The sequence below is a fragment of the Erysipelothrix sp. strain 2 (EsS2-6-Brazil) genome (assembly GCF_016617625.1).
GTDB lineage: Bacteria > Bacillota_I > Bacilli_A > Erysipelotrichales > Erysipelotrichaceae > Erysipelothrix > Erysipelothrix piscisicarius.
The window spans coordinates 57672-115342 of the sequence record NZ_SBAR01000002.1 but is presented as its reverse complement, the minus strand read 5'-3'; the positions used below and the strand labels follow the sequence as shown (position 1 = coordinate 115342).

The following is a 57671-nucleotide window of genomic DNA, read 5'->3' as shown; positions in this document are numbered from 1 at the left end:
ACTAACAGCTACATTGTTAAGTTTCATGGGTAAACGTAAAACCAAACAAATCCCTTATGATTCAATTGAGTCACTCAAAATCTATTTTAATAATGAAGGATATGATCCTGGCACGCATGAAGGTTTAAATTATCGAAGAAGACAGACCGTTGTCGGTAGAGAAGTGTTTAATCTAATTCTTACAACCAAAGATCAAGAAAACTATACCTTAAATCTTGACCGTCTATTTTATCCACAAAGTGATGAATATAAATACTTTTCCGCAATCATGAGTTTTTTTGAAAAACATGAAATAAAGATTGAGGATGCTTATGGAATTCTGACGGCAATCTCTGGTGAATATGACCTAATTGAAGCTGCGTATCGAAAACGATAATAGGTTTTAGCCTCACGCCAATTATTTGCCAGAAACGTAAAATTCAAATCGTAGATACTATAAAAGTATTGCCTTTAATAATATGGTATTATAATATTGGTATTTAACGAGAATACAAATATGTATTTTTAATAATGATTTAAATCATTACCAAATATTAATGTAGTAGTTTAATGAATGTGAGGAGCTTATTGTGTATTATTTTAGTTTTATTTACTTATGTGCATTTTTATACTTTGGGAAGCACTTAGACTCAAAGAAAAAATTCATCGTAGCTGCACTACCGTTTATCTTAATTATCTTTTTAAGGTTTGGTGTAGGGGCAGATTATTTTTCATATCAAACGATTTACGAGTCTATTGATCCTCACCGGATTAATGAGTCTTTCGCAAGCCTACCTAAAATTGAAACTTTGTTTAAGGTACTAATGCTTGGTGGTCGTGCAGTAGGTATGAATTATCATATTTTTTCAGGATTACTATGTACGGCAATTCTACTTGTAGCATTATTTTGGATTAAGGACAGTTCTGATAATTTTGAGATGGCAACGTTACTCTACTTCTCAACATTTTTCTTATACTGGAATTTGGGTGCGTTAAGACAAGTTATTGTTATTGTGGGATCGATGTATGTTTACTTTAATCGAGATCGAGATTTTGACTGGAAAATTAAGGGATTAACAACAGCTGTTTTATTCTTTATTCATGGAACTGCACTTGTTGTTCCTGTGATGTATCTTGCGACAAAGCTTAAATGGTCCTTTAAATGGTTTTTATTAATTTTTGTTTTCTTCCCGTTAACAAGATTAATCTTTACCCCAGCTGTTTTATCGATATTCGAAAACATCCCGGTGTTGTCGAAACTGCTTTTATACTCTGATGCAGATCATATCAAAATATTAAGTGTGCCATTTTTACTAAGATTTTCTATTTTTGCGGTAACGATGATACATTACAATAAACTAACTGAAAAATTCAAAAACCAGAAAAATCTTATTGATTTTGTTTTATTGAATATGTTGCTCTATTTCTATCTTCCATTTTCAAAAGTATTGGGAACCCGAATTACAGTGTTCGGATATTATGCAACGGTAATTATCTTACCGATGATTCTAAGTCTTTATGAAGACAAGAAGCTTTATAAATTAGCATTTGTTGTGTTATTGGGCTTTAATGGAACTCAGTTCTATAATGAATTAGCAAAACAGGTAAAACGTACGGGTTATGAATATTCACCGACGCGACTAAACCTCGAGACAATTTTCCAAAAGAACTATGCAAGTTTTAATAACATGTACGCATTTGAAGTTCAAAATGGTGAATTGGTAAAGGCTCAAGTTAAGGATTATCAGCAAAACAAGATGCGCACTGTTTACGCCCAAGAAGCGCTCTATGATCCAAATCTAGTTCATTTATCTGTGAAGTTCCCAGATAGCGAAAAAGTTAAAAAAGGTGAAGATTTCTTAACTTATGGTATCGTGAATGAAAAAGGACAAATTGTGGAGTTGCCTACAGCCAAAAGTCGATTTAAAATCTATGGACCGTTTGTAGAAGAAACAATTGGTGAAAGATCATATTCAAGTAAATTGTATCGTAAAATCGGAAATCCATTAGTTGTGGATTATGAAACTGTAAAACCAACAATTGATGCACGAAATGAGTTTAACGGTGCACGTGATTCAAAACCGTTCCCAATGACAATGGTTCCAAAACATAAAGTCATTGAGTACGATGAACTGAATGCATATAACAAAAATACTGTTTGGAGAGGATCCATCTACAAAGACTTAACGTTTACAGATCGATCATATTTTATGATTCAAACAGAATATTCTAATTATTTCTCAATAATTGACGAAGATGGAGCAATTCTTACCGATAAGTTCTATTCCTCAATTAGTCCATTTGATGCAGATGGTATAGCAGTAGGAACGACAAAATATTCTCGTGAATACTTAGACTATAATGGAAATGTAATTTGGATGGAATTGTACGAATAAAATCTGGCTTGCACTGCCAGTTGCTAGGGAGGTATAGCCATGGAAGCGTTAAAAATTGATTTTGTTGTCCCGTGGGTGGACGGAAGTGATAAAGATTGGATTCGTGATCGACTCCAACTCGAAGGTAAGGATGTTGAAATTACAGATAGTGATTATCGTGATTGGGATATCTTTAAGTATTGGTTTCGTGCAGTAGAAATGTATGCACCATGGGTAAATAATGTCTACTTAATAACATATGGTCATTTACCGGACTTTTTAAATGTTGACCATCCTAAATTAAAGATTATAAATCATACGGATTATATTCCTAGTGATTATTTACCAACGTTTTCATCACATACGATCGAGCTAAATATGCATCGTATTGAAGGTTTAAGTGAACACTTTGTATATTTCAATGATGATATGTTTCTAAATAAACCTGTTACGCCAGAAGACTTCTTTAAAAAGGGTCTTCCGTGTGATACTGCAGTTATCAACCCAATTGTTCCTGCACGCTATGACACAATTTCGAATATTATGATCAATGATATTGGAGTGATTAATCAAAATTTCAGTAAACGACAAGTTATCAAGAAGAATCCAGGAAAATGGTATAACTACCGTAACGGAGTTTTAAATGCATTAAATCTCATCTTTACGCCGTGGTCACGGTTCCCTGGACTTTATCAGCAACATCTTCCTACTTCGTTTTTAAAATCTACTTTTGAGACGATCTGGGAAAAAGAATACGATGTATTACATCAAACATGTTTACATCAAATACGTGACTACAAATATGATGTCAATCAATGGGTCATCAAAGAATGGCAAATGTGCGAGGGTAATTTCATGCCAAGAAGCCACAAAATCGGAGATCGTTTCCTCATTGATAGCATTGAAGAGGCTGAAAAAGGTGCACAGGCCTTAAAGTCAAAGAAATATAAGATGGTGTGTCTTAATGATCATTATGATGGAGAAAATCTTGACGAAATCATTAATAAACTAACAAATGCTTTTGAAATGAAACTATCCGACATAAGTGATTATGAGAAAAATTAATAGATAATAATCTAAACAGAGATGAGTTTGTGGTTGATTCCAGAACTCATCTTTTTCTTTTAATAATTCATAGAATTATTAACTCTATAAAGGCCTATTGTGTTATATTGGTGATAATTAAGAAAAGTAATGTAACATTGATAAAACGATATTTATTGATATTATGTGATATAATATTTTCGTTGTATATACATATAAAAAGTAATAGGGGAAGGTTTGGGGAAATTCATGAAAAAGAATAAAGTTGTCATAGTGTTTTTTGATGTTCTGGTTTTAATTCTTTCGATTATTGGTGGCTTAGCAATACTGGATAATTCACATTATGCAATGGAATTATTGTATCAGCGAGTGGGACTCTTTGAGGTTGGATTAATTGCTTTAGTGTATCTTGTGTTTTATAAAGTGTTTTCACTGGATAAGATGGTATGGAGAAAGATATCTATTCACGAAACAATTCGTATTGGTATGGCAAATATCATGGCATTTTTAACTTGCATGGTAATAATAATTATTCGTAATGACGAACTCATTGGAGTACGTGCTATGATTATTATTACAGGGTTAAATGTCTTATTACAACTTGCAGTACGTTTTGTTGTTCGTTACTATTACGACAAAAAAGAACGAGTTGCAATAAAAGGAAAAAAACTTCAGTCAATTCTGATTTATGGTGCTGGTAGTGCGGGTCAAATGATACTGAATGAAATAAGTCGCAACAATGAATATGGGTATAAAGTGATTGGTTTTATCGATGATAATCCAAATTTAAAAAATAGCATAATTTATTCCGTTCCAGTTCTTGGCTGTAATGATGATATCGAAAAAGTTGTGAAAAAACATGAAGTAGAATGTGTTTTCGTAGCGATGCCGTCTCAACCCTTAAATATTCAAAAAGAAATTATTAATAAGCTTGTGAAGATTGGAGTTGACGTGAAGACGGTAGAATCTGCTCAAAAGTTAATTCAAAATAAAAATTTAAAGAATAGTCTTCGCAAAATTGAAATTAGTGATTTACTTAATAGACCTGAAATAGTTATAGATGATATGGGGATTTTTAAACAATTGGATGGTCAGAGAATTTTAGTGACAGGAGCAGGTGGATCTATTGGGTCTGAACTTGTTCGACAAGTTATCAAGTATTCTCCTGAGTCACTTATATTATTGGATATTAATGAAAATAGTCTGTATGAAATCCAACAGGAATTGAATATGCTTATGCGCTCTGGTGATATTCCAATAATAGAAATTAAAGCTGTAATAACATCGATACGTGATTTAGATGCGCTTGAATCTCTATTTGAACGAGAAAAGCCAACAGTTGTCTTTCATGCCGCCGCCCATAAACATGTACCACTTATGGAATATGTTCCAAAAGAAGCTATTAAAAATAATATATTCGGAACGAAGAATTTAATTGATTTATCGGATAAAAACAACGTGAAGTTGTTTGTCAACATTTCAACTGACAAAGCTGTCAATCCTACAAATATAATGGGAGCGACAAAACGTTTTAATGAAATGATGCTCCAGAGCAAAGATGCTAATTCGAAAACAAAATATGTTGCTGTACGCTTCGGAAATGTATTGGGATCAAATGGATCCGTTGTTCCTCTATTTAGAAAACAGATTGAACAAGGGGGACCAGTCACAGTAACTCATCCGGACATCATTCGTTACTTTATGACAATACCAGAAGCAGTAAGTCTTATTCTACAGGCAACAGCATATGCCAATGGTGGAGAAATATTCGTTTTAGACATGGGAAAACCAGTGAAAATTTTAAATCTTGCCGAACAAGTAATCAAATTGAGTGGATTTCAACCATATACGGAAATTGAAATTAAATTCACTGGATTACGTCCGGGAGAGAAATTATATGAAGAATTACTTATGTCCGAAGAAGGTCTCAAAAAGACGGAAAACAACTTAATTTATGTAGCAAATCCTATTGTAACTGACTCACAAACAATAAATGAATCGTTGGAAACATTAGAGTCGCTACTTTTAATGGATGATAGCGAAATATCCTCAAATTTACATAAGGTCGTACCGACATACACTCATAAGGAGAAGAATAATGAAAACTAGAAACATTCCATTTTCACCACCTGATATTTCCGAAAAAGAAATAGAACTTGTGGTTGAAGCGATGCGATCGGGCTGGATTACTACAGGACCCAAGACCAAGCAATTTGAATCACAATTAGCTGACTACTGTAATACCGATAAAGTTGTAACAATGAATTCTGCGACAGCGGCAATGGAAATGACATTGCGTCTTTTAGGTGTAGGGCCGGGAGATGAAGTAATTACGAGTGCCTATACTTATACTGCATCCGCAAGTGTCATTCATCATGTAGGAGCTAAAATCGTTCTTGTAGATATTCAAGAAGGAAAACCAGAAATGAATTACAAGTTATTGGAAGAAGCAATTACAGAGAAAACCAAAGTAATTATTCCGGTGGATATTGCTGGAATAATGTGTGATTATGATATGATATTTGAAATTGTAGAAAGAAAAAAAGAACTATTTACACCAAACAATGATCTTCAATCATCATTCGGAAGAATAATAGTTATGGCTGACGCTGCTCATTCATTTGGCGCTAAATATAAAGGGAAAATGTCGGGGCAAGTTGCGGACTTTACAGCTTTCTCTTTTCATGCTGTGAAAAATTTAACCACGGCAGAGGGTGGAGCTGTAACATGGAGAAATCAAAGTTTTATCGTTAATGAAGAACTTTACAAAGAATACATGCTCCTAATTTTACATGGTCAGTCGAAAGATGCACTTGCAAAGAATGTACCAGGTTCGTGGGAATACGATATTGTTGCTCCGAATTATAAGTGTAATATGACAGATATTCAAGCGGCTATTGGTATTTCGCAATTGGAACGCTATGATGAGATTCTTAAGGTTAGAAATCAGCTTGTTAATTCATACAATGAACAAATTGATCGAGTATTTCAGAATGTCTTGCATCTCGACCACTTGAACGAATATCAAGATTCTAGTTCTCATCTTTACTTTATCCGTATAGTCGGAATAAGTGAAGAAAAGCGAAATAATATCATTATTAAATTGGCGGAACGTGGAATTTCAACAAATGTACACTATAAACCACTTCCTCTATTAACTGCTTATAAAAATTTAGGCTTTGAAATCAATGATTATCCGGCTGCATACAATTTCTATCAGAATGAAATCACATTACCACTAAATAGTTTGATGGTTCTTGAAGATGTAGATTATGTTGTTGAAAATTTAATTGAGGTTCTAAATGACTAATTACCAAAGTGTTATTGATAGTAAAATAAATATAGTTACTGAATCAGAGCGGAAAATATCATTATTTAAACGATTTACAAAAAGAACTTTTGACTTACTTTTTAGTCTGTTGGGAATCGTAATTTTATCACCAGTATTTATTTTTGTTGCAATTTGGATAAAATTATCAACAAAAGATCGAATTATTTATAAACAACAGCGAATGGGGAGAAACTTAAAATTATTCAATATTTATAAGTTCCAGACTATGGTTCCAAATGCGGATAAAATAGGACCATTAGTTACAGTAGGAAATGACCCAAGAGTCACTAAACCAGGAAGAGTTTTAAGAAAGTATAAAATTGATGAGCTTCCACAATTATTTAACGTTTTATTTGGAACTATGTCATTTGTAGGACCTCGTCCAGAAGTTCCTAAATATTTACCCTATTATAGTGATGAACATCTAAAGTTATTCTTAATTAAACCAGGGATAACGGATATTAGTTCGATAGAACTAAGAGATGAAGAGTTATTTTTAGAAGAAAATTCGGATCGCAATGATTATTATGAGACTATGTTGCTACCTAAAAAATTAAACAATTCATTAACCTACTTAGAAAAGTATTCGGTTTTATATGATGTAAAGTTGATTTTAAAAACTATAAAAAAAGTTGTTTTATGTTAATTTAGATTTGATCAAGTAGATGATGATCAGTTGAAACGAAGAGAGGTTGAAGTTTGTGGAAATTTTTGATTTGCTAGATGTTAAAGAAGAAGAATTGAAGGCACTACAAAAAAAGAGTTTAGAAATTCTTGAATATTTTGATAAGTTTTGTACTGAGCATGATTTACAGTATTCTTTATTAGGAGGGACATTGATTGGTGCTATTCGTCATCAGGGCTTCATTCCATGGGATGATGATGTTGATCTTATGATGCCACGCGCTGATTATGAGAAATTATCGAAGATATGGAATCAAGAGTCTGATAGTTCTCAGTATGTACTTGTAAGAACTAATTTAGAATCTAATTATCATGATGCTGGAATTGGAATAAAAGATATAGAAACAACATTCATAAATAAACATAGTATAAATGATGATGTTATTCATTCTATTGGTATTGAAATAATGCCGATAGATGGAGCACCAAAAAGTAAAGTAAAAAGATTGCTTCAACTTTATAATGCTTTTATTTTTGCTTTGTTCAATACTCAGAGACTTCCTGATAACAAAGGGAAGGCTATTCGAATAGTGACGGGTTTTATCTATGCAGCGGTTCCTTGGGAAAAGACTCGATACAATATTTGGAAACGTGCTGAAAGAAGAATGACGAAGTATCATTGGGAAGATTCGAGGGAAGTTACTGAATTGATAGGTAGCATACGAGGAATGAAAACATTACACCCTAAGGATGATTTTGAGACTGTGATCAGAGTTCCGTTTGAACACCTTAGCTTACCTGTAATTAAGGGGTATGATCGATACTTGACTTTAATCTTTGGTGATTACATGACGTTGCCACCAGTTCAAGAAAGAATTGCGAAGCATAATGTTGCATATATTAATACAGAAGAGCCATATCACAAGTTTAAGAATAAATATTACTGTATAAATGATTAAAGAAAGGAGATGATTGTTTGAAATATTATTTAATTGTTCTCATTCGTAATGCTTTAAAGATTTTTTTTGTTTTTCCAATTCAAAAAAACAGGATTATTTTCAATGCCTACAATGGTAAGCAATATGGATGTAATCCGAAGTATATTTATGAATATTTAGAAGATTATTCCAATAAATTAGATTTAATATGGGCATTTGAGAGTACTGAAAAGTTTCATTTTAATACCCCTGTTAAAAAAGTTAGATATAAGAGCTTGAAGTACATTTATTACGTTTTAACCGCAAGTATTGTAGTAGAAAACTCCGAGAGTTGGTCAATAATACCGAAAAGAAATGGTCAAACTGTAATAAATACTTGGCATGGTGGAGGGTCTTATAAAAAGGTAGGGACATCTCGAAAAGATGGAAATTCTTTCAATGCCAAAAATGTTCGAGATAAAAATCGTAGAGTTGATTTATACTTATCAAGTAGCAAAGCATTCTCTACTCAAACACTGCGTGAATCCTTTGATTATCTCGGAGAAATAATGGAAATGGGAATGCCAAGAAATGATATCTTAGTCAACGGAAATGAATCAGTAGTTCAACAGGTCAAAAATAAACTTAATATAGCTAATAAAAAAGTTGTATTAATAGCACCTACATTTAGAAATGTAACTGATTTTGCACTCGAAAGTTTTAATTTCGACTTGCTTCTAGATACACTAGAAGCAAAAATGAAGGGCTCATGGGTTATTCTATATAGAAGTCACTATTATGAGACGACTAAGGTCAATGATCCGAGAATCATCGATGTCTCTAATTATCCAGATATGCAAGAATTACTCTTGTCAAGTGACGTTCTTATTACTGACTTTTCATCATGTATGTGGGATTTTTCGCTTTCCTTTAAACCAGTATTTCTCCTCTCGTCAGATATTGAAGAGTATCAAGAAAGAGAGAGAGAATTTTATACAGATCCGTATTCTTGGCCATACTCATTAGCACTCACATTTGATAAATTAATTCAAAATATATCTGATTTTGACGATGATGAGTACCAGCAGAAATTAGTTTCACACCATAAGGATTTACAGTCTTTTGAATCTGGAAAAGCAACAAGTGCAATTGGTGAGTATATATTAAGAAAAACAATAAGAGAGGATTTTCATGAATAATTTAGTTTTAGGATTAAAAGATTTTGTAGGGAAACTCAAGGATTATCCTCTTACAATCATTTCAGTTTATTTTGTTACCTTTTTTGTTTATAGAGATTTTGGTGTAAGAATGATTTATGGACAAGTTTTCTTGACATTGATACTTGTTGTATTTTTAATATATCATCTCAAAGAAAATAGGAAGATATCTTTCCTTAACATAAAAGTTCCCTATATTTTATTATCATTAGTTACCTTAATTATCTTCGTTAGACCTGATTCTTTAAAAGATAAACAGAATATTGCGTATATTATTTTAATGCTCATTACGACTGGATTTCTTGTCACAACAACTCAATCAAAAGATGATATAAAGAAATCGTTAAAAGTATTTATATTTTCGGCAACAGTCTTTAGCATAATAATTATCTTTTTTCAAATATTTCAGAAGCCGTTTTGGGATTTTATTTTTCCAATGCTTTCCCATACCGCTCAAATTTATGCGAAAAAGTACTTTTTTTCCGGATATAGTATGTCTCTAGGTGGGATATCATTTACATTATATGTAGTTATATTTGGGTTATTGAGTACAATATCCTTGTTCCTTTTTATGAATCCTACTAAGAAAGAAAAGTATACTTACGGTGGATTGATTGGTTTATATTCATTAGTAATTCTTCTTTCAGGTCGTAGAGGAGAGTTGGGGGCGTTATTAATTTCGTTTGCATCATTTTATATTATCAAAGGCGATAGAAAAACAAGAATTTTTAGGTTGAAGTGGCTGGTTCTTGGAATTATTGTTTTCAGCATTGCAATTGTAATTTTTCTTCCGTTTTTAAGTAAAATTAAGTTTTTACATCGATATACTATGACACTAAATGCTATCCTGCACGGATCGCAAGTTGCTGGCGGCGTTTCATCAGGGCGTGTGCAGCTTTATCAGAAAGCTTGGGAACTATTTCTACAAAATCCAATTTTGGGTATTGGTCATGGTAAATTTACGCTTGTTTCGTCAGCAATACATCTATCTGCCGAGGGAAAAGGTATGGATGTCCACAATAGTGTTTTGCAGTTACTTGCTGAGACAGGGATTACTGGGTTATTCTTAGTAGTAACACCTGTTATTTATATTTATTGGAACACGATGAAAGACACCTTCAAGCTTTGGAATGAAAAAAACAAAGTGCTGTGTCCTTATATATTGATTGCTAATTCTATGTCTCTTATTATGCAAACTTTTATTTTAATAACTTCTTTGGTAGATCCAATCAATTACAAAATTGTATTTTGGTTACTTTATTACATTTCATTTTACTTATACGTTTTTAGTCACACTAGATTAAAATGTGAGACATTTGAATTCGAGAGTAAATTTTTGTGTATCCATAAAAATTAGTCATTATTACGTTTATTAATTATACAAATAATATAGGAGGAAATAATGAAAAATATAGCACTTATATTTGCTGGTGGAACCGGTAGTAGAATGGGAAATACTGAAAAACCTAAGCAGTTTTTAAATATTGATGATAAGCCAATAATTGTTCATACATTAGAAAAATTCAATAATTGCTCTGCGATCGATGGGATTGTAGTTACTATCCTTGAAGAATACATAGATTACATGAAAGAACTCGTTGCTGAATACTCTCTAGACAAAGTTCAGTGGATTGTAGAGGGAGGAGAGACTGGCCAGCTCTCAATATTTAACGGGCTTGATGCTGTATATAAGGATGATAGAACTTGCGAGAATACTGTCGTGTTAATCCATGATGGTGTTCGCCCTATAATATCAGAAAATCTTATACTAGAAAATATAGTTACCGCAAGAACTCATGGAGCTGCGGTAACCGTTGCTCCAGCCACCGAAACTGTATTTAAGAGTGAAGATAAAACCAAGATTATGGAAGTCTTAAAGAGAGAAGATTTATTTTATGCAAGAGCACCTCAGACATTTTTTATGATAGATATCTATAATACACATCTCAAAGAAATGGATCTTGGCATTACAAATAATATTGATTCATGTAGCATGATGTATAAATATAATCATGCAATGTCATTTGTTTTAGGAAATAGTTCAAATATCAAAATAACGAACTATGAAGATTATTTTATTTTTGAAGCACTATACAATTTGAATAAGAAAAGAGAAGAAGGACAAGTCTTATCTTAAAAAATAACAAAACATCCCTTGAGAAATTGGGGATGTTTTGTTATTTGATATGAAATATTTGACATAACTAAAATTTATGTCGTTATTTATGAATAGTTGATTAAGGCTATTAAGAAGATATCTTTAAGATTTGATTTTGAGTTTATGCGTCTGATCATATTTGATGAATATTGCCTTATATTTATTAAATTCATAATTAATTTGTTAAAATACAGTCGATAATTCACATAGTCGACCAATTATGGTTATAATATGTGATATTTGTCAAAAAAAGCCTGTAATACTTTTCGTTATCGCTCCATAAGGCAACGTTATGGGAGTATTATGTTTATACCAAGAAGCACAAAGGAAGCAACCGTGCTTTTTGAAATATCAATTAACGGAGGAGAATTTAATGGATATTATTAAACAAGTCCTGTCTGATCAGGCATTTCTAGGTGCGATATTCTCAACAATATCAATTATCCTTTTAGGTTACTACCTAAAGAAAACGAATAAAGTAACAGATGATGCATCAAAAGCATTAACTGCTGTATTGCTTAATGTTGCGTTACCAGCATTAGCATTCAAAGCATTTATGACTGATATTAAACCAGAAACATTTACTGTTGGTTTAAACTCATTCATCTTTGGTTTTGTGGCATATGTACTTTTAATTCTTATCACATTAGCTTATACAGCTAAATATAAAGGTGATAAACTCGATGCAATGCGTGGACTTACAATTTTTGGTTCCACAACATTCTTCGGTATTCCTATCATTTCTGCTTTCTTGGGAAATGAAGGAGCACTTTACGCAAACTTATTTAACGTAGCATACCGTGTATTCTTATACTCATATGGTTACATCTTGTTCTCAGGTTTAAAATTTGAGAAGAAAAACTTAAAACAAATTATTCTAAATCCAATCATTATTGCGACATTCTTAGGATTCTTAATCTGGATGTTCCAAGCAAGCTTGCCACAAGTAACAGTAGGCGCAGGTGAAACTGCTAAGACAGTTGCATTCTTACGTTTAGACATCACACTTCCATGGTTCATGAAAGCTGTTGGTTATTTAGCATCACTATCATCACCGCTTGCATGGTTAGCAATTGGTATGACATTAGCAAAAATCTCACTTAAAGATGCAACTAAAGATGTGAATGTTTGGATCTACTCATTCGGTAAACTTGTTGTAGTTCCTGCAATTATGCTACTTATCATGATCTTCTACAAGAAAATCGGATTCTTACCATTAGACTACGTTGCGATTACTGGTGTTATCATCATGTTGGCAACTCCACCTGCAACCGTTGCAGTAAGTTATGCAATTAACTTTGATAAAGAAGCATTATTCTCGTCAAACGCATCGCTTGTTGCTACAGTATTATCGATTGTTGCAATCATTTTATGGCTAGTAATTCTTACAGCATTACATGGCGTAGGAATTATCTAAGAATCAAATAAAGGAGATTTAAAATGAAACTATTATGCTACGGTGTTCGACCAGTAGAAAAACAATTCTTTGTAGAATTAAATGAAAAATTTAATTTCGACTTAGTTTTAACAGAAAAAATGCTCAATGACGAAACAGTTCATATGGCAGAAGGCTGTGAAGCAGTTATGCTTCGTGGGAATTGCCCAGGAAATCGCCAAAATTTAGAAATTTACAAAAATTATGGCGTTAAGTATGTCTTAACACGTACAGTAGGATATAACCATATTGATTTAGAAGCCGCTAAAGAATTTGGCTTGAAGGTTGCTTATGTACCATTCTACTCACCAAATGCAATTGCTGAATTAGCATTAACACTTTCATTAACACTTGCACGTCATACTCAATACACAGCAAACAATACACATAAAGGAAACTTTAAAATTGATGACTTTATGTTTAGTAAAGAAATTCGTAAATCAACAGTTGGGATTATTGGTTTAGGTAAAATCGGATTTACCGCAGCTACAATCTTCAAAGGTGTTGGTGCCAATGTTATTGGGTACGATGTTGTTGAAAAAGACTACCTTGGTGATACATGTACTCAAGTAGATCTTGAAACACTTTTAAAAGAGTCAGACATTATCTCTATGCACATGCCTTACTTCAAAGGTTCAAATGATGAATTCTTGAATGCTGAGAAAATTGCACAAATGAAAGATGGTGTTATTGTTGTGAATACTTCACGTGGAGAACTTCAAAACATTAATGACATTCTTGATGCCGTTGAATCTGGAAAAATCCAAGGTTTCGCAGCAGATGTTCTTGCAAATGAAACAAAATACTTCAACAAAGATTTATCTGGAGAAGCATTTGATGAATTACAAACACGCTTAAATAATCTTTATCCGCGCGTTCTTGTAACACCACATGTTGGTTCATACACAGATGAAGCCGTAAGTAACATGGTTGAATACTCATATGAAAACCTTCAAGAGTTTATCGACAAAGGTGAATCAAAAAATCAATTAGCTTAAAAACAATTGTCAAAACCAACATATTCGTATTGAATGTGTTGGTTTTTTTTATCGTTATTTGTGAATATGACTTGAGAATACGTAAAGCTTTTGTATTTAGTTGATTGGTCATTAACACTTAGATATAATAAATACACTAAGATGAGTAATTAACCCTCATTTATAGTAGGAGCTTAATCACAAAACCGATTGTAAAATTTGTGGAAATCACAGAGGATAGGGGAGATATTATGAAAAATGTAGAATATTCTGATTTGATGGAAATTTTAGATTCAGAAGAAATAAAATGGAATGAATTCGAAAATAGGACTTTTCTAATTACTGGAGGGACAGGTCTGATTGGAAGTATGATGACCAAAATGCTCTTATTAAGAAACGAATTGTACGGATCCAATATAACTATTTATTTATTGGTTCGTGATATTGAGCGCTCAAGCCGACAATTACAAAAATACAGAAATTCGGATGAGGTTCAATATATTGAGTCTTCTGTAGAAAATGCAAATTTTACTAATCTCAATGTTGATTATATTGTACATACTGCAGCACCAACTAAATCTTCTTTTTTTGTTAACAATCCAGTTGAAACTATTGAATCAATTGTTTTAGGTACAATGAATGTATTAAAATATGCAAGTAAATCATCTGTGAAAAGCATTGTAAATGTTTCTTCAATGGAAAGTTATGGAACGATTGAAAGTGAAAGTGTTTCTGAAGACCATTTAGGTATAATTCCACTAAACTCGGTTCGAAGTTCTTATCCGGAAGCGAAAAGACTTACGGAGCTTTTAGCTTACTCATATAGCCAAGAGTATAGTACAAATGTAACATCATTAAGATTAGCTCAAACTTTTGGTGCTGGAATTACTGAAAATGAGAATCGTGTTTTTAAGTATTTTTGCGACTGTGTTCTTAATGGGGAAGACATCGTTTTAAAAAGTACAGGGGAGACGATAATTAATTTTTGCTATTTAAGTGATGCGATAAAAGCAATACTTATTCTTTTAACCGATGGAGAAAGTGGCGAGACTTACAATGCATCAGGTGAATCTTATGAAATGACTATAAAGGATATTGCAGAATGGTTAATTAAAACACATGGTAATGAAAATAAAGTTATTTTTGATATTGATGATACTCAAATGTTTGCACCAGTAAATAAAATGAGATTAAATAGCAAAAAAATGAAGCAGTTGGGATGGAATCCTAGAGTAGATATTAAGGAAGCATACTCTCGTCTTTTGGTATCTATCGACGAGATGATGGATGGTATGATGAAAGATGAATAGCGATAATTTAAAATTAACTTGGGGGACACTTAGTAAATATAGAAGTCAAATCTATGGGTTTACAATTATTTGGATTGTGCTATTCCATATTTGGGAGTCCTTTAGTAAGTATATTACTTATAATTGGGTTTCTGTAAATTTTATTAAACGAGGCAATATGGGGGTTGATATTTTTCTCCTACTATCTGGGATTTCTCTTTATTATTCTATGAAAAATAAACCTGAACAAACTACAAAAGAATTTTACAAAAAAAGGTTTATTCCATTAATTAAGATCTATACACTAGTTTGTATACCATTTTTTATTTTAATGAGGGTAACAAATAATTATAGTTTTGAAGAATTGTTGAAGCAATTGTTTTTCATGAATAAAAATGTTAGTTCTTTTTGGTTTCTTCTTGTTATTGCAATTTGTTATTTAATTTACCCATTAATGTACAAACTAATTCAAGGGAGTAAGAAAGGATATATTTATGTTGGAATCGTACTTTATACGATTATATTAATAATTTTTATGACAGTAAATATGGATGGTTATAAATATTATGAAATTCTTCTGTCGCGAATTCCGATATTTTTAATCGGTTCAACTCTTGGTGATTTAGTATACGAAAATAAAGAGGTGTCTGTAAAAATAATTTTGGGATCTCTCTTAGTTGTAATACTATATGGACCAGTAAATTTACTATTTTCTAAAATAACGCACATAAATTATTATATGCCCTTAATTAGGAGATACGAGTTGGGAATACAAGGTTTTTCATTTGTGATACTCTTCGTAATAATTATTCAATACCTAACGGAATCTAGAAGTTATATTTTTCTTGGTAAAATCGGTAAAATTACATTAGAAATTTATGTAGTTCATATTATTCTGAGAGATATCTTTCTAAATGTCATGAAAATTTCTGTATCTACTCGTCCACAAATACTAGTGTTTTCATTGTTTTTTGTACCAACTTCATTATTACTTGGAAAATACTTGTCACGTGTTTTGGATAGGATTTAGAAACATGATGAAATTGATTTTAGAGAACAATGATTTCTGTAAAAAAAGATAGAGTTAGTATTCTGAATTTTAGAATTCTACCAAATATACATTCAGATTAGGGAGTAAAAAGTTGAATCAAAAAGTCAATTAGCTTAATAAAACTAAACCGTCCTTGTGACGGTTTTTTTGTTTGTGATTTTGCTAAGAACCTTAACAATTCTCACAAGATAGATTCATATGATTATAGATTCAGTTAATTTGTGAAAAAAAGTATAAATTATGCAATATGGAACTATGAAGTTTATGTCGCCCGTGCTAGACTTGATACGGTGATAAATATGAAATCAATATATGAATATGATTTAAATGAAATGGGCGATCTTTTTGAGTCTTATGGCGAGAAACGTTTTCGCGCGAAACAACTCTTTCAATGGCTCTATCAAAAACGTGTAAGTTCTTTTGATGAGATGAGTGATTTAAGCATCGCTTTACGCGAAAAGTTAAAGGAAGATTTTGTCTTAGATACATTAAATGTTGTTATGAAACAAGTCGCTTCTGATGAAACGACTAAATTTTTGCTTGAGTGCCACGATGGGGCTCTTATAGAGACGGTTATGATGAAACATGACTATGGTTATAGTGTTTGTGTAACGTCACAGGTTGGGTGTGCAATGGGCTGTAAGTTCTGTGCTTCCGGTCTCTTAAAGAAAAAGCGTAATTTAAGCACAGCTGAGGTTGTGAATCAGATTATGTTTGTTCAACGTCATTTGGATACGCAAGATAAGCGTGTCAGTCACATTGTTGTGATGGGTATCGGTGAACCGTTTGATAACTATGATAATATCATGCGTTTTATTCGTATTGTGAATCATGATCATGGCTTAGGAATTGGTGCTCGACACATTACGGTTTCTACATCTGGGGTTGCTCCCGTTATTCGTAAATTTGCGGATGAGAAAACACAAGTAAATCTTGCGATTTCTCTTCATGCGCCAAGTGATACTTTACGATCAGAGATTATGCCTGTAAATAAGATGTTTAATCTTGAAAAACTTTTCTCGGCTTTGAAGTATTATCAAGATCAAAGCAATCGTCGTTTAACCTTTGAGTACATTCTTATCGATGAGGTTAATGATCAATTAACGCATGCGAAGGAACTTGTTCAGTTGATTCGAGGGATGAATGCCTATGTAAACCTCATTCCTTATAATGAAGTGGATGAAAATCCATTCCGTCAAACGAAGCCAGAGCAAGCTGCGAAGTTTTATGATTACCTTAAACGTAATGGGATTCAATGTACAATCCGACGTGAAAAGGGAAGTGAAATTGACGCTGCCTGTGGTCAGTTGCGTGCGAATGTGGAGAAACAACGTAAAGCGTTATAAAAAACCAAGGGTAATAACTTGGTTTTTTATTGCGTGTGGTTTTTGGTTTATGCTAGGATTTGATGATAACTTAAAGGAGTAGCGTGTATGACGCATCAAAACACGATTTTAAAAACGTATCGTAAAGAAATTTGGACCCCTTTCATGAAGGGGATTTCAACCTATAATTTAATTCAAGAAGGTGATTGTGTCGGTGTCTGTATCTCAGGTGGGAAAGACAGTATGCTGATGGCTTTATGCTTTAGTATTTTAGTCAAGCATTCTAAGATTCCGTTTACGGTTAAGTATCTGGTGATGGATCCAGGTTATGCACCATCTAATCGCGAACAAATTCAGAAAAATGCGGATGTTCTCGGTTTGGATATTACGATTTTTGATGCCACGATTTTTGATTATGTTGATAAGATTGAAAAGAATCCTTGTTATTTGTGTGCACGGATGCGACGTGGACATTTGTATGAATTTGCGGAGTCTTTAGGGTGTAATAAAATTGCCTTGGGGCATCATTATGATGATGTGATTGAAACGATTGTAATGAATATGTTTTATGGCGGTCAGGTTGGGACGATGATGCCACGATTGAAGTCTACAAGTCATCCAAGTATTGAGTTGATTAGACCGCTTTATTTGGTCCGTGAGGCTTCCATTGTGCGTTGGGTTAATTATACGGGTCTTTCCTTTCTTCAATGCGCCTGTCGCTTTACAGAGCATGAGGATGGCTTAGGTCATGAATCAAAGAGTAAACGTAAAGAGATTAAGACGTGGATTCAAGAGTATAAGAAAATTAATCCATTCATCGAGGCAAATATTTTTAGAAGTGTTGAGAATGTAAATTTAAACAAGGTTATCTCATATTTTGATGATGAGATGTCGCATCATTTCTTAGAGGGATTTAATGAGGGTGATGATTAATCTCAGTCATGGTATGATGTTCTAAAGAATGAGAGGTATTAGGATGTATGATTATTTAAAAGTAAGTCAGGATGCTTCGTTATTTTATATTAAAAACAGTGTCCCAAAACCCCGTGGTGTGGTGGTGATGTGTCATGGATTTACGAATCATTCGGGTGACTACGATGTATATGCCCGATTACTTAATGAACACCAATATTCTGTCTATCGTTATGATATGAGAGGTCATGGTAAGACCAAATCTGAACGTGGTGATATTGATTCGTTTGAGACGTATGTGAAGGACCTTCATACCATTATTCGTTTAGCGACACGTGAGAACATCCACGTTCCCTTGTTTACGCTCGGATTTAGTATGGGTGGTCTGATTTCCGCACTGTATGGTGTTCAATATCCAAATAGTTTAAGTGGGCAAGTGTTTCTAGGCCCTGCCGTTGGATATGTGAGTGCAGTTCGTGGACCAAATAAGCTTGCCTTGAAAGTGATGAATAAGGTTGCGGATGATCTTCTGGTTAAGTTTTCAGGTGATTCTTTAGAACTGAATAATCCAATAAAAAAAGAAGCACTTGAACGTGATTATGCCTTCACCAGTAAAAACCCCTTAAAACTATCTTATTTTACCGTACGGTTTGCGAAAACGGTATTTATAGATGGTGCTGAGACGATAATGTCGCAATTGGATGCTTACCGTTATCCTGCATTTATTGCGCAAGGAGAAGAAGATCCGACCGTTCCCAAGGATGTCTCGGAAACGTTTTTTGAAGAAATTCGTTCTAAGGATAAAACGATTAAACTTTATCCTAATATGAGACATGTATTATATGATGAACCGAATGGATTGGAAGTCATGCAAGACAGTATTGACTGGCTTAATGACCGTACGACTCCTAGAAAATAGCCGTAAAGGCTATTTTTTTTGTGTTTGATGACATATTCATTCACTTAGATAACATATTCAAATTCCTCGTTCGCAAATCGCTTATATTATTTGTGATGAAACGGTGAAATGAGGTATGTTTATGAATCAGGTAAATTTTTGGTCAATCATTGATACAATACGCCAACAAAGTCAGAGTGATGATGCGTTGTTCTATTTTCTATTTGAAAAGGCAACAAAAAAATGCCTGCAACGGATTATCAAGGTTTCACAGACTACTTCTATACGTATGTCCGTATTTTAGAAAAAAGTCTTTGGCCTACCTTGGTCTGCTCTATTGTGAATGACTCAACAGAACAAGCGATGCTTGATGGTTTCTATGCATGGACCATCAGTCAAGGCTATGGGTTTTATAAGCTAATTTTAGCCGCTCCCGATGAGACGTATACCAAAACCCAAGAGATTGGGATGGGGAAGGCATCCATGCCACAACTTTATGATGTCATTGGTACGAATCAAATGATCGATTTATGTGTCGATGATCTGGATTATTATCACCATGAACCTTGGGGTGGTTATGAAACACTTGAAAATGCGTTTAATGATATTAACATTATCCTTCCGCAAACGTGTCACCATCGATCATTTCAAAATAATTTTAATCACACTAAAGAAACGGTGAAAAGAGTCTTGAATGACTGGAATGTGAATTTGAAAATCATGGATGAATTCCCAAACATTGAAAAAGAAGAAACGTTGAATCCTCATATTCGTAGTGAGTATTATGATCTAAATGAGCCAATATCGGAAAATATTGAGTTGCTTACAGCCACGCATTCGTATTTATTTTATTGTGCTGTAGATTTACAAAAACATCGGACACGACTGGTCCGATTCGATTTCAAAACCGGAACCAAAAATGACATCTTCTCAAGTCAAAAAATCGCGAAAATTAAGTATTTAGATGCAGTAGATTATCGCTGTGTGTTTCGGGTTGATTACGGATATGAGAACAGTCATGGGGATGATTGTTATTTAGTATATCGCATCGATTCGAATACAATAGATTATGTTAGTCCTTATTTAGATGGATGTTTGGAACTTCTCGATCAAGCAATTCTCCATAATCATTCTTTATACTTCTCTGGACAGATTGATTCGGTATCCTGTCCTAATATTTATCGCTTTAGTTTGTTGACGCGGTCGACATTTAAAGTTGTATCAGGGGCAGGAATGATGCGTCGTTTTGGGGATAATTTTCTATTTGGATATTGCAGTAAGATGAATCGCACAAATTGTTTTAAGGGAGTTTTTGAATATCAACTTGATGATCAACATCTATTAAAACATGATGCAAATATTTATTACAATATCGCATCAGTCAATGATACTGAATGGTTATTAGGGATGCGAGAAGGAATCTCAGTGTGGCTCAATCAGTATAAAGTTTTAAACCAACAGACATTCCCTTCTCAGTATGAAGATTTATTTCCGATTGCTCATAATGAAGCCATTATTGTGGGATACAAGAAAACTCGTAAAGGGCTTCGTATGGTTTTAATTGACCGTAAATCAAATCGTATGTATGAGCTTGAAAAGGGTGTTGTTTGTCGTTTAATTGATGATGGCTTGGAATGGGTTACCATTGATGCGTTATCGGGAGTTATCAAAGTAAATGAATTTAAAGTATAAAAAAGATCAGAGCTTGGAACTCTGATCTTTTTTATAGAGAAGAACATCAACTTCTTTAATTTGCTTTTTAGTATACAAATACATAAATGAGATTACGATTAGTGGCACTAATAGAAGCAATAAGAGCGTTGTTTTAATGTGTGTAAACATAACTGACTGAAATCCTTCATCAAGATTATTTGAACTGATATCGGAAGGCGAGGAAGTCCACGTAACGTTATTTAAAGATTTGGGAATAACATGAACTCGTTTTTCGGTACCACGTTCTGTTTTAAACAAGACAGTTTCAGACGTATTGCCGTATTCTTTAATTACTGTTGTAATTGGGACTTGAATTCCTGTTTCTTCAATCCAAGCTTGAGCTTTAACGAGTTCGATGAAACGTAAGTCTGTAAGCCGTTCTAAACTTCCACGAGGAATTTTTAAATCTTGAGCATCAATCCCTTCGGTTTCGGGATTGATGATTGCGGGATCAGCGCGTTTTAACGTTTCAGTGTCTTGATTTAAGCCATCTTTGGTAATGGTCATCTCGACGACTTTCCAATAAGGATTGCCTTCAAAATCATGATACTGAAGACGCACCCAATAAGTACCAGGAGCATCGATGTCTTCAATATCAATACTTTCAACCTGTGCTAAGATGGGCGTTAGTTGCATCAAGAAGACCATGAAACATCCAAAGACAGCGATAACTTTACGCATGATGAACGCCTCCATGAAGCGGAAGGGTAATCGTAATTAAAACGGATTCGTCTTCCGTACTTAGGACATAGGTTCCGCCAGCAAGGTAACTGAGATTTTTAATTAAGAAAAGTCCGTTACCACTACTGTATTGATGCGATGCATCCGTTAAGACATTAAATAGAAACTCAGATTTTTTCATGTGTTCAATATTTTGAGGTAATGTTTGATTATGATAAGTCATGATCACAGAAGGACCATCTAACCGAAGTCCGATCGAAACGGTCGTATCATCGGTTGCATAATTTCCAATATTCGACATTAAATTGTGAATTAGAAGTTGGAGTATAACCTTATTGGATTCAATCATTAAGGTATCCGGTGAGTCCAAGTCAATCATGAGATTGCGCTTTGAGAAGTTTTGACCAAAATAACGCAAGGTATCGTAAGTAAGTGATACTAGATCAAATTGAGAGAGGTTATGCTCCAAAGTCATATTGTCCTGGTTGAGGACAGTAAGAACTTCATTAATTCGTTCCATAATTTTTTGACTTTGCTTGATGTTCATGTGGGCTACATCAAGGGTATTGTTTGTATCGTCCACCCCATCAACAATCAGTTCATTCATCATAATCTGTTGATGGATGGGTGTTTTAAGATCATGTACAAAAGACTTCGATACGAGCAGTGTATTGTTTAATCGTTGAAGACCAATCTCTAAATCTTTCTCGAAATCAGTATATCGATGGGATGCTACTGTCATCGCATGATGTATTTGTGTTGAGACATTTGAAAGCGTCTGATCAAAGATATCATCTCGCGGCTGTATTGCTTCAAAATCATATTTTTGAAGCGATGTAAGGGATTTTTTAGCGTAATGCAAGGGTTTAAAGAGTGAATACATAATGAAAAAATAACCGATTGTCATCACAACAAATGAAGCTCCAAGTACAGAAACCTGTTTCGTAAGAAATGGTATTAGATAGGCATCATCTGGAAAGTTATACATCCGTACCAAAAAACGATAACTTGAATCATATGCCTCCATCGAACCTTTTGATTCATAGAGCACGGCCTTAGAAGAAACAGCCCCAAAAAAGTTCTGCTCAGTCAAAACATCTGAAGAATGATAAACGACACGATCATCCTCAAAGACAAGTAAGTCGAGGGGATAGTTCTCCACAAGTTCATCAAAATTCGATTGTTTTGTTAGTGCGAATTCATTAACAGATTCAGTGATTCGTTGTTCCATCTTCTGAACGGTATTTTTTTCTTACTCTTGATAGCGTTTAGGAAAGCTAACGAGATTAAGAATGTATAAATCTATAAGTATGGTATAGGCTAGCGTTAATACAATCCCTACCCATGTACTTCGTTTATGAGGTTTCATTCCACTTATAACCAGCCCCTCTTATCGATACAATGGAATAGATGCCCATTTTTGTTCGTAAATTTTTAAGATGAACATCAACTTTACGGATGTTATGGGCTGTAGGTTCTTCAGCCCATACAGCACGTAGTAAATCTTCACGTAGAACCAATGTATTTTTGTGATTAAGGAAATATTCAAGTAAATTGAATTCGGTCGGGGTAAGCTTGTAAGATACATTTTCTTTATAGACAGTACGATTTCTCAGATCCATCATAATGTTCTCAACACTAGAAGATAAAAAATTAATATGGGTAATGGGTACACTTTCGCGTTCTAAAATATTTGCGATATAGTGCAAAATAACCTTTAAACTTTTTGACTTTTCGATATAGAGATCAGCATGAAGTTTTAGGGATTCAAGTTCTGTATGATTGCTGGGTTTTCCCGTAAGAATAATGGAACGGGTTCCCGGTGCCATTTTTCGTGCAGAGTCAACCAAACGGAGTCCATCAATCACATCCAACTCAAGATCGGTAAGGAGTAGATCGTATTGATTGAGCGCTAAATGTTCCATTGCATCGATTCCACTATAAACACAATCAACTTCGTAGGGTACTTTTAAAAGATGTTCTGTAATAAAGTTAGAGTATTCAACGTCATCTTCTACAAATAATATTTTTTTCATAAATGTCACCTCATTTTTCTGCTTTTATTCTAACTTTATTGAAGAATGTGTAGATGTGAATGTTCTCGAAACACCCATACATGTAATAAAAATTAAAATTATGTATTCTTGAAGGGAAATGTGAACTAAAAATAAAGAATATAAATAGAAATAAAAAAAGATTTGTGTAGATTAATGAGACAAGTGTATACAAATAAATCTTTTTCCATATAGGATAAAACGTCTGATAAGTGCTTATTACGGCTTTTTTAATGATTTGTGTTCAGGGTTATTCATCTTAACTATCTACATAAATCCCGTTTTTATTCAGGACAAATATGCTTTTGTTTATGACAGATATACCTTAAAGAATCGTATTTCTTTTAAGATGCATACATTAGCGCACTGTGGTGTGTAAAAAGGAGGATAAGATATGGCGGGATATAAGAAAAATTTAGTAGCATTTTTATCAACAGTTCTAATGATGTCATCATTTGGAATAGCACTAACATTTGCGATTGAAGCAGATTTTGGGAATGATGACTATAAAGTTGTTGATAAAAAACTAAACCCAACGAATCTTACAGTAGATTTAAATATTAAACTTGAAGATAAGATGAAAGATACTCCAAAGGAGATCTCACACTTATCAAAAAATACAAAAAACGATGATGTGGAGAAAGAGGAATTCTCTCTCTACGCAACGATTCAGAGGATGAGTATGAAATTGAAATTTCAGAAAATGATGACTATGAATTTGAGTTGACGTATTCAAAAGAAGTGAAATCCGCTGAAGCAGATGCTGAAGCGATTAACCGCGAAGAAAAACTTACATTTAATGTAAATGTTAACGAGATTATGGATGCCGAGGAAGAAGCAATTTCCGATGCTCCCGTAGCCAAAGTAGAAGATGTAAAGGCACCGGAAGTTTCTGTAGATACATTGGGAGATGCAGATGTTACATTAGAAGTTGTGGATTATAATCCTTCTGTGGAATGGAAAGCAGGAGAACAACATCAAATTAATGTTAAGGTTGATTTCAAGGATAACAATTCAACACAAGTAAAGAAATTCGAATCAACATTCCAGAAGGTATGGAAGTTGTTTCTTATCCTGTAAAGGGATCACCTGCAAGTGGAACACCAGAATATTCAATGAATGGAACCCTTATTGATGGTGTTATCACCGAATCACAAAAATTAAAACCAAAATACTATGTGTCGTTCAATGGACAAATTGTTTATAAAGTCAGCGATACAACTCAAATTGTTAAGTTGCAACGTATGATTACCGTCAAAGTTGATGAAAAACTATACTAAGGACCAAAAACATTTACAGATGCGATTAAAGTAGAAGCATTTAAAAATGGTGATCTCGCAGATATGAAATCATTTTCTCATACAACAGTAGAGCAGGTTTCTTACCTTTTACGTGCACCGATTTCTAACTTTCATGCTACAGTATCAAAAGGTGATACAGAGACATTGATTATGGGGAATCCTCGTGTAAGTCGTCAAGGGCGTTTTAATCAAACCCGTTTTTCGGTAAAAAATATTACGACAACTATGTTTTATCCAATTGGAACTACTATAGACGACTCACAACTCACTCAAACACTGGTATCAAAAGATGATTCAAATGGAAAAATTGTTTTATCATCAGATAATTTAATGAGTTCAACTACACAATTATTTACGGTTCCTCTAAAACACGGCCATTTAGCAGAAGGCTCTTACGATGCATCGGAACAATCATATTTCGAATTAAAAACATATGATGGAACTGAAGATCCAGAATCCGTATCTTCAATGACGCAAAAAGTGAATCGTATTGCGAAACCTAATGTTCGTGTAATCCCAAATAACGACGGTAAAACCGTAAATGCGGGAGATACAACAACGATGCAATTTAATCTTGGAGAGCAATCCTACTATGATAACAATGCCAACTCATTTGGTGTTATTGATCCAGAATTCTTCTTTATTATTCCGGAAAATACACAAATTGATATGAGCACCCTAAAAATTTGGGCATCAAATAAGACGCTTGGAAGTTCGGACTACACTTCAGAAATTTACACGATTAACGCTACAGGGCAACGTGCTCTGCGTGTGCAAATCTTTGGTGTCTACAGTATGCAGGATAAAGACAGTTACTTACCAGTGCTAACGTATGTTTGATTCAATCTGAATACGAATATTAAATCTGGTGGTATTTACGACTTAAATCAATTAGGATTTTGGAAATTAGATAAAGATTGGACAGTTTCAAATATTTCAGGACAACCTGGATCTGTAGCAGATACCAACGATATCAACAATGATACCGATGTAACAGAACGTATCATGCCTGCAAAAGTAACTCAATTAAATATTATTCCTCGTGAAGAATTGATTATTGATACTTATATCCAACCTAAAGGTGATATTCGTCGTCCTTCATTTGACATCACGAAACCAGAGACAGCCGTTTCATTTACACCGGGTACAGAAGCAACATACACGGTAGACTTATTAAACAATAAAAATGTTTCAATCAACGGATTCTCTGTATACATTCCGGTTCCTAAGGATGGTAATGATTTTGGAAAGAATTTCCAATCAACATCGTTTGCATGGAACATGAAATTAAATGCTGAACCTAAAATTGAGATTTTCGATAAAGATGGTAAAAACATTTCAACGGAAAAAGGTTCAAGTTATAAACTTACTTATTCTACCGATGCAAGCACCGAAGCTAACTATTTAGGTGCTGCCTAGGGAACATCATTTAATCCAAATACAACAATGATTCGTCTTGAAAATACAAGTGGGTCAGTTGAAAGTGGTGAACGTGCCGTTCTTGTTATGGATTATGTTGTCGATGAAACACCTGCAACTGCAATCGGGAAATTAGGTAAGATTAATGACTTTATGCCTTTCTACTCATTTGATGCGGGTACTGTCGGATGGTCTTCGGGATCACGTGTCGGTGCTAACTTAGAAATTGGAGAGATTAAAGGTCTTGTGTTCCTTGATGCAAATAAGAAAGGTATTATGGATGGTTCAGAAGTGGGTCTTGGAAACAAACCTGTAGAACTCTTGAAAAAAGATACAAACGGTGCGTATGTTTCCGTGAAATCCATGAATACCAATGCAGACGGAACGTAAGCTTTTGGTGATCTAGGAAATGGCGATTACCAAGTGAACTTCAATGGCGTTTTAGGAAGCAAACAAATGTTTACAATCAAAGGTCAAGGTACTGATGGTGCTAAAGATTCAGATGTTGATGTGAAAGGACCAAACACCGGTCTTGTATCGTCTATTGATCCAACATCAACACAATCCGGACAAATTACAGTCGGTGTTATTGACTATGATCTTACTGCATTAACCGTTAAATTTGATAAAACATCAGAAACTGTTAAAGCGAAAAAGGAAATTGATTTAGGAACTACAATCACACCTGATTCCTTTAGTTCTATTAAGGAATCAATAACCTTTACTTCAAGTAAAACAAGTGTTGCGATTGTATCGTCTGCAGGACGTGTAACTGGACAATCCGAAGGGACTGCAGATATCACCGTAACGGTTACGGATATTTATGGTAATACCGCAAGTGATACCATTCAAATTACCGTTACAAGTAATACACCTCCAGTGTTAACACTTCAAAAACTCGTAGCAGATGCGGAAATGAATACAACTGTGAAACTTAGTGATTTCATTACAAGTGTAACCGATAAAGAAGATGGTTCAATTGATCCTTCAAATGTTGTGATCACACCAGCAACGCTCGATACATCGGTACTCGGAGCAGTTCAAAATGTAGAGTATACCGTAAAAGATAGTGATGGTAATGAAGTAAAACAAACAATTCAATTCACAACAGTTGATACAACAGCTCCAACTATCGGTTCTGAGACATTGAATGCGATAAGCATCAACAACTCTAAACCATTAACAGAAGCTGAATTCGTAACACTTATAAAATATAGTGTTACGGATAACTCACTCGGAACCGTAACAACAACATCTGATTTTGATACAAAATTAACACAAGCAGTTCAATCAAAACCAGGTAGTGTTACTGTTACAATCAAAGCTACAGATGCTTCAAACAATACTCAAGTATTCCCTGTGTCTGTAACCTTAGTCGATGATGTGAAACCAGTTCTTACAGCTGATTCAAGTTTAGTCTTGAATTCAGAAGATGCCGATCTTAATGAAAGTGCGTTCTTAGGACTTGTGAATGTGAGTGCAACAGATAACAGTGGTGTCGTTACAGTGACTTCGGACTTTGATACAATCGTCCTAGACCAAAACACACCAAATGCAATTGGTATGAATGTTACAATTACCGCAACAGATGGTGTTGGTAATGCGAAAACTGTAACCGTTAAAGTTACAGTTAAGGATACAACAGCTCCAGTCTTAATGGTTGGGAAAAATCTTGTAATTATTGAAAAGACCGATGGTTTAACCTATGCGGATCTTAAACAAGCAATTAATCCAAGTTTTACAGATAATGGAGATATGACCGGTGTTGAAGAAACAACGATTGATTTTGGATCTGTGAAAGGGAATGCGATTGGTCGTTACCAATTCCAAATCCAAGTTACAGATAAAGCAGGATTGGGTTCAAATGTTGAAATCATTACTGTAATTTTTTTTGATAAGTTTGATCCGAATACAAATGAGTCAATGAATGCTCATGACTTCAGTATGAAACTGGAAGACGCTAAGACTGCAGGTTTAACGCAATTAAAACTTGCTGCTGATGCCATTGCATTTAGCTATGCAACCAATCCAGAACAAGCTGTCGCAATTACGGGTTGTACACTATCTCAAGAAGGTGTTAGCGTAACAGACATCAATCAAGTTGGCGATTATATGGTGACATTTACTACAGATGCTGGAACTTCATATGATGTTGTTGCACATATCTTTGATGAAATTGATCCAATCACAAAAGAAGCAATTAATGCGAATGATTTTGATATTCAGTTTGAAGATGTAAACGACGAGAACCTTGTTAAGTATGCGAAAGCGAAAGCATTCTTTGTCGCAAATGGTACACCGAAAGAAATCGAGATTACCAAGGTTACACATGCAATCACTGGAACTGGTGATTACACCGTGAAATTTGAAACAGCACAAGGTACTTCAAAGGAAGTTACGGCACATGTTTACAGTTCTGTAAATATTGAAAATAAAGAAGCAATGAATGCCGATGACTTCGTAATTCAACTCTCTTATGTGAATGAAATTAATGTAAAACAATTATCCGGTTTAGAAGCGTATGACATTAGTGTCAATCCAGCACTTCCGTTGGATTTTGATACAATCACGGTTTCTGAATTACCAACCTCAATTGGTGAACACAACATCACATTTACAACTGTGAAGGGTACAAGCATTACTGTAGTTGCCCATGTCTTTGATGTAATTGATAATGTTAATAAGATTGCGATGAATGCACATGATTTCTCAATGTTGCTTGATGATGTATCAATGGATGCATTGATTGCGAATTCAGGGGTTGAAGCATTTGATGTATCCAATCCAATGCAAATCACACCAATTACTGATATTAAAGTTCTTACAGACCTTCCACAGTCATTAGGTAACCACACAGTTACTTTCGAAGCAACAAATGACCTAGGAAAAACATCTACACTGAGTGTAGAGGCAACCCTCTACAACAACGGTACTGTGGTTCCTGGCGAAGGTGCAATTTACGCAAATAACTTTGAAATTAAAATGAAGAATATGACTAAAGATTCCGTACGTATCGCAGCAGGTGTTACAGCATTTGACGCAACCGGTAATGCAGTTGATGTTAAAGACATCAAACTCGTAAGTGCACTTCCTACAACAGCTGGATTCCATAACTTCATCTTTGAAGCAAATGGTGTTCAAGTTACTGTTCTAGGACACGTTACAGCACGTTATCAAGTTGTTGGACATGACTTAAATATGACAATGGATGAATTCAAGGCATTCAAAGCTAATGGTACGATTGAAAAAGAAATTATCAAACGTGCAGAAGGTAAAGTAATTAACTTGGATACAGGTGAAATTGCAGAACTTGCAAGTGTTGATTACCATACAGCAGATATTACAAAAATTGCTCCTGGTAAATATGATGTGGTCTTGAACTACACAATCGATGGTGACTTTATTGATGAAGAAACACCTTCAACATTTGGCATGAATAAAACAATCAGTAAACATGTTAACTTAAATATTACTGATGATAGTAATTCTGGAAATGGATCGAATAATGGATCAAACAACGGTTCATCGAATGGATCTCAAAATGGTTCAGGAAATGGAACCAACACAGATTCAAATACTTCATCTCTTCCTTCAACAGGTATTGCAGTAGATAGTACACCAGTACTTCTTGCAAGTGGTCTTGTTGTTCTAGGATTTGTCTTAATGCTTATGAATAAAAAGAAGAAAAACGAAGATCAATAAAATGATTAGCGTAATTTTAGAACACCCTTTATAAAGGGTGTTTTTTTATGGAATGAATTGATGATTTTAATCTAGATTTCACGATTGTCATGTAAGATTAAAATAAGAAGGAGGGATTCTATGAATATTGAAAAGAAATGGTTTCAAGATTTAACGAAAGAAGAGTTGTTTGAGATGTATCGCTTACGTATTGATGTTTTTGTGGTTGAACAAGAATGTGCGTATCAAGAAATCGATGATTTTGATTTAACAGCACTTCATGTTTTTGTTCGGGATGATGCAGGCGTTTTAGTCGGTTATGGGCGTGTTTATGACGCGGGTGACTTCAATACCTTCGGACGTGTTTTAATCTTGCCTAAACTGCGTAATCAAGCTCTGGGCTCAATTCTCGTTCAAACGCTAATTGATACCATCAAGACAACTCTCAAAGATAAACCGATACAAATTCATGCAATCGCATCCCTTAAAAACTTTTATGAGAAAAGAGGGTTTAAAGCCATTGGACCCATCGTCGTTGAAGATGGAATTGAGCACATTGATATGGAATATTGTGCTTAGCGATACAAGAATCTGATTTAGCACTTTCTTGCTATTTGACCCATAAAAATCACGATATTTGCATACTGATAATTTGTATATTTGCTAATTTGGTATTTTTCATATTTGAGCATTGCATATTCCTAAAACCTAGCGTATAATAGGAAACATCAACAGGGATTATGTTGAAACACAATGCGCCCGTAGCTCAACTGGATAGAGCACTTGATTACGGCTCAAGAGGTTATGGATTCGACTTCTGTCGGGCGCGCCAAATATTAAATAAAACACCTACTTCCGTAGGTGTTCTTTTTTTATTGGTCCTGATGTCTAAAGAGACGACGATAAATATAGAATAAGAATCGATCGTAATAAGATACAATACGTTTGTTTGAGAGTGTATATAAGATTACACCACACCAACTTAAGACAAGCGCTAGTCTTAGGTAAAGATTATCAAGATTAAATGTTATTGGTGCCATTAAGACAAGAAGATATGTATGAAACATATAGATATTTAAAGAGTTTTTCCCAAAACGTTTAAAGGGTGTCTTACGGTCAGGAACTAGGTTTAATAAAACATAAATACCCATAAATCCAAGACCATAGCGAATTAATGACAAGAGAATGGGGTACCCCATTGTGGAAAAGAGTTCATGATAAGAACGATCTCCCCATAAAAATTCAGCAGGCAAGTTGAGTACGCAGGTGAAGAGGTAGGCTGCAATCATGAGTAATGCGATAACAAGGAATGGATACCGTTTCGGTTGTGACTGTATCTCCTCAACTGTTTGGTGTGAGGTGAAATACCCTGCAAGAAAATAGGGCAAGAAGACAAGAACACGAGACAGGGTTAAATAGTCCCCAAACTCTGTGAAAAGACCTCCGATAACGCCAATAAATAAGCTTAAAGCAAAGATATCTTTGACTTGAAGCAATGATGGTAAAAGTAACTTCCAAATAAACATAGCAAGAAGAAACCACATCGCCCATCCAGGTGTTAGAAAACTAAAAATTGGAAGTGTATCTGAAGTTTGCATTCCAAGTGGCAGCATCTTCAACAAAGCCCAAAGTGTATTAAAAATAAAGAATGGGATAAAGAAGTTGCGAAATGCATCATTACGTCCTTTTTCAATATTCTTAGAAAGATACCCAGCAATGAAGACAAAAGCAGGCATATGAATCATATAAATTAAATTATAAATGAACTGAAGACTTTGAAAATCATGACGTAAAAATTCGAATCCATGTCCGAATACGACCAGCATTATAAGTATTCCCTTGAAATTGTCGATCCAAAGGTATCGTTGTTTAAGTGTAGTCATAAAGCCTCCAATTTCCTCTATAATAACAAGATTCATACCTCAAGTCTATGAAATAGAAAAACTGCCGAAGCAGTTAAACGTGAACTTTATAGACTATTTTAGAGATTGAGGTATTCCCCACAGGATCATATCCCACTTTATGCGCTTCATGTTCAAAGAAAACAACAAACATACCCGGTTTTATATAACCATCTAAGCAATGCTCGATGCTATCGCCAAATAATATATCATGTTCTTCATCATAGTCTGTTTGATAAATAAGTTGATCTTTGTGTGTCATTTTAAAAGATTCAGTACCTTCTAATACGACATGGACATCATAATAAACCCGGTGTAATTCATAAGACTTCTCAGCTTCAAGACCCGTTTTAAAATTTATGAAATTTTTAATTAAGGTCGATGAGGGTTCAGAAAGTGCAGTTTGAATATCCACCAATACTTCATCCAACTTTGTGCTTATTCCAAAGTATAAATGGGCATTACTTATATCGTCATAGATCATATTCAATCCTCCTTAATGCCATCATACACAAAATTTAGACCGAGCTTTTTATTTTTGTGCATTAGTACCATAAACTATGTATTTCATGACATATTACTTCTATATCTACAGTATTTAAGTAAAATATTGATAGGGAAGGAAGTTTAATTCAACATAATAGATTAAAAACACCTTCTCAAATAATAATAGTGAGCATAAAACGTTACCATCAAGCACATCCCCTTGCATATAAATCGGCGGTTGATTTATGTCGTGTATTGATGTTCTTTATGTTCAACCTCTATTCAATCATTCCCAATGCAGAGTTTATCCATTCTTTGCAATTGATTGAATCATCCAAAAAGCACTGTGTCGGACAACGCAGTGCTTTTTTCGCATTATTTGAGTGAATCAACCTGTATATTTGTCTAATTATGAGTTTTACGTTGACAAGTTGGAGAACTGTTTGTACTATAAACAAAAAAGGAGATGATGTGATGAAACGGATTGATTGTCTGGGTGAAATTTGTCCTTACCCAATGCTTTTACTCCAAAAAGAATATGATGCCTTATGTTCTGGAGAGTCTGTTTTATTGATTACAGATCATCATTGTACTTTATCTGCCGTTGGTGTTTATTGTGATGCGCAAGGGTTTCGTTACAGCCCTGATGAGGTAATACCTGGTGTGTGGGAAATTACGATTACCGCAAAACAATAACGAAGCGCAATCAAAATCTTGAGGGGTTCTATGAAAGATTTAGAGAAGAAACAACGTTATGTTTATCTCGCAGCATTGATGATGCTGCTTTTTATTGTATTTGTTAGAGGTGGGGCACGTATTAAAATGAGTCACGATACGTTACGAAAGCCAGCGACGTCTGAATCGGATGTGATTGTGTTTCTGGTTACATCTGATGATACCCTGGATACCATTGCTGAGCGTCTTGAAGGGCAAGGGATAGTCCGTTCAAAAAAGTTTTTCAATAAAACAATCCAACGATCCACAACGCAAAACATTAAGCCAGGAAATTATTTTTTAGATCGTTCATCAACCTATGAGGAACTTGCAAGCCAATTAACCAATCCAGAAAACAAAGTTGGACGCGAAGTTGATATCACATTTCTCCCCAATGATTGGGCTAAAGATTTTGCGTTTAAAATTGGGAACATTACCAACCTCAAAGCAGATGATATTTTGTCGGCTTGGAGTGATCCAGTGTACTTAAAATCCCTAAGCAACGATTATCCGTTTTTAACTGAAGCTGTATTAAACCCCTCGTTAAATGTTGGTTTAGAAGGGTATCTTACCCCTGAAACCTATCGTTTCTTTACTCAAACAACCGTGGATGCGGTTACGCGAAGACTTTTAGACCAAACCCTTGCGTTTTACCAAGAACATAAAGCTTTATTTGAGACTCAAAAACTCAAGATCCATGAAATCTATACACTGGCTTCAATTATTAATTTTGAAACCGAAAATTTTGATGATATGAAACGGGTCTCCGGTGTATTTTATAATCGACTCCAATCGGAAATGCACTTGCAATCCAGTGTTACCGTCTGTTATGCATTGTACGAATATGAAACCTGGCAACAATGTGAAGCCAATACGGATATCGATTCTAAATTTAATACATATCAACATTTAGGACTTCCTATTGGTCCAGTTATGAACCCATCTCAAAATGCACTCTTAGCTGCAATGGAACCGGAAAGACACCAGTATTATTATTTTGTCGGTGATATGAAACATCATGATGTTTATTTTGCGGAAACCTTGTCTGAACATGAGTATAATGTAGAAACGTATGTTGATCCATATCGTTAACCTAAATTCAATACCCCATCTTAAGAAAAGAAAGAAAGTGGTATTTATGGAATTAGGCAATCGATTTTTGATTTTTTTGTCGAGTACCATCAACACAGCAGAAATCACATATGTAAGTAACACAAGGATTAATGATATATAGATTGGTCTAACAAAATATTGATCTGCATCCAACCATTTCGTCAAATCAAAAGATTCACGACCGACCGTAATTAGCATTGGATATATTGACATAAATATTAATGCAGTGTACAAAACTAATAACGTTTTAATTATTGAAATTATTTTCTTCATATTTAATCCCCCTCGGTTACATTTGGAGGAAGGAATCGCAAATCCCGAATACACTCTTCGTTAGGTCAATTAGAGCACCTAAGAAAAAAAAGGAGACGCTTTCATTATGAACTGAACCGAGTTAATCGGACTTCATAAAAAGGCACATCTTGAATTATCCTGTTCTTGAAAGATCAAATTAATATTCGAGAAAAACATTCCCTCTATAATCCAAAAGTATCTTGAATTGAAGTGGATTAATCATGGTAAACGTTTTAAAAAAAGAAAAAGCAGAATTCATCTGCTTTTTTTAACATTTTGTCGCATCTACTTGATCTTCAATATAACGCATAATTTCTAAGTGTTCTTCCATATTTTCGTCTGTAATATTTTTACGGATGAGATGGTACTCTGACATAAACTCAAATCCTTCAAGTTTAATAATTTTAAGTTGTTTATTATAAACTTCTTTTTTAATAGACATGTAAGGCAAGAATGCCAGGCCAAATCCACGCACGGTTGATGTTTTAATGGATTCAGTTGTATCCAATTCATAAGGGATGCGTAATCTTGACTCATCAACATGACATTTCTCAAGTTGTTGGCTGAGTAACTGACGGCACTTCTGGGACTTCTTCAACATCAATACTTGATACTCATAAAGTTCTTCGACCGTTAAGGTATCTGGAACATCTAAATCCGTACTTGCGACCAGGTAGTATGGATCTTGAATTAAAGGACGACAATAAAGGGATTCATCAAGGGGCGTTCCAATGATAAAACCGATGTCTGCCTTTCCTTCTACAATTTGATTCTCAATTTCAATACTGGACGCGGCTTTCATTTCTAAATCATAGGATTCAAAATTTTCTTTAATGCTGTGGATGGTGCAAGGAAGGGCATAAGCATATACAATTGGTGTTGCCATGATATTGATGCGATGATTTTTATCATGTTTAAGGTTTTCGACTTCTTTGATCATTTTATCGTGACATGAAATCAATCGTGTTGCATATTTTAAAACGACTTCGCCTTCATCCGTGAGCGCCACCCCTTTGTGGGTCCGTTCAAAAAGCGTACAGTCAAGGTGGGTTTCCATTGCTTTGATTTGTTGACTCAATGCGGGTTGAGAGATATTCGCAAGCTCCGCAGCACGTGTGATGCTTTTATATTTTGCGACATCTACAAATGCCCGATAAAAACTAATATTCATGAGGATTCTCCTTGTGTAATTTAGATAATTATATCACAAGGCTCTTGATTTGGTTTATCAACCAATAAGTAATTGTTATGGCACAAACAGATTTTTAAGTGTTTTATCAGAAAAGATATAAACCTTGTGAAATGTGTTGTTTTCTAACAAATATTCTCGATCTTAATATCAAATAAACACACTTTTGAGCTAACTTCGGTATAATAAAAGAAAAAGGAGTCTTTATGGAAAAACAACGTTGTGAGTGGGCGAATCGTAATCCCTTAGAAATGATGTATCACGATACAGAATGGGGTCGTAAGTCTGAAGATGATCGCTATTTATTTGAAATGTTGATTTTAGAAGGGATGCAAAGTGGTTTAAGTTGGACCACGATTATTGCGAAACGTGAGGGGATGCGCGAAGCCTTTGCGAATTTCGAACCGGCACGACTTATCCGTTTTACTGAAGAGGATGTAGAACGTCTTGTTTTAAATCCGAATATTATCCGTCACCGTCTTAAAATTCAGGCAGTAATATCCAATGCGCATGCATACTATAAACTAACAGAAATTCATGACAGTCTCGCAAAGTTTTTATGGCATTATGTTGATTACAAACCAATTATCAACCATTACAATGATATGTCAGAAGTTCCTGCATCCACACCACTATCAATTCAAATCAGTAAAGATTTAAAGAAACTGGGATTTAAGTTTGTCGGTCCAACGACAATTTATGCTCTCATGCAAGCTGTGGGCATGGTAGATGATCATTTAGAAGATTGTTTTCTTAAAACACATGAATAATGAAAAAAAGATCCACGTAATCGTGGGTCTTTTTAGGATCCAAAAAAGAAAATTAAGGAAGCAATCATAAAGGCAATTAAAATCCAGTAGATAAGCATCGCTACCACTTGCTTTTTTGTATCGCTCCATTCTTTCGCATCGACGTAGAAAATCGCAATACATCCGATAACAACTTCAAATAGTACTTCTAACATCGTTCCCCTCCCATAATAGATATATTATAAAGCATAGGTTTATGAAATCGTTATCCACTCGATCATTTTTTAGTAAATTTAAGATATGCGTCCAAGGCATTCACGGTCGTTACGGTTAGATTCTGTGGTAATTCATCAAGGGGAAACCAACCCATACCACCCAATGCGTCGGGTTCCATTAAACATGGATTGCCATCGGTAATGTGCGCAAGATATGTTGGTGCAACATAGTGCACGGCTTCTTCAATCAAAATATGATTAGTCGCACACAAAAGCTGATCCAATTGGATCTCTAGATTTAATTCTTCTTTAATTTCGCGTTTTACCGCATCTTCCAAGGTTTCATAGAGTTCAACTTTTCCACCAGGTAAACTCCAGTGATCTTTCTCTGGATTTTTTTTTCGTAAAACAAGCAGGACTTCACCTTCTTGCATAATCATGGCACCTACGCCAACACGGGGTTCATTTTGTATCATCAGGATTTCCTTGTTATTACTTCAAGTATACCGCATCTTAAATTGTTTGTGAGTGAATATCACGAGTTCGGGCAAGGGTAAACGGTGAGAGGGGTACTTTATCCATGCACTCTTTGGTATAATAATAAGAGAACGTTTCAAGCTTACTTGAAATGAATGAGGAGGATCTATGGACTTAAATACAAAAGTAGAATCAGTTTTTGAAGATTATAAACGTGATTTGGAACGCCTTGTATCAATTGCAAGTGTTCTTGACGAAGAAGGTCAAAAACCATTTGGCCAAGAAATTCAAAAAGCACTTGAAGAAGTGTTAGCGATTGCGAAGGAAATGGGCTTTAATACATTTATCGACCCAGAAGGCTATTACGGTTATGCGGAAATTGGTGAAGGCGAGGAAATGTTTGGTGTGTTGGGACACATGGACGTTGTACCTGCCGGAAATCTTGCATCATGGAATACGAATCCTTTTGAATTGGTTGAGAAAGACGGCATGTTGTTTGGACGTGGGACTTCTGATGATAAGGGACCAACTTTAGCCGCTATGTATGCATTAAAAATGTTGTTGGATGAAGGGAAGTCTTTAAACCAACGTGTACGCTTTATTTTTGGTACGGATGAAGAATCCTTGTGGCGTTGTATGAATGCTTATGTTGCGAAGGAAGAACTTCCATCACAAGGATTTACACCGGATTCATCATTCCCATTGATTTATGCGGAAAAAGGTTTGATTGAGTTTACACTAACAACACATCAAATTACCGACATTCAATTTAATGGTGGGGGTGCCTTGAATGCAGTACCTGCTGAGGCATCAACGTCATTTGATCCAGAAGTAGTGAAAGCCTTGGATGAATTGGGTTATCCTTATGAAATTAAGGATGATGTAATTACTGTTACAGGTAAAGCGATGCATGCCCAAGTTGCCGATCAAGGTGAAAATGCAATTACGCATTTAGCTCATGCATTATATACTGCGGGAAAACGCAGTGAAATGATCGATTTTATTGTGGAAAAATGCTTAGATCCAAATGGTAAACTCATCTTTGGTGATGTTTATGATGATGTATCGGGTAAATTAATGCTTAATGTTGGGAAAGTAAGTTTTAAAGAAAACATCCAAGAAATTGGAATTGATATTCGTTTCCCTGTTACGTATCCAAAAGAAGAAGTCGAAACAAATCTTAAGAAAGCAGCACACGCGCATTCTGTTGTCGTGGAATTGTTTGACTATCTAAAATCCATTTATGTGGAAAAAGATTCTGTGTTTATTCAAAGTCTTATGGGTGCATACCAAAGCATTACCGGCGATATGGAATCCGAGCCGAAGACAAGTGGTGGTGCAACCTATGCACGTGCTATGGATAATGTCGTCGCTTTCGGTGCGATTTTACCGGGTGGCTTGAAGACAGAACATCAACCAAACGAATGCATCAGTATCAAAGATATGAAAGTTGCGATGGCAGTTTATGCGCAAGCATTCTTAAATCTTGTGATTCAATAAATAGAAGTTAGTAGGGGAAAATAAAGTATGAGTGAAACAAAAAAACGTTTTAAAATGCCTACGTCTTATACAATCGTGTTCTTTGCCTTAGTTATCACAGCGATATTGAGTTATGTTGTACCTCAATCCGTTTTTGATAAAGAAGCAGGAAGTATTGTATTTAACGCAGCATTTGGTGAACACGGTGAGATTATCCGTGGAGTGGGTCTAAGACCGTTTGGATTTTGGGATGTCTTAATGGCTCCTATTCAAGGATTTCAAGCAGCAAGTGATGTTGCTGTTGGGATCTTATGTGCCGGTGGTTTCTTAAATGTATTAAATCATGTGGGTGCTTTGGATGCGGGTATTGGTCGTATTCTAGAGCGTTTTGAAGGGAATGTCTTAATTGCGGTGATGATGTTTATCTTTGCCGTATTAGGAACATCATTTGGTTTCTGGGAAGAGATTACAGCGTTCTCAGTAGTTATTGTGCCAATGTTTGTTCTTGCAGGATATGATGTAATGACCGGTTTGGGTGTTCTCTTTATTGGGGCAACAATTGGTAATATGTCCAGTCTTGTGAATCCATTTTCAACTGGTGCTGCTGTTGCCGCAATTGGAAATCCAGATCTTACAATTGGATCAGGAATTGTATTACGTTCAATTATCTTTTTATCCCTTTATGTTGTTGGGACGATGTTGATGATTCGTTATGCATCACGAGTTAAAAAGAATCCAGAAAAATCAGTATTAGCTGATTGTGAAGGTGTGAATACACTTGTGGATAAAAATGAATCGCTACCTGAGTTCACGACACAGCGTAAGTGGTCAGCGTTGGTTCTAATATTAATCGTAGTTGTCATCATTCTTGGATACTTCCCTTGGGAAGAAATTGCGGGTGTTGGTGTTGCGAATGCAGTGAATAGTCCATTTACAGCTCTTGCGAAAGTTCCCGTATTGGGATCGATTCTGGGAGCAGGTCATGTTTCAAGACTTGGAACATGGGGCTTTAATGAGTTTGCATTCCTCTTTGTATTGGGTGCATTCTTACTTAAATTTATTAATAAAATGTCTGAGACAGAATTCTTAGATGTATTTATCGATGGAATGAAAGATTTATTTGGTGTTGTGGTTGTACTTGCGATTGCACGTGGGATTGCAATTATTATGGGAAGTTCAAGTGAAGGGATGTCAATCACCTTTATCTATTGGATTTCAGGAGCATTAAGTGCAGTACCAACATGGGTGTTTGGTTTATTTGCGATTGCATCATATGTTCTTATTGGTGTATTCCTTCAATCCACAAGTGGTGTTGCTGGGATTTCAATGCCAATCCTTGGAGCCGTAGCTTCTGCAGTCTTTGCGGCAAGTGCTATTGGGGAATCGGGTGGTCAAATAATCTTAATCAGTGCCTTTGTGGCCGGAATTAACTTTATGGCGGCCATTTACCCAAGTGCAACGCTGATGGGAACTCTAGAATTTGTGAATGTTCCTTATGATAAATATCTTAAATTCACACTTCGCATTTTATCAGTCTTATTAATTGTTGCGGCGGTAATCATATCCGTTGCATCCGCAGTTGGATTTGTAAAATAGAACGAGGAAAATACAATGAACCTAAATTTTAAAAAGTTTACAGCAGAACATATTCCGGCTTATTACACATGGCGTAATGATCCGGAGGTCGCAATTTTTGACCAGTCTCAATTTCTAAGACCGATGTCATTTGAAGAAGTTGAAACATGGAGTCAAATTATGGTTGATGGGATGACTTATGTAATCTGTGATGGGGACAAACCGATTGGAACCTGCGCATTTATGAATCTTGATCAACGTAACCGTCATGCGGAACTTGCGATTGTGATTGGAGACAAAGATTATTGGGGGAAAGGCTATGGGAAACTTATTATGGCTCAACTCATTGAGTGGGGCTTTGAAGGGCTTAATCTCAACCGCCTTTATCTTCATGTGTTTGACTTCAATAAACGTGCCATTGCACTCTATGAGAAAATGGGCTTTGTTGAAGAAGGAAGAATGCGTGAAATGCTTTATCGAAATGGTAAGTATCACGATGTGCTTTGCTATGGTTTATTAAAATCAGAGTTGAAATAAGAAAAGACGCTAGGAATAGCGTCTTTTTTAGTGACTCCGATTGTTTTTCGAGAATGTAAGATAAACTCGAATGTTTAAAAGTAATAGTGATATAAAACATAAGAAGAATAATGGTGGAATGGACCAGGAAGCAAAAATCGTCTTGCTTATAAAATCGTAGTAAATTCCAAATGGTAAAACAAAATGTACGATCAAGGTAATTATAAAGATTATGAAACATAAAGCGACGTGAAGCTTATAATCTCGGTAGAGATCAAATATAGATTCGTGATGCATTGAAATCCCCCCCTTTTACTTCTTACTCTACACTGTCATCTTCGAGAATACGAACGGAAAGTTCAATAATAAACTCTTCTTCAGTTTTAACCGTAATCTCATTTATTAGGAGTTTCTCAAAGAAAGCCTCATCGAGGTTAAAGTGATGTTTATCAGCATATGTGATCATCGCATCATACCCAACGGATAAGGTATCATACGATCCATGATGATAGTAGGTAAGATAGGTTCCACCAGGCTTTTCATAGAGTTCTACATGATCCAAATCTCCGAGTGAAATTGCATACAAGTAATCCAATTCGCGATATCGTTTTTCAAGAATTGCTTGTTTAGACGTAATAGACCCTACGTAATTCGTAAAGGTGATGCCATTATCAATACAAAAATTAACGTATGCCTTAAGAAAACTGTGCGGATCTGAACTCACCGTCTGTCTACTTATAATAAGTGATTCCGGTTCAAGTACTTTGACTTCGCATGCATTAGCGCTTGAATGTGCGGCTAAATCCATTAAATCCAGTGTATGTTTTATGAAACTTTGACTTAGTTTTAATCTCTGGATCTGTTCATCTATTTTTTGATTTCTTTGTGATAGAATATGAGTAAGGTTCTCGGGGGAACGAACGTCCAGATATTCTTTGATATCTGTGAGTGGCATTCCTAAATCTTTAAGGAATGTGATGACAATAAAAGCATAATACTGATGATAGGCATAGTATCGGTAGCCATTTTGATCGGTGAATTCCGGTTTAAATAAATCGATTTCATCGTAGTAAAATAAAACATGTTTCGGTACATGGCATATTTTTGCGAATTGCCCGGTAGAAAGTTTATCCTTTTTTATGCTCATTATGCGTTTTCTCCTTGACTATAAGGTTACCTTATACCTTATTATAGTTCAGTTGCAAAAAAATGTACAGGAGGTAAAACTATGAGATTAATTATTAGATATTTGAAGAAATATAAAATGTTGTTTCTTTTAAATATTGTCGCAATTCTGGCCTTTGCGCTTGTTGAGTTGGGAATACCAACAATCATGGGAACCATGATTAATGAGGGTGTAGGAACACAGAATATGGACTTAATTAAGAGCCAAGGTTTCTTGCTCCTTGGAGTTGCCATTCTTGGAGGTTTGGGGACAATCTTACTTAACTATACGTCGAGTCGTATTGCTACACGTATCACTCGCGATATTCGTAACGATATGTTTGAAAAATCTCAAGAATTTTCACACTCTGAGTATAATGAAATCGGGGTATCATCTTTAATTACACGTGTTTCTAATGATGTATACCAATTACAATTATTTGTTCAAATGTTATTACGTATGGGGCTACATGCTCCCTTTATGATTTTATTCAGTTCGGTAATGATTTATCGTACCAATCAACGTCTTGCACTTGTGATGGCGGGAAGTGTTCCTTTTATCCTTATAGTAGTAGGCATTGTTGGGAAGCTATCCGGACCCTTAAGTCGAAAACAACAAAAACTTATGGATACACTGAATCGTGTAACCCGTGAGAATATAACCGGTGTCCGTGTTATTCGTGCATTCCGTAAGGATAAACACGAAACAGCACGTTTCCAAAAAATTAATAAAGATTATGCGGATGTATCTAAAAAACTATTCCGTGTTATGTCACGGGCAGAACCACTGTTCTTCTTTATCCTAGAATTATCAGTACTAACCATTATGTGGACAGCATCTGGAATGGTTGAAGCAGGAACGCTAGAAGTGGGTTCAATTGTTGCCTTTTTAGAATATCAATTCCATGCTTTATTCTCATTACTCTTATTCTCAGTTGTGTTTATCATGTATCCTCGTGCTGCTGTAAGTGCACGCCGTATTGATGAAATCTTGAATAAAGAACCAATTATTAAGAATCCTGAAAACGGAGTTCATGAAGGATCTGAAGAAACGTCAATTATCTTTGATCATGTTGATTTCGCATATCCAGATGGAGAAGCAAATGTTTTAGAAAATCTAAACTTTAGTGCTAAAAAAGGTGAAACTATAGCTTTTATTGGTTCTACGGGTTCAGGGAAATCCACGCTGATTAATCTTATTGTTCGTTTTTATGATGTGACTAAGGGTCGTGTCTTGGTGAATGGTGTTGATGTTCGTGAATGGGATTTATATTCCTTACGTTATAAGGTAGGGTTTATTCCACAAAAATCACTTCTCTTTAGTGGTAGTATTTCTCAAAATATTCGTTATGGGAAAGAATCTGCAGATGATCATGAAGTTGAAGAGAGTGCAGAACTTGCATCTGCTAAGGACTTCATTGAACAAAAACCGGATAAATATAATGAATGGATTAGCGAAGGTGGATCAAACGTATCTGGTGGACAAAAACAACGCTTAAGCATTGCACGTGCGCTTGTACGTAAACCTGAGATTTATATCTTTGATGATAGTTTCTCAGCGCTTGATTATAAAACGGATGCGTTAATTCGTAAGAATTTAAAAGAAGAAACAAAAGATGCAATTATGTTGGTTGTCGCACAACGAATTAGTTCGATTGTGGATGCAGATCGCATTATCGTGTTGAATGAAGGAAAAATTGTTGGACAAGGGACTCATTTAGAATTAATCAAGAATTGTCCAATTTACATTCAAATTGCAGAGTCTCAATTCAGTGAAAAGGAGATGGCAAAGTATGAAAAGTTATAAAAAACTCTGGCGTTTTCTAAAGCCTTATAAACTCAAACTTACAGGAGCTGTCTTATGTCTTCTTGTGGCGGCAATCTTAACGGCTGCTGCGCCGATGATTGAAGGGTTTGTGACGACTCAGCTTGCAAGTGATGTGAAAGATATCAGTTTAAATGTAGCAGGTGCTCACATTCAGTTTGATGTGATTATTCGCATTATTAGTATTCTATTTGTAATTTATGTTACCAATGCATTATCACGTTTATTTCTTCAATACTTAATTTCAGATGCTATTCAATCAGCAGTTTATGATATGCGTATGGAAGTTAAGAAGAAAATGGAACGACTCCCTGTTAGTTATTTTGATAAACACTCAGCTGGGGATTTAATGGCGCGTATGTCTACGGATATTGAAGCGTTATCGGGTGCACTCCAACAGTCTTTTGCGCAAGTCGTGATGGCTGTACTTGGAATTATTTTTGCGGTCATCCTTATGATTTCCATTGATTTTACAATGGCACTTGTCGGGATCGCAATTATTCCATTAAGTATTCTTGTTGCCCGTTTTATTATGAAACGTTCACAAATACTCTTTACCCGACAACAAGAAGTTTTAGGAAACATGTTCTCGGTAGTTCAAGAGAAATTTACGGGTTTTAATGAAATTAAACTTTATAACTATCAAGAAAATGCGACGGCAGATTTCCGTAAAGCCAATGAAGAATTGTGCGAAAATGGATTTAAAGCAAACTTTTTCTCGGGTTTAATGACACCAAGTGTTTCGATGATTACGTATATTGCGATTGCACTTGCAGTTTACATGGGTGCGATTCGTATTATCGAAGGTGCTATGGCTGTAGGGGCTTTACAAGCTTTTATTCGTTATATCTGGCAAGTTAACCAACCCTTGTCACAAATTACCCAAATGGCTCCAACCATCCAAGCGTCTATTGCGGCGATGGACCGTGTCTTTGAGTATTTAGAAGAACCGGATGATGTTTACGATATCGAAAATCCGATTAAAATTGATAATTATGAGGGATCGGTTTCATTTGAAAATGTTTATTTTGGATACGGTGAAAAACCAGTTATTCAAGATTTATCCGTTGAAATTAAGCCAGGAGAAATGGTTGCGATTGTAGGACCAACAGGCGCTGGGAAAACAACGATTATTAACCTCCTGATGCGTTTCTATGATGTGAATGACGGGTCGATTAAAATTGATGGAATCGACATTCGTGATATGAAACGTGATGATCTTCGTTCACTGTTTGGAATGGTCCTTCAGGACACATGGCTCTTTAGTGGAAAAATTAAAGAAAATATTGCCTACGGTAAACCGGATGCAACCGATGAAGAAATCATCGATGCAGCGAAACGAACCAATGTGCACCACTTTATCACAACCTTACCAAATGGTTATGACATGGTTTTAAATGAAGAGTCCTCAAATATCTCAAATGGAGAAAAACAATTAATTACGATTGCTCGAGCACTGTTAAGTGATCCGAAAATCTTAATTCTTGATGAGGCAACCAGTTCTGTTGATACACGACTTGATGCAATGATTCAAGAAGCGATGGCTGAATTGATGAAAGGTCGCACAAGTTTTGTGATTGCGCATCGACTTTCAACCATTAAAAATGCAGATAAGATTCTTGTTGTTAAAGATGGGAATATTATTGAAATGGGAAATCATGATGACTTGATGGCTAAAGGTGGCTTTTATGCAGATCTTTATAACAGTCAATTTACAGATGACCAAGAATAAGAAATAAATATATAGGCTGTTGACCGTGATGTCAGCAGTCTTTTTTTATGCCTATAAATTATATTTTGCAACAATATAAAAAAAATTTATAGGCATAAAAACGTTGTATTGGTCGGCTTTGCGTTATCGCCCTATAATGGAGTCAAGAAATGATAGCGCTATCATTCTTTGTATATTTATTTTTGATCATCCCGACACCGGGAAGATGTCAAAACATAGAAAGGGCACAATATGACAAAAGTAATAGATTACAAGAAGATTCTAAAGGAAACCAATACGGAGCCGAAGTTGTTCCAAATTATGGACGAGAACGGGAAAATCGTCAATAAAGATTACTTTCCAGAGTTAACTGATGAACAGATGGTTGAAATGATGGAGGTTATGGTTTGGGGACGTGAATACAACAATCGTGTAAGCATCCTGAGCCGACAAGGAATTATCGGAAACCTACCACCAACTGAAGGACAAGAAGCAGCACAACTAATCAGTCAATACGCATTACAAGAGGGAGACTGGTTATTACCAACATATCGTGATGTGCCACCATTGATTCGTCATGGAATTGAAACACGTCAAGCGATGAACTGGTACAACGGTCATACAGATGGATTCGCATACGATCATTCAATCAAAGCATTTCCACCTCAAGTTATTATTGGAGCACAAATTATCCAAGCCGCAGGAGTTGGTTTAGGGCTTAAGAAAAACAAAAAAGAAAATGTCGCAATGACTTATATTGGTGATGGAGGAACATCACAAGGGGACTTCTATGAGGGATTAAACTTTGCAGGTGTTTATGATGCACCCGTTATCTTTATCGCTCAAAATAATGGATTTGGTATTTCAGTACCTCGTAGTTTCCAAACAAAATCCGCAACACTCTCTCAAAAAGGGATTGGGGTTGGAATTGCACATCTCTTTGTAGATGGTATGGATCCTTTCGCAGTTTATGCGGCAACGAAAGCAGCACGTGAGTATGCAGTAGCAGGAAATGGACCCGTACTTCTTGAGTTCTTAACATTCCGTTATGGACCTCATACATTAAGTGATGATCCACGTCGTTACCGTGAAAACGAACTTGTAGATTCATGGTTACCGAAGGATCAATTGATCCGTATGCGTAAATTCTTAACGGAAAAAGGACTTTGGTCTGAAGAACAAGAAGCAGCAATTATTGAGAAAACACAAATTGAAGTTAAAGATGCATTGGATGCATCACGTAAACTTCCAAAACAAAAAATATCAGAATACTTGGCAAATATGTATGAAGTAATGCCACCTTCAATTAAAGAACAATATGATCTTTATGTAGAAAAGGAGAACGCATAAGATGGCTGTTAAAAATATGGTAGAAGCAATTACTGATGGACTTGAAGTAATGCTTGAACATGATGAAAAGGTTTTAATTTTTGGAGAAGATGTTGGGAAAAACGGAGGGGTTTTCCGTGCTACCGATGGTCTTCAAGCAAAATTTGGGGAAGACCGTGTCTTTGATACACCGCTTGCGGAGTCAGGAATCTTGGGACTCTCAATTGGTTTAGGTGTTGAAGGGTTTAGACCGCTACCTGAAATTCAATTCTTTGGATTTATTACAGAAGCGATTGACTCCATTACTAACCAAATGGCTCGTATGCGTTACCGTACTGAAGGTCAATTATTTGCACCGATTACGATTCGTAGTCCTTACGGTGGTGGTGTTGCAACGCCTGAAATTCACTCAGATAGTTATGAGGGGATGATTGCGCAAATGCCAGGAATGCGTGTTGTGGTTCCATCAAATCCTTATGATGCGAAAGGACTTTTAATTTCATCCATTAAAAGTAATGACCCAGTGTTGTTCCTTGAACACTTGAAATTGTATCGTGGTGAGAAGGTAGAAGTACCTGAAGGGATTTATGAAGTACCGCTTGATAAAGCAAATATCGTTCGTGAAGGAACAGATATCTCGATTGTTTCATATGGAGCAATGGTGGTGGAAGCGCGTAAAGCTGCGGATATCCTTGCGGAAGAAGGCATCAGTGTTGAAGTTGTAGACCTTCGTACTATTGCACCTTTAGATATGGAAACAATCGGAACATCTGTTTCAAAAACAGGACGTGTATTGGTTGTTCAAGAAGCGCAACGTATTGCAGGGGTAGCAAGTCATGTTATGTCTGAAATCAGTGAACGTTTCTTCTTAGACCTTGTAGCACCTGTATCACGTGTAACAGCACCGGATACAACATATCCATTGCCACAAATTGAGCAAATTTGGTTACCCAATGCACAGGATATCGTTACATCAGCACGTAAATTAGTTCAAGAATATTAGGAGGAACTCATGAATTATAAATTTAATTTACCCGATCTCGGTGAAGGAATCACCGAAAGTGAAATTTTACTTTGGCATGTTAAAGAGGGGGATGTCATCAAAACAGATGATCCACTCTTTGAAGTCCAAAATGATAAAACAACAATCGAAGTACCATCACCTGTAAAGGGAACCATAAAAAAAGTTCTTGTAGAAGCAGGGGTTGTAGCAAAAGTTGGAGATACTCTCGTTGAAATTGAAGTGGATGCTTCAGATTTACCTAAAGATGCGAAACAAGAAGAAACACCAAGTGTTGAAAAAACGGAAGTGGAAACCAAAGTGGCTCCTGTTGTTAGTCAAGGGAAAGCACGCGCAATTCCATCTGTTCGTAAATATGCACGAGAAAAAGGGATTGATATTGCTCTTGTAACACCAACAGGAAAACATAATACGGTTACAAAAGAAGATATTGATAACTTTACTGGGGAAGTCGTTGCAGAGGTAGCACCAGAAGTAACAACACCAAAAGAAGTTGTGAAAGCTCCGGTACAAACAGTGGGTACAGATGGCTTACGTCGTGAAAAAATGACACCAATGCGTAAAGCAACAATGCAAGCAATGGTTCATTCCACATCATCCATCCCACGTGTTACGGTCTTTACGAATATTAATGTATCGAAGTTGGTGGAACACCGTGATATGTATAAAGACTATGCGAAAGCAGAAGGTGCACGTTTAACGTATACAGCATATTTTGTGAAAGCAGCCGTCACGATGTTGAAGAAATATCCAATCTTTAATGCAATGGTTGATGCGGAAAAAGGTGAAATCATCTACCGTGACGCGATTAATATCGGTGTCGCAACGAATACCGACGCAGGACTCTATGTACCAAACATTAAAAATGCAGATACAAAAAATCTCTTTGAGATTTCAAAAGAAATAGAAACAAATGCACGTTTAGCTCAAGAAGGAAAACTACCAATGGATGCAATGCGTGATGGTTCATTCACAATCACAAATGTTGGTGGAATGTCAGCCGACGGTGTTTATTCAACACCAATTATTAATGCTCCTGAAGTGGGAATTTTAGGAACAGCGAAGATCGAAATGGAACCGTATGTTACGGAAGACATGACTGTCGCAATCGCACCATTTATGAAACTATCCTTTACCTTCGATCACCGTATTATTGATGGTGTTGAAGCACAGCATGCTTTAGATGAACTTAAAAAAGTTCTAAGCGACCCTAATAAGCTTGTATTGGAGGGGTAAGAAATGGTAGTTGGAGATTTCGCGAAACAGGCAGATGTCATTGTTATTGGAAGTGGACCGGGTGGCTATGTCGCAGCCATCCGTGCTGCTCAACTTGGAAAAAAAGTTACTATCATCGAACGTGATGAAATAGGTGGCGCATGTCTTAATGTTGGATGTATTCCTTCAAAAGCTATGATCCATGCAAGCAGTGAATATGCAAAGACACAAACAAAAACACCATTTGGTTTAAGCTATGGTAAAACAAGTTTTGATATGAAACAAGCTAAAGCTTGGAAAGACAAGGAAGTCGTGAAGACTTTGACTTCAGGCATCGGTGCACTCCTAAAGAAAAATAAAGTAGAAATTGTTAAGGGTGAAGCACACTTTATGTCCGAAGATAAAATTCGTGTTGTAAATGACATGGATGTTCAAACATTTTCGTTTAAAGATGTCATCATTGCTACAGGAAGTAGACCGATTGAAATTCCAGGTTTTAAGTTTGGGAAACGAATTTTAGACTCTACAGGAGCGCTAAATCTTGATGAAGTACCAAAATCATTAACCATCGTCGGTGGTGGTTATATTGGCTGTGAACTTGCCGGTGTATTCGCAAATTTAGGAACTGAAGTTACGATCCTTGAAGGGGCACCGAATATTTTACCACTCTTCGAAAAAGATTTAAGTGCACATGTTGTGGATCAATTTAAACAAAAAAATGTCACAATCCATACGAATGTGAAGGCTGAATCGGCTAAAGTTGAAAATGATGCCGTAACAATCACTTACAGTCAAGATGGTAAGTGCGTTACACATCAATCCGAATATGTCTTGGTAACGGTTGGTCGTAGACCCAATACAGATGATTTAGGACTTGAGTATGCAGGGGTCACAGTTGGAGAACGTGGACTTCTTGAAGTAAACGATCAAGGACTTACTAACGTGGCTCATATTTATGCTATCGGTGATATTATCCCGGGTCCTGCGCTTGCACACAAAGCAAGCTACGAAGCGAAAGTGGTTGCGGAAGTTATTGCCGGACAAACAGCTGGATTTGACTATACCGTAATTCCATCAGTAAGTTATACCAATCCTGAAATTGCAGTTGTGGGGATGAATGCGACAGAAGCAAAAGCTCAAGGCATTCAAGCGAAAGCATTTAAATTTCCTTACGCCGCAAATGGTCGTGCATTATCCATGAATGATACTCAAGGATTTGTTCGTCTTACAGTAGAAACTGAAACAGGATTTATTTTAGGGGCTGAAATTGTAGGAGCACAAGCAAGTGAGTTACTTGCGGAACTTACCATGGCGATTGAATCCCAATTAACGGTTGAGGATGTATCGTTAATTATTCATACACATCCGAGTTTATCGGAAATGATAATGGATACAGCAGAATTGGCTCTGGGTTATCCCATCCATCTCTAGAAAGGGACATGATGAAAAAAATATTTGATAAAGGATTCGGAATGAAGATACTAAATGGGGTGGCTATTGGATCTGTTGTTGTGTTGATTCCAGGTGCCTTGCTTAATGAGATTTTTAAAGCACTCTTACCCATTTTTCCACAAGGTCAATTTGTTTTAACGGCAACATCGTTTGGAATGATTTTAATGGGTGTTGTAATTGGTGTGGCTGTTTCGATGATGTTTAAGTTTACACCGATTCAAACCGCATCCGTAGGAATGGCAACCGCATTTGCCTCCGGTGGATGGAAACTTGCGGAAGATGGAACGTTTATGCTTAAAGGCAGTGGTGACATCATTAATATGGCTCTTACTGCTACGTTTGCGGTTATCTTAATTCTTGCGGTTGCAGACAAATTTAAAGCTTATGCCATGTTATTAACACCAACTTTAGTATTAATTGTTGCAGGTGGTTTAGGAATGATTACACTTCCATATGTACAGATGATTACCGGTGCTATGGCACATTTAATCAGTAACCTTCTTCAACTTCAACCGCTTCTCATGTCGATACTTGTATCCATGATCTTTGCGATGATGATTGTATCCCCACTCTCTACAGTTGGGATAGCACTCGCAGTTAACTTATCCGGTGTCGGATCAGCAGCAGCTAATGTGGGAATCTGTGCAGCTGCATTTGGACTTGCGATTACAGGTTGGAAATCGAATGAACTTGGAACAAAAATTGCTTTAATGTTAGGTTCGCCAAAAATGGCAATGCCTAATGTTATGAAAAAACCGAAGATTATGATTCCAGTTTTATGTAATGCCGCCTTAAGTGCTATTGTGGTTGTTTTACTTAACCAACAAGGAACTCCAATGTCAGCAGGTTTTGGGATTAGTGGACTTATTGGACCCATCAATGCGATTAACCTTGCAGGTGGATGGACTTTAGGTAACATCCTCAATGCCGTGCTTGCTTTTATGGTAATGCCGATTGGACTTGCGATTGTATTTAGAAAAGTCTTTACGGAAGTAAAACCGATTGTCGCAGTGGATGATTATCATATTGAGGTACAATAAATGAAAAATTTTGTAGAATTGGAGGCACGTTTAGTACGAGAACGCATGACGCAAAAGCGTCTTGCGCTTGTATGTGCGGATGAAGTGAATACGCTCGAAGCAGTTATCGATATGGAAGAACGTGGGTATATAAAACCAATTCTTCTGGGAAACAAAGAAGCAATTCAAGACGTAATTCGTGAAAACAATCTTGCGGTGAATTATGAAATTATTCATTGTGACAAACCTCGTGAAGCCGCTCAAAAAGCAGTTGCACTTGCGAAAGCAGGAGAAGTTGATCTCATCATGAAAGGTTTAATTCAAACCAGCGATTTATTATCCGCGGTTGTAAAACGCGAAACAGGGATTCGCGAGCAAAAAGTGCTGTCACATGTTGCGCTTGTGGAAATCCCATTCAAAGAAACAATGTATATTATGAGTGATGGGGGCATGATCCCAACGCCTAATTTTGATCAAAAGATAGGAATCATCGAAAACAGTATTCAACTTGCTCATGCTTTAGGGATTGAAGAACCTAAAGTAGCATTGTTGGATGCTGCAGAGCATACGAATCCTCATATTCAATCTTCCGTTGATTCAGAAACCTTAAGTCAACGTGAATGGGAACATGCAATTGTGGAAGGACCGATATCTTTAGATCTTGCAGTATCGAAACATGCCGCAGAGATTAAAAAATGGGATGGTCGTATCCAAGGTGATGCCAACATTCTTATTACCCCAGATATTATAAGTGGAAATATTTTGGGTAAAGTTGGAACACTATTCACCGATGGAAAGATGGCGGGTGTAATTCAAGGTGCGAAAGTACCAATAATCCTTACATCTCGCGGTTCAAATCGTGATGAAAAAATCAACTCAATCTTACTTGCGTGTTCGATTGCGAAAGGAGACTTATAATGTATATTCTAGCCATCAATCCTGGAGCGAGCTCAACAAAATTCGCGTTATTTAATGACGAAGAAGAATTAATGCGTGACGACCTAAAAATACCTTTAGAAAAAGTAGAAGGTTATCACAAATTAGAGGATCAATTGGAAGATCGTTATGCTTCAATTTATGATGCATTGGTTGAACATGGTTTTGATCCTAAAAAAATAGAAATTGCAGTGGGTCGTGGTGGTATTTTACCACCCGTTGAAGCTGGAGCAATTGCAGTTACAGACACACTCATTGATTATCTCTTACATAAAGCCGAAGTCATTCACCCCGCAAACCTCGGTGCTTCGATCGCTCAGAAATTTGTAGATCAAGCAGAAAACTGTACGGCGTATATTTACGATCCGATCTCCGTCGATCAAATGGATCCGATAGCGCGTATATCCGGGTTAAAGGGTATTGAACGAAAAAGCATTGGACACATGTTAAATTCGCGTGCTGTTGCCATAGAACACGCGAAATCCCTTCAAACTCCTTATAACAAACTCAACATGATTGTTGTCCATGCTGGAAGTGGTATTACTGTCACAGCACACAAACAAGGTCGTATGATTGATCTAGTTGGTGATGATGAAGGTGCCTTTTCACCTGAACGAAGTGGTGGTTTACCCTTACGCCCCTTTATGAATCTATGCTATAATAATGACAAGGAAGCGGTTACAAAACTAACCCGTCATCAAGGTGGTCTTATCTCATATTTTGAGACCAACGATGTCCGAAGTGTCGAAGCAATGATTGAAGAGGGTCATGATGAAGCAGCGCTCGTTTTAGAAGCAATGGCTTATCAAATTGCGAAAAGTATCGGTACGCTAAGTACTGTTCTTGAAGGCAAGGTTGATAGTATCGTGATCAGTGGGGGATTTGCACGTTCGAATCGAATGATGAATTGGATTGAAGAACGTGTATCGTTTATTGCACCGGTTGCGATATATCCGGGAGAATTTGAACTTGAAGCACTTGCTTCGGGAGGATTAAGAGCATTTCATAAACTCGAAACCACTCATTATTTCGAATAGAATTAAGAGGTAACTATGGAAATTAGAGAGTTGAAATACTTTATTGCTGTTATTGAAGCAGGGAGTTTTACTGCTGCCGCAAAAACCTTACACATGACACAACCTGCCCTCAGTTGGAACATCAAACAACTGGAAGCAAAACTTGAGACTCAGCTCATAGAGCGTACTCAAACCGGAGTCAGTGTAACGGAAAGCGGCCAAGTGTTTTACGATGGTGCGAAAGATGTTGTTGCACATCTCAATCGCTTGGATCGATTAATGAAGTCTGAAGCACAACGCATCCGCCGTAAAATTCGATTTGGACTTACCATCCTTTCTTCCATCAACTATATGGATCAATTCCAAGGATATGTCGGCAAATATCCACAAGTAGAATTAAATTTTGTGCAACGTGGTTCTAAGGAAATTCAAGACATGCTCATCCAAGATAAATTGGATGCTGCTTTAATTTCAGAACCTATTTACTACTCAAAACTTGAAGAAAATGCAAAGCGTTTGGAAGGGTATTACTATGATGTTGGTGTGGTGGTCGCTAAAGATCATCCGCTTGCTAACCGTGAACGCCTAACGCTTCGAGATATTATGACGGAATCTTTTGCACTAGTCTCAGATGCTTATGCAATTGGTCAAGAAGTACCGCGTCGTTGCAAAGAACTCGGGTTTATACCTGCAATCAATTATCGTAATGATAACTGGGAAGTAGTATTGGAACATGTCGCTGCATATGGTTCTGTTACAATTCTTCCAGTAGATCTCCAACATATCATTGCACGTGATGATGTGGAGTGGATTGAGTTGGATGACGAGATCAGTCGTTTTCATCTACAACTTGTAATTAATTACGATAAAACAAACGTGGATGAGTATGCAATATTTCAAAATTTATATGAAGAACTGATGGTGAATCATTAAAAATATAATCCCAATCTTAGTAATAAGTTGGGATTTGTTCTTTAATCATGAAAGTCGGGCTTTAATAGTGGGATTTTTCGCTATGAATGAAGAGATTTACTCATAAAACTTAGTAAAATAACCGATTTCAACTATCTTTCAATGAAGGAGTGAAAAAATATGTTATGGTGAGTGCGTATTGAAACATATAATGATTTGATGCAATAGATTTTTTTTATTAAAAGGAAAAGAGGTAAAAAATGAAATATGCCAAATTAGTCATCAATCGAGTACTTATGATTTTAATCGTATTAGTGCTTTTGATTACAAGTTTTTCAAAGAACGGATTCTATACAGTTTCAGCAAATGAACAGGAAGAACTGTTTCCTTTTAGAGGGAATAAACTCCAAAATCCTTATTTGAGATATGGCCCAAGTGATACATCAATACCGAATTGGGTTATCAGTTCGACAAATAATATACTTTCTGGTGAAAAAAGAGGTACAATAAGTAAAACCTCAAAAAATGGATTTAGGGATATCGGTATGCCTAACTATCTCGTGGGGACTCAAAATAATTCGGATACATCCACGTTTAAATCTAAATCATATAGAACATCAGAATCATCATCAAATGCAGCCGCCGCATTTATGTTGTTTGGACAGACCATGAAACTACAAGCTAACCGTGAGTATTATTTTAGAGCGGAAATAAAAAGTTCTAATGGTAATAATGACGGGGTTTTAAATATATATCCTGGCGATCGAACTTCGGGTCCAAATGTACTTGCTTCGCAAAAATACAGTGTTGGTAATAAGATGATGATTGTGAGTCTTCCTTTTACACCAACAGGCGATGGAAATGTCACGGTTTCGTTACGTCATTTTGCAAACGCAAAGCAAGATACACATTTAGAAATACATCGTATGGGATTTTTCCTGAAGGATGATTATTTAATTCAAGAAGAAGCTCATGCATTGTTTAATGACAGTGAATTTAAAGAACTTGTCGGTAAAGATACTGCTGAGATACAAAAAAACATTGATGCAATTCGTTCTAAGATTACAGCGTCAGACAATCCATATGCCGAAGATGTCAAAGAATATGTAAATGGATTACTTAATAAAGCACAAACATTGTTAGATCAAGCTAAAAGTATCGAAGCGTCGATTAAGGATACTTACGAAAATTTTGATGAAAAGGTTTTAAAAGGAGACGTAACTCAAGATACAATTGACGAACTCAAAAAAAGAATTGAAGAAGTTTCAAGTCCCGGACTTAAAGAGAAACTAAACAATGATTTAAAGGAAGTTGAACGTGTTTATGATTTACAAGTGTTAAAACCAGTTCTAAAAGAAGAACTTGAAAAGAAAGCAAACGACGCAATCAAAGAAATTGAAGACTTAAAAAATGTACCAGAGTCTGAAAAGCAAGAAAAAATTGAAGCAATTCAAAAAGAATTAGAGAATGTTAAGAAGGTCATCGATGATGCGAAAACGCGTGAAGATGCTACGGATGCAAAGGATACTTCTTCAGGAAATATTGATAAAATTATTAGCGATGTAAGCCTTGTAGATCGTAAAAACGAATCAAAATCGGAACTTGATAAAAAAGCTGAAGATGCTAAGAAAGAAATTGATGCGTTACCAAACTTAACAGAAGATGAAAAGCAAAAAGCTAAAGATGCGATTGATCAAAAAACAAAAGATGGTAAAGATGCAATTGATCAAAGCACGACACCCAAAGATGTCGAAGATGCAAAAAACACGACCGATACATCGGTAAAAGAAACTGTTGATCAAAGTGTCTTACAGGATGCTAAAAATAAAGCGAAAAAAGATTTAGAAGCGAAAGCTGATGAAACGAAAAAATCGATTGATGCACTACCTGGAATTTCCCAAGAGGCTAAAGATAAAGCCAAAGGTGAAATTGAAAATGCGTTGAATAAAGGGCTTGAAGGGGTAGAATCCGGCGAATCTGTTGATGTTATTAATCAAGTAGTAACGGATACAAAAACTGAGATGAATGCAATAAAAGATGCAATCATTAAAGAAAACGATGATACCATTAATGCACTAATCAATGATAAAAAAGCCATCTTGAACGCTGAAGCAGAGAAAGCGAAAGAAACAATCGATAAACTTGAAAATGTATCACAAACTGAAAAAGATGACGCGAAGAAAGCAATAGATAGAGCGGTTACAGAAGCTTCAAATGAACTGGATAAAGCAACAACACCTTCAGATATTGATTCGATTTATAACCAAGGAAAAGGTATTATTGATAAAGTTGTTATAAAAACAGAACTTGCTGATGCTAAAATTGATGCAATTAATGTATTACAGAAGAAATCTGAAGCAGTCCGTGATGCGATTAATTCGATGGAATCATTAACAGATGATGATAAAAATGCCGCAAATAATGAAATAAATCAAACGTTAGAACAATCTATACAACGTATTAATCAAACTCAAGATGTTAATGTTTTACCTGAAAATCTACAAATAGGTATGGACGAGCTTGATGCGCTATTGGTCAAGTATGAACAAATAAATTCTGATAAATTTAATAATCAAAAGGAAAATTTAAAAACAGAACTTGATAAAAAAGCTGAAGATGCTAAGAAAGAAATTGATACGTTACCAAACTTAACAGAAGATGAAAAGCAAAAAGCTAAAGATGCGATTGATCAAAAAACAAAAGATGGTAAAGATGCAATTGATCAAGGCACGACACCCAAAGATGTCGAAGATGCAAAAAACACGACTGATACATCGGTAAAAGAAACTGTAGATCAAAGTAACTTGCTGGATGCAAAAAATAAAGCGAAAAAAGATTTAGAAGCGAAAGCTGATGAAACGAAAAACGCGATTGATGCACTACCTGGAGTTTCCCAAGAAGCAAAAGATAAAGCTAAGGGTGAAATTGATGACGCTCTAAATAAAGGAATTGAAAATATTGCATCGGGTAAGAGTGTAGAAG

At 35.7% G+C, this 57671-nt stretch carries 52 protein-coding genes and 1 tRNA gene (2 of these 53 cut by a window edge); 44 read left to right on the top strand and 9 right to left on the bottom strand.

Annotated elements, in window-relative coordinates; all coding sequences use genetic code 11:
* The 18 genes from EPJ89_RS02140 to EPJ89_RS02055 all read left to right on the top strand — a co-directional run.
* On the top strand, positions 1 to 376 hold the 3' portion of the coding sequence (locus tag EPJ89_RS02140; protein WP_200548897.1) for a helix-turn-helix domain-containing protein. It extends 446 nt beyond the left edge of the window; 376 of the gene's 822 nt are visible here — the last part of the coding sequence; the start codon falls outside the window, past its left edge; its stop codon occupies positions 374 to 376.
* A gap of 193 nt (positions 377 to 569) precedes the next feature.
* Complete coding sequence (locus EPJ89_RS02135; protein ID WP_200548896.1) at positions 570 to 2375, top strand: EpsG family protein; 1806 nt, start codon at positions 570 to 572, stop codon at positions 2373 to 2375.
* A 39-nt stretch (positions 2376 to 2414) separates the two neighbouring features.
* Positions 2415 to 3419, top strand: coding sequence for a stealth family protein (locus EPJ89_RS02130; RefSeq protein ID WP_200548895.1), 1005 nt, complete (start codon positions 2415 to 2417; stop codon positions 3417 to 3419).
* A 228-nt stretch (positions 3420 to 3647) separates the two neighbouring features.
* Positions 3648 to 5507 (top strand): polysaccharide biosynthesis protein, encoded by a 1860-nt coding sequence (locus EPJ89_RS02125; RefSeq protein WP_244660788.1) that lies wholly within the window; start codon positions 3648 to 3650, stop codon positions 5505 to 5507.
* On the top strand, positions 5497 to 6708 hold the full coding sequence (locus EPJ89_RS02120) for a DegT/DnrJ/EryC1/StrS family aminotransferase (protein ID WP_200548893.1): 1212 nt from the start codon (positions 5497 to 5499) through the stop codon (positions 6706 to 6708). Before EPJ89_RS02125 ends, EPJ89_RS02120 begins: the two co-directional genes overlap by 11 nt.
* Positions 6701 to 7375, top strand: coding sequence for a sugar transferase (locus EPJ89_RS02115; RefSeq protein ID WP_200548892.1), 675 nt, complete (start codon positions 6701 to 6703; stop codon positions 7373 to 7375). The genes EPJ89_RS02120 and EPJ89_RS02115 overlap by 8 nt, the downstream gene beginning before the upstream one ends.
* A gap of 55 nt (positions 7376 to 7430) precedes the next feature.
* Entirely contained in the window at positions 7431 to 8312 is an 882-nt protein-coding gene (locus tag EPJ89_RS02110) for a LicD family protein (RefSeq protein ID WP_200548891.1), read from the top strand.
* A gap of 17 nt (positions 8313 to 8329) precedes the next feature.
* Entirely contained in the window at positions 8330 to 9469 is a 1140-nt protein-coding gene (locus EPJ89_RS02105; RefSeq protein WP_200548890.1) for a CDP-glycerol glycerophosphotransferase family protein, read from the top strand.
* Positions 9462 to 10844, top strand: a complete 1383-nt coding sequence (locus tag EPJ89_RS02100) for an O-antigen ligase family protein (RefSeq protein WP_200548889.1) — start codon at positions 9462 to 9464, stop codon at positions 10842 to 10844. The genes EPJ89_RS02105 and EPJ89_RS02100 overlap by 8 nt, the downstream gene beginning before the upstream one ends.
* Before the next feature lie 45 nt (positions 10845 to 10889).
* Positions 10890 to 11624, top strand: coding sequence for an IspD/TarI family cytidylyltransferase (locus EPJ89_RS02095; RefSeq protein ID WP_200548888.1), 735 nt, complete (start codon positions 10890 to 10892; stop codon positions 11622 to 11624).
* Between the two features lie 394 nt (positions 11625 to 12018).
* Entirely contained in the window at positions 12019 to 13062 is a 1044-nt protein-coding gene (locus tag EPJ89_RS02090; RefSeq protein WP_123171056.1) for an AEC family transporter, read from the top strand.
* Positions 13063 to 13085: 23 nt separating this feature from the next.
* Entirely contained in the window at positions 13086 to 14078 is a 993-nt protein-coding gene (locus EPJ89_RS02085) for a 2-hydroxyacid dehydrogenase (protein WP_123171057.1), read from the top strand.
* 230 nt (positions 14079 to 14308) lie between these two features.
* Positions 14309 to 15367, top strand: coding sequence for an NAD-dependent epimerase/dehydratase family protein (locus EPJ89_RS02080; RefSeq protein WP_200548887.1), 1059 nt, complete (start codon positions 14309 to 14311; stop codon positions 15365 to 15367).
* Positions 15360 to 16376, top strand: a complete 1017-nt coding sequence (locus tag EPJ89_RS02075; RefSeq protein ID WP_200548886.1) for an acyltransferase family protein — start codon at positions 15360 to 15362, stop codon at positions 16374 to 16376. The genes EPJ89_RS02080 and EPJ89_RS02075 overlap by 8 nt, the downstream gene beginning before the upstream one ends.
* Before the next feature lie 320 nt (positions 16377 to 16696).
* Positions 16697 to 17743, top strand: coding sequence for a 23S rRNA (adenine(2503)-C(2))-methyltransferase RlmN (gene rlmN / locus EPJ89_RS02070; RefSeq protein WP_200548885.1), 1047 nt, complete (start codon positions 16697 to 16699; stop codon positions 17741 to 17743).
* An 87-nt stretch (positions 17744 to 17830) separates the two neighbouring features.
* A complete protein-coding gene (locus tag EPJ89_RS02065) occupies positions 17831 to 18655 on the top strand; it encodes a tRNA 2-thiocytidine biosynthesis TtcA family protein (protein ID WP_200548884.1) in 825 nt (274 codons plus the stop codon).
* A gap of 43 nt (positions 18656 to 18698) precedes the next feature.
* Positions 18699 to 19553 (top strand): alpha/beta hydrolase, encoded by an 855-nt coding sequence (locus EPJ89_RS02060; protein ID WP_123171060.1) that lies wholly within the window; start codon positions 18699 to 18701, stop codon positions 19551 to 19553.
* Between the two features lie 222 nt (positions 19554 to 19775).
* Positions 19776 to 21224 carry a hypothetical protein gene (locus EPJ89_RS02055; RefSeq protein ID WP_200548883.1) on the top strand — a complete coding sequence of 483 codons (1449 nt, stop codon included), beginning with the start codon at positions 19776 to 19778 and terminating at the stop codon, positions 21222 to 21224.
* A gap of 6 nt (positions 21225 to 21230) precedes the next feature.
* On the opposite strand, the gene EPJ89_RS02050 is transcribed toward EPJ89_RS02055, so the two are convergent.
* The 3 genes from EPJ89_RS02050 to EPJ89_RS02040 form a co-directional block, all read right to left on the bottom strand.
* Positions 21231 to 21926 (bottom strand): hypothetical protein, encoded by a 696-nt coding sequence (locus EPJ89_RS02050; protein ID WP_200548882.1) that lies wholly within the window; start codon positions 21924 to 21926, stop codon positions 21231 to 21233.
* Positions 21919 to 23157 carry a sensor histidine kinase gene (locus EPJ89_RS02045; protein WP_244660787.1) on the bottom strand — a complete coding sequence of 413 codons (1239 nt, stop codon included), beginning with the start codon at positions 23155 to 23157 and terminating at the stop codon, positions 21919 to 21921. The genes EPJ89_RS02050 and EPJ89_RS02045 overlap by 8 nt, the downstream gene beginning before the upstream one ends.
* Before the next feature lie 124 nt (positions 23158 to 23281).
* Positions 23282 to 23962: a response regulator transcription factor gene (locus tag EPJ89_RS02040; protein ID WP_200548881.1), complete on the bottom strand. Its 681-nt coding sequence runs from the start codon at positions 23960 to 23962 to the stop codon at positions 23282 to 23284.
* 412 nt (positions 23963 to 24374) lie between these two features.
* On the opposite strand from EPJ89_RS02040, the gene EPJ89_RS02035 reads away from it, so the two are divergent.
* From EPJ89_RS02035 to EPJ89_RS01995, 9 genes are all read left to right on the top strand, one after another.
* Positions 24375 to 24707 (top strand): hypothetical protein, encoded by a 333-nt coding sequence (locus tag EPJ89_RS02035; RefSeq protein WP_200548880.1) that lies wholly within the window; start codon positions 24375 to 24377, stop codon positions 24705 to 24707.
* Positions 24704 to 25060: a hypothetical protein gene (locus tag EPJ89_RS02030; RefSeq protein ID WP_200548879.1), complete on the top strand. Its 357-nt coding sequence runs from the start codon at positions 24704 to 24706 to the stop codon at positions 25058 to 25060. Before EPJ89_RS02035 ends, EPJ89_RS02030 begins: the two co-directional genes overlap by 4 nt.
* On the top strand, positions 25036 to 25260 hold the full coding sequence (locus EPJ89_RS02025) for a hypothetical protein (RefSeq protein ID WP_123171066.1): 225 nt from the start codon (positions 25036 to 25038) through the stop codon (positions 25258 to 25260). The genes EPJ89_RS02030 and EPJ89_RS02025 overlap by 25 nt, the downstream gene beginning before the upstream one ends.
* Positions 25261 to 25323: 63 nt before the next feature.
* On the top strand, positions 25324 to 26121 hold the full coding sequence (locus tag EPJ89_RS02020; RefSeq protein ID WP_200548878.1) for a hypothetical protein: 798 nt from the start codon (positions 25324 to 25326) through the stop codon (positions 26119 to 26121).
* A 165-nt stretch (positions 26122 to 26286) separates the two neighbouring features.
* Entirely contained in the window at positions 26287 to 26700 is a 414-nt protein-coding gene (locus EPJ89_RS02015) for a hypothetical protein (RefSeq protein WP_123171068.1), read from the top strand.
* A gap of 27 nt (positions 26701 to 26727) precedes the next feature.
* Entirely contained in the window at positions 26728 to 27090 is a 363-nt protein-coding gene (locus EPJ89_RS02010; RefSeq protein ID WP_200548877.1) for a hypothetical protein, read from the top strand.
* 66 nt (positions 27091 to 27156) lie between these two features.
* Positions 27157 to 30402, top strand: coding sequence for a LapB repeat-containing protein (locus tag EPJ89_RS02005; RefSeq protein ID WP_200548876.1), 3246 nt, complete (start codon positions 27157 to 27159; stop codon positions 30400 to 30402).
* Positions 30403 to 30522: 120 nt separating this feature from the next.
* Positions 30523 to 30960 (top strand): GNAT family N-acetyltransferase, encoded by a 438-nt coding sequence (locus EPJ89_RS02000; protein ID WP_123171071.1) that lies wholly within the window; start codon positions 30523 to 30525, stop codon positions 30958 to 30960.
* 176 nt (positions 30961 to 31136) lie between these two features.
* Positions 31137 to 31213 (top strand) — tRNA-Arg (locus tag EPJ89_RS01995).
* Between the two features lie 40 nt (positions 31214 to 31253).
* Here EPJ89_RS01995 and EPJ89_RS01990 read toward each other — a convergent pair.
* Both EPJ89_RS01990 and EPJ89_RS01985 read right to left on the bottom strand, forming a co-directional pair.
* Positions 31254 to 32264 carry an acyltransferase family protein gene (locus EPJ89_RS01990; protein ID WP_123171072.1) on the bottom strand — a complete coding sequence of 337 codons (1011 nt, stop codon included), beginning with the start codon at positions 32262 to 32264 and terminating at the stop codon, positions 31254 to 31256.
* A 73-nt stretch (positions 32265 to 32337) separates the two neighbouring features.
* Positions 32338 to 32766 (bottom strand): YhcH/YjgK/YiaL family protein, encoded by a 429-nt coding sequence (locus EPJ89_RS01985; RefSeq protein WP_200548875.1) that lies wholly within the window; start codon positions 32764 to 32766, stop codon positions 32338 to 32340.
* 476 nt (positions 32767 to 33242) lie between these two features.
* Here EPJ89_RS01985 and EPJ89_RS01975 point away from each other — a divergent pair, with 476 nt between their 5' ends.
* Together EPJ89_RS01975 and mltG are read left to right on the top strand one after the other, a co-directional pair.
* Positions 33243 to 33464 (top strand): sulfurtransferase TusA family protein, encoded by a 222-nt coding sequence (locus EPJ89_RS01975; protein ID WP_003774700.1) that lies wholly within the window; start codon positions 33243 to 33245, stop codon positions 33462 to 33464.
* 30 nt (positions 33465 to 33494) lie between these two features.
* Positions 33495 to 34574, top strand: coding sequence for an endolytic transglycosylase MltG (gene mltG, locus EPJ89_RS01970; protein WP_200548873.1), 1080 nt, complete (start codon positions 33495 to 33497; stop codon positions 34572 to 34574).
* Between the two features lie 583 nt (positions 34575 to 35157).
* Here mltG and EPJ89_RS01965 read toward each other — a convergent pair.
* A complete protein-coding gene (locus EPJ89_RS01965; protein ID WP_123171075.1) occupies positions 35158 to 36060 on the bottom strand; it encodes a LysR family transcriptional regulator in 903 nt (300 codons plus the stop codon).
* Between the two features lie 224 nt (positions 36061 to 36284).
* Between EPJ89_RS01965 and EPJ89_RS01960 the strand changes: the two genes are divergently transcribed.
* Complete coding sequence (locus tag EPJ89_RS01960) at positions 36285 to 36848, top strand: DNA-3-methyladenine glycosylase I (protein WP_123171076.1); 564 nt, start codon at positions 36285 to 36287, stop codon at positions 36846 to 36848.
* Positions 36849 to 36880: 32 nt separating this feature from the next.
* Here EPJ89_RS01960 and EPJ89_RS01955 read toward each other — a convergent pair whose 3' ends face one another.
* The gene (locus EPJ89_RS01955; protein WP_200548872.1) at positions 36881 to 37042 is read right to left on the bottom strand and encodes an amino acid permease; all 162 of its coding nucleotides are present in this window, start codon (positions 37040 to 37042) and stop codon (positions 36881 to 36883) included.
* Between the two features lie 62 nt (positions 37043 to 37104).
* Complete coding sequence (locus EPJ89_RS01950) at positions 37105 to 37518, bottom strand: NUDIX hydrolase (RefSeq protein ID WP_003774716.1); 414 nt, start codon at positions 37516 to 37518, stop codon at positions 37105 to 37107.
* 169 nt (positions 37519 to 37687) lie between these two features.
* On the opposite strand from EPJ89_RS01950, the gene EPJ89_RS01945 reads away from it, so the two are divergent.
* The 3 genes from EPJ89_RS01945 to EPJ89_RS01935 are packed head-to-tail and all read left to right on the top strand — an operon-like array spanning position 37688 to position 41110.
* Positions 37688 to 39019, top strand: a complete 1332-nt coding sequence (locus EPJ89_RS01945) for a Sapep family Mn(2+)-dependent dipeptidase (protein ID WP_200548871.1) — start codon at positions 37688 to 37690, stop codon at positions 39017 to 39019.
* Positions 39020 to 39046: 27 nt separating this feature from the next.
* A complete protein-coding gene (locus EPJ89_RS01940; RefSeq protein WP_123171079.1) occupies positions 39047 to 40594 on the top strand; it encodes a YfcC family protein in 1548 nt (515 codons plus the stop codon).
* Between the two features lie 15 nt (positions 40595 to 40609).
* Positions 40610 to 41110 (top strand): GNAT family N-acetyltransferase, encoded by a 501-nt coding sequence (locus tag EPJ89_RS01935; RefSeq protein WP_003774723.1) that lies wholly within the window; start codon positions 40610 to 40612, stop codon positions 41108 to 41110.
* A gap of 298 nt (positions 41111 to 41408) precedes the next feature.
* Here EPJ89_RS01935 and EPJ89_RS01930 read toward each other — a convergent pair whose 3' ends face one another.
* On the bottom strand, positions 41409 to 42236 hold the full coding sequence (locus EPJ89_RS01930) for a MerR family transcriptional regulator (protein WP_200548870.1): 828 nt from the start codon (positions 42234 to 42236) through the stop codon (positions 41409 to 41411).
* Positions 42237 to 42317: 81 nt separating this feature from the next.
* Between EPJ89_RS01930 and EPJ89_RS01925 the strand changes: the two genes are divergently transcribed.
* The 11 genes from EPJ89_RS01925 to EPJ89_RS01875 all read left to right on the top strand — a co-directional run.
* Entirely contained in the window at positions 42318 to 44060 is a 1743-nt protein-coding gene (locus EPJ89_RS01925) for an ABC transporter ATP-binding protein (RefSeq protein WP_123171081.1), read from the top strand.
* Positions 44047 to 45810: an ABC transporter ATP-binding protein gene (locus EPJ89_RS01920; protein ID WP_123171082.1), complete on the top strand. Its 1764-nt coding sequence runs from the start codon at positions 44047 to 44049 to the stop codon at positions 45808 to 45810. The genes EPJ89_RS01925 and EPJ89_RS01920 overlap by 14 nt, the downstream gene beginning before the upstream one ends.
* Before the next feature lie 231 nt (positions 45811 to 46041).
* Positions 46042 to 47139 carry a thiamine pyrophosphate-dependent dehydrogenase E1 component subunit alpha gene (locus EPJ89_RS01915; protein WP_003774732.1) on the top strand — a complete coding sequence of 366 codons (1098 nt, stop codon included), beginning with the start codon at positions 46042 to 46044 and terminating at the stop codon, positions 47137 to 47139.
* 1 nt (position 47140) lies between these two features.
* Positions 47141 to 48121 (top strand): alpha-ketoacid dehydrogenase subunit beta, encoded by a 981-nt coding sequence (locus tag EPJ89_RS01910; protein ID WP_123171084.1) that lies wholly within the window; start codon positions 47141 to 47143, stop codon positions 48119 to 48121.
* A gap of 9 nt (positions 48122 to 48130) precedes the next feature.
* Entirely contained in the window at positions 48131 to 49375 is a 1245-nt protein-coding gene (locus EPJ89_RS01905) for a dihydrolipoamide acetyltransferase family protein (RefSeq protein ID WP_123171085.1), read from the top strand.
* Between the two features lie 3 nt (positions 49376 to 49378).
* Positions 49379 to 50785, top strand: coding sequence for a dihydrolipoyl dehydrogenase (gene lpdA, locus EPJ89_RS01900; RefSeq protein WP_200548869.1), 1407 nt, complete (start codon positions 49379 to 49381; stop codon positions 50783 to 50785).
* A gap of 11 nt (positions 50786 to 50796) precedes the next feature.
* Positions 50797 to 51846, top strand: coding sequence for a PTS transporter subunit IIC (locus EPJ89_RS01895; protein WP_244660786.1), 1050 nt, complete (start codon positions 50797 to 50799; stop codon positions 51844 to 51846).
* A complete protein-coding gene (locus tag EPJ89_RS01890; RefSeq protein ID WP_123171088.1) occupies positions 51847 to 52743 on the top strand; it encodes a phosphate acyltransferase in 897 nt (298 codons plus the stop codon).
* Positions 52743 to 53798, top strand: a complete 1056-nt coding sequence (gene buk, locus EPJ89_RS01885; protein WP_123171089.1) for a butyrate kinase — start codon at positions 52743 to 52745, stop codon at positions 53796 to 53798. Before EPJ89_RS01890 ends, buk begins: the two co-directional genes overlap by 1 nt.
* 15 nt (positions 53799 to 53813) lie before the next feature.
* A complete protein-coding gene (locus tag EPJ89_RS01880) occupies positions 53814 to 54710 on the top strand; it encodes a LysR family transcriptional regulator (RefSeq protein ID WP_003774745.1) in 897 nt (298 codons plus the stop codon).
* A gap of 239 nt (positions 54711 to 54949) precedes the next feature.
* Positions 54950 to 57671 carry the 5' portion of a DUF1542 domain-containing protein gene (locus EPJ89_RS01875; RefSeq protein ID WP_244660785.1) on the top strand. The gene runs 2663 nt beyond the window's last position, so only the first 2722 of its 5385 coding nucleotides appear in the window; its start codon is at positions 54950 to 54952; its stop codon lies beyond the right edge, outside the window.

Coding starts and splice junctions, on each gene's coding strand:
- mltG (WP_200548873.1), top strand. CDS start 33,495: ATGAAAGATTTAGAGAAGAAACAACGTTATGTTTATCTCGCAGCATTG.
- EPJ89_RS02080 (WP_200548887.1), top strand. CDS start 14,309: ATGAAAAATGTAGAATATTCTGATTTGATGGAAATTTTAGATTCAGAA.
- EPJ89_RS02125 (WP_244660788.1), top strand. CDS start 3,648: ATGAAAAAGAATAAAGTTGTCATAGTGTTTTTTGATGTTCTGGTTTTA.
- EPJ89_RS01965 (WP_123171075.1), bottom strand. CDS start 36,060: ATGAATATTAGTTTTTATCGGGCATTTGTAGATGTCGCAAAATATAAA.
- EPJ89_RS02100 (WP_200548889.1), top strand. CDS start 9,462: ATGAATAATTTAGTTTTAGGATTAAAAGATTTTGTAGGGAAACTCAAG.
- EPJ89_RS02120 (WP_200548893.1), top strand. CDS start 5,497: ATGAAAACTAGAAACATTCCATTTTCACCACCTGATATTTCCGAAAAA.
- EPJ89_RS01985 (WP_200548875.1), bottom strand. CDS start 32,766: ATGATCTATGACGATATAAGTAATGCCCATTTATACTTTGGAATAAGC.
- EPJ89_RS02090 (WP_123171056.1), top strand. CDS start 12,019: ATGGATATTATTAAACAAGTCCTGTCTGATCAGGCATTTCTAGGTGCG.
- EPJ89_RS01905 (WP_123171085.1), top strand. CDS start 48,131: ATGAATTATAAATTTAATTTACCCGATCTCGGTGAAGGAATCACCGAA.
- EPJ89_RS01935 (WP_003774723.1), top strand. CDS start 40,610: ATGAACCTAAATTTTAAAAAGTTTACAGCAGAACATATTCCGGCTTAT.
- EPJ89_RS02085 (WP_123171057.1), top strand. CDS start 13,086: ATGAAACTATTATGCTACGGTGTTCGACCAGTAGAAAAACAATTCTTT.
- EPJ89_RS01920 (WP_123171082.1), top strand. CDS start 44,047: ATGAAAAGTTATAAAAAACTCTGGCGTTTTCTAAAGCCTTATAAACTC.
- EPJ89_RS02000 (WP_123171071.1), top strand. CDS start 30,523: ATGAATATTGAAAAGAAATGGTTTCAAGATTTAACGAAAGAAGAGTTG.
- EPJ89_RS02095 (WP_200548888.1), top strand. CDS start 10,890: ATGAAAAATATAGCACTTATATTTGCTGGTGGAACCGGTAGTAGAATG.
- EPJ89_RS01960 (WP_123171076.1), top strand. CDS start 36,285: ATGGAAAAACAACGTTGTGAGTGGGCGAATCGTAATCCCTTAGAAATG.
- rlmN (WP_200548885.1), top strand. CDS start 16,697: ATGAAATCAATATATGAATATGATTTAAATGAAATGGGCGATCTTTTT.
- EPJ89_RS01915 (WP_003774732.1), top strand. CDS start 46,042: ATGACAAAAGTAATAGATTACAAGAAGATTCTAAAGGAAACCAATACG.
- EPJ89_RS02025 (WP_123171066.1), top strand. CDS start 25,036: ATGGAAGTTGTTTCTTATCCTGTAAAGGGATCACCTGCAAGTGGAACA.
- EPJ89_RS02115 (WP_200548892.1), top strand. CDS start 6,701: ATGACTAATTACCAAAGTGTTATTGATAGTAAAATAAATATAGTTACT.
- EPJ89_RS01940 (WP_123171079.1), top strand. CDS start 39,047: ATGAGTGAAACAAAAAAACGTTTTAAAATGCCTACGTCTTATACAATC.
- EPJ89_RS02065 (WP_200548884.1), top strand. CDS start 17,831: ATGACGCATCAAAACACGATTTTAAAAACGTATCGTAAAGAAATTTGG.
- EPJ89_RS01945 (WP_200548871.1), top strand. CDS start 37,688: ATGGACTTAAATACAAAAGTAGAATCAGTTTTTGAAGATTATAAACGT.
- lpdA (WP_200548869.1), top strand. CDS start 49,379: ATGGTAGTTGGAGATTTCGCGAAACAGGCAGATGTCATTGTTATTGGA.
- EPJ89_RS01890 (WP_123171088.1), top strand. CDS start 51,847: ATGAAAAATTTTGTAGAATTGGAGGCACGTTTAGTACGAGAACGCATG.
- EPJ89_RS02015 (WP_123171068.1), top strand. CDS start 26,287: ATGCCTGCAAAAGTAACTCAATTAAATATTATTCCTCGTGAAGAATTG.
- EPJ89_RS02055 (WP_200548883.1), top strand. CDS start 19,776: ATGCCTGCAACGGATTATCAAGGTTTCACAGACTACTTCTATACGTAT.
- EPJ89_RS01930 (WP_200548870.1), bottom strand. CDS start 42,236: ATGAGCATAAAAAAGGATAAACTTTCTACCGGGCAATTCGCAAAAATA.
- EPJ89_RS02040 (WP_200548881.1), bottom strand. CDS start 23,962: ATGAAAAAAATATTATTTGTAGAAGATGACGTTGAATACTCTAACTTT.
- EPJ89_RS02075 (WP_200548886.1), top strand. CDS start 15,360: ATGAATAGCGATAATTTAAAATTAACTTGGGGGACACTTAGTAAATAT.
- EPJ89_RS01955 (WP_200548872.1), bottom strand. CDS start 37,042: ATGTTAGAAGTACTATTTGAAGTTGTTATCGGATGTATTGCGATTTTC.
- EPJ89_RS01910 (WP_123171084.1), top strand. CDS start 47,141: ATGGCTGTTAAAAATATGGTAGAAGCAATTACTGATGGACTTGAAGTA.
- EPJ89_RS02050 (WP_200548882.1), bottom strand. CDS start 21,926: ATGCGTAAAGTTATCGCTGTCTTTGGATGTTTCATGGTCTTCTTGATG.
- EPJ89_RS01880 (WP_003774745.1), top strand. CDS start 53,814: ATGGAAATTAGAGAGTTGAAATACTTTATTGCTGTTATTGAAGCAGGG.
- buk (WP_123171089.1), top strand. CDS start 52,743: ATGTATATTCTAGCCATCAATCCTGGAGCGAGCTCAACAAAATTCGCG.
- EPJ89_RS01950 (WP_003774716.1), bottom strand. CDS start 37,518: ATGATACAAAATGAACCCCGTGTTGGCGTAGGTGCCATGATTATGCAA.
- EPJ89_RS01990 (WP_123171072.1), bottom strand. CDS start 32,264: ATGACTACACTTAAACAACGATACCTTTGGATCGACAATTTCAAGGGA.
- EPJ89_RS02020 (WP_200548878.1), top strand. CDS start 25,324: ATGAAATCATTTTCTCATACAACAGTAGAGCAGGTTTCTTACCTTTTA.
- EPJ89_RS02130 (WP_200548895.1), top strand. CDS start 2,415: ATGGAAGCGTTAAAAATTGATTTTGTTGTCCCGTGGGTGGACGGAAGT.
- EPJ89_RS02005 (WP_200548876.1), top strand. CDS start 27,157: ATGTTTACAATCAAAGGTCAAGGTACTGATGGTGCTAAAGATTCAGAT.
- EPJ89_RS02035 (WP_200548880.1), top strand. CDS start 24,375: ATGGCGGGATATAAGAAAAATTTAGTAGCATTTTTATCAACAGTTCTA.
- EPJ89_RS02045 (WP_244660787.1), bottom strand. CDS start 23,157: ATGGAACAACGAATCACTGAATCTGTTAATGAATTCGCACTAACAAAA.
- EPJ89_RS02060 (WP_123171060.1), top strand. CDS start 18,699: ATGTATGATTATTTAAAAGTAAGTCAGGATGCTTCGTTATTTTATATT.
- EPJ89_RS01925 (WP_123171081.1), top strand. CDS start 42,318: ATGAGATTAATTATTAGATATTTGAAGAAATATAAAATGTTGTTTCTT.
- EPJ89_RS02010 (WP_200548877.1), top strand. CDS start 26,728: ATGATTCGTCTTGAAAATACAAGTGGGTCAGTTGAAAGTGGTGAACGT.
- EPJ89_RS01975 (WP_003774700.1), top strand. CDS start 33,243: ATGAAACGGATTGATTGTCTGGGTGAAATTTGTCCTTACCCAATGCTT.
- EPJ89_RS01895 (WP_244660786.1), top strand. CDS start 50,797: ATGAAAAAAATATTTGATAAAGGATTCGGAATGAAGATACTAAATGGG.